The organism is Streptomyces sp. NPDC094032 (assembly GCF_040303965.1).
Classification (GTDB): Bacteria; Actinomycetota; Actinomycetes; order Streptomycetales; family Streptomycetaceae; genus Streptomyces.
The window spans coordinates 222,593-279,236 of record NZ_JBEOUE010000006.1; the positions used below are offsets into that span (position 1 = coordinate 222,593).

Here is a 56,644-nt window from a genome sequence, read left to right on the forward strand (position 1 = left end):
CCGTAGAACACGGTCGGGATCTTGTTCCCGGCGAGCCGGTTGTCCTCGTCGAAGGTGACCACGAGCAGGCTGTTGTGGGTCTTCGCCCAGGTCGCGTACGCGCCGAGGTTGTTCTTCAGCCAGGTGTCGCCGGTTCCGACCGAGCAGTCGTGCATGTCGCTGCACAGGTTCGGGACCACGAAGGAGACCTGCGGCAGCTTGGTGTAGTCCGTCGGGAACTGCGTGAAGGTGTACGCCGACGAGGTCGGGACGTTGTTGAAGCCGAACCACGGGTTGTGCTTGCGGGCGTACTTGCCGCTGCTGCACGTGGTCGAGCCCTGGCTGGGCAGCGTCTCGTTGTAGCTCGCCCAGCTCTTGCCCGCGGCGATCAGCTCGGAGGCCAGGTTCGGCGCGGACGAGAAGCCGGGGGTGTAGCAGCTGTCGTCCGTGATCCCCTGGGTGGAGCCCGAGAACAGCGCGAAGTAGTTGGGCTGGCTCGGGTGGGTCTCGGCGTACGACTGGGTCAGGTTGGCGCCGCCGGCCTTCAGCGAGTTGATGTACGGGGCGCTGGAGCTGTCGATGACCTGGTTGTAGGCGTGGTTCTCGAAGACCACGACCACCACGTGGTCCGGGGTGGGCACGGTCGCCGCGGCCTGGGCCGAGGACGTGCCGCCGAATCCGGCCCACAGGCCGAGCGAGGCGGCCGCGAGGCCGAGGGCGGACAGAAGGGCGGTGCGGCGTTGTCTGGGCGCGCCGGACACGGCTACCTCCGGTTGAGGGGATGGCTTGGGGGCGGTGCAACCGAAGGTTAGGAGTGTCCATGCCAACCCGGAAGGCGTCCCATGTGAAGACCCGGGGAACGTCTCGTGGCGTGCGCGTCGCGCATCTCTCCGTACAAGTGTACGACTCCGCTCGTGTCCCGGCAGGGCGGCGGGCGACGGTGCGCCCGCCCCGTGGCCGGTCCGATGCCCTCGCCCGCCGTCCAGGACAACTCCAGTACGCGACACGGTCGTTCGAGAGGGTGAATCGTCGTTACGCGCCCCCTGGCCGGATCTGGCGCATGCGGCCGCCCGTGCCGCGCGGTGTATCCCGGAGTCTGCCGCGGAACTACGGGGCAGTCGCCCTCCGGGTGGCTGGAATGTCGCTGTTCACGCGGATAAACCTCGCGCGCGACAAGATCACCGCTTCGAGGTAATGCCCCCGGTCTGGAGGCGTGAACCGGTCTTTCAGGCCGTTACTGTTCCCCGGGATCTGGGGCGATTCCCAGAGATATCCACCACCGTTCCCCCCTTCCGATGGTCCGTACGGAAATGTGCCGATCGTCGCCTTCCTGAAGGAGAGCCCGCCCGATGACCGTTGAGACCGGCGCGGAAGCCCAGCTGGAGCCATCCCGGCCGCAGTCCAGCCTGAGCACCGCGGCAGCCCGCAACCTCGCCACCACGACCAAGTCCGCGCCGCAGATGCAGGAGATCACCTCCCGCTGGCTGCTGCGGATGCTCCCCTGGGTCGAGACCAAGGGTGGCGCCTACCGGGTGAACCGCCGGCTGAGCTACACCGTCGGCGACGGGCGCATCGAGTTCGTCCAGGACGGCGCCACCGTCCGGGTGATCCCCCGGGAACTCGGCGAACTCGCCCTGCTGCGCGGCTTCGAGGACGACGACGTGCTCACCGCCCTGGCCGACCGCTGCGAGCAGCGCGAGTTCCGCGCCGGTGAGGTACTGGTCGAGCGGGGGGCGCCCGCCGACAAGATCCACCTGATCGCCCACGGCCGGATCGGCCAGACCTCGGCCGGTAAGTACGGCGACGAGATCGCCGTCGCGGTGCTCGCGGACGGCGAGCCCTTCGGCGAGAACGCCCTCCTGGACGCCGACGCCAGGTGGGACTACACCGCGACCGCCGAGACCGCGGGCACCCTGCTCACCCTCTCCCGGGCCGACTTCGCCGCCGTGCTGGCCTCGGCGCCGAGCCTCCAGGCCCACATCGAGAGCTTCAGCTCGCTCCCGCTCCAGCGGCAGAACAAGCACGGCGAAGCCGAGATCGCCATGTCCGCCGGCCACGTCGGCGAGCACGAGCTGCCCGGCGCCTTCGTCGACTACGAGCTCAAGCCGCGCGAGTACGAGCTCTCCGTCGCCCAGACGGTGCTGAAGGTCCACACGAGGGTCGCCGACCTCTACAACGGCCCGATGAACCAGACCGAGGAACAGCTCCGGCTCACCATCGAGGCGCTGCGCGAGCGCCAGGAGCACGAGCTGATCAACAACCGCGAGTTCGGTCTGCTGCACAACGCCGACTTCAAGCAGCGCATCCAGACCCACTCCGGCCCGCCGACCCCCGACGACATGGACGAGCTGCTCTGCCGCCGCCGCGGCACCAAGCTGCTCCTCGCCCACCCGCGCACCATCGCGGCGATCGGGCGCGAGTTCAACGCCCGCGGGCTCTACCCGGACCACGTCGACCTCGGCGGACAGGCCGTCCCGGCCTGGCGCGGGGTGCCGATCCTGCCCTGCAGCAAGATCCCGATCACCCGGGAGAACACCAGCTCCATCATCGCCATGCGTACCGGCGAGGAGAACCAGGGCGTCATCGGCCTGCGCCAGACCGGTCTGCCGGAGGAGTACGAGCCGGGCCTGTCGGTGCGGTTCATGGGCATCAGCGAGCAGGCGATCATCTCGTACCTGGTGACCACGTACTACTCCGCCGCCGTCCTGGTGCCCGACGCGCTCGGTGTGCTGGAGAACGTGCAGATCGCCCGCCGCCGCGACTGAGCGGCGCGAAGGAAGCGCGCGACCGAAGGGCGCGACCAGAGGATCCGTCCGAGGTCCGCGACACGGCCCGGACCTTCCCGGGCCTGGCGAGCACGTCCGGGAGCCGGGGACAGCCCACTCACCCCAGCAAGGAGCCACGGATGCCCGACCCCGGGCTTTCCCCCCTTCCCCCCGTCTCCCCGCCCGCGTCCCCGTCCCCTTCGGGCGGGCTCTCGGCCATCGAACGGATCCTGCGCGGACCCAGCGGCTTCGGTACGAGCTCGCTGTCGCTGGCCCGGCGCCCGGAGCCGGCCGTCGCGCCGGAGCCGCCCGCGGCTCCCGAGCCGGTGCCGCAGCCGGAGAGGCTGCACATCCCGGGCCTCTACTACCACCCGGTGCCGGATCCCGATCCGGTACGGGTGGCGGAGGTCAGCCGCAGGATCAAGGACTGGGCGGTCGACGAGGTCCAGCTGTTCCCGGACGACTGGCAGGGCGAGTTCGACGGCTTCTCCGTCGGGCGCTACATGGTCGCGTGTCACCCGGACGCGCCCACCATCGAGCACCTGATGATCGCCACCCGGCTGATGGTCGCCGAGAACGCCGTCGACGACATGTACTGCGAGAACCACGGGGGTTCGCCCGTCGGCCTGGGCGGGCGCCTGCTCCTCGCGCACACCGCCCTCGACCCGCTGCACACCCCCGCGGAGTACCACGCGGGATGGACCGAGTCGCTCGGCGCGGACGCCCCGCGGCGCGCGTACCACTCCGCCATGCGGTACTTCGTCCAGCAGTCCACCCCGTCGCAGGCCGACCGCTTCCGGCACGACATGGCCCGGCTGCACCTGGGCTACCTCGCCGAGGCGGCCTGGACCGAGACGGACCACACCCCCGAGGTGTGGGAGTACCTGGTGATGCGGCAGTTCAACAACTTCCGCCCCTGCCCCACCATCACCGACACCGTCGGCGGCTACGAACTGCCCGCGGACCTGCAGGCCCAGCCCGCCATGCAGCGGGTGCTCGCGCTCGCCGGGAACGCCAGCACCATCGTGAACGACCTCTACTCCTACACCAAGGAGCTGGACATCCCCGGCAAGCACCTGAACCTGCCGGTGGTGATCGCCGAGCGCGAGGGGCTCTCCGAGAAGGACGCCTATCTGAAGGCGATCGAGGTCCACAACGACCTGATGCGCACCTTCGAGGCCGAGAGCGCCGAACTGGCCGCCGCCTGCCCGCTGCCCATCGTGCTGCGCTTCCTGCGCGGGGTGGCCGTGTGGGTCGACGGCAACCACTACTGGCACCAGACCAACACCTATCGATACAGCCTGCCCGACTTCTGGTAATTAGAGAATGGATTCATCTGTGACCAGCACCGAGTTCACCACCCTCGACGGCACCTCCTCCGCCGCCTTCGTCCCCGCCCCGGCGTCGCCGTACCAGGGGGACATCGCCCGATACTGGGACCAGGAGGCCCGGCCCGTGAATCTGAAGCTCGGCGACGTCGACGGGCTCTACCACCACCACTACGGCATCGGCGACATCGACCGGGCCGCCCTCGGGGACGTCGAGGACAGCGAGTACGAGAAGAAGCTGATCGCCGAGCTGCACCGCCTGGAGTCGGCCCAGGCCGACGTCCTGCTGCACCACCTCGGCTCCATCGGGCACGACGACACGCTCGTGGACGCCGGCTGCGGCCGCGGCGGTTCGATGGTGATGGCCCACCAGCGCTTCGGCGCCAAGGTCGAGGGCGTCACCCTCTCGGCCAAGCAGGCCGACTTCGCCAACCGGCGCGCGGCCGAGCTCGGCATCGGCGACCACGTGCACGCCCGGGTCTGCAACATGCTCGACATGCCCTTCGAGACCGGGCAGGCCGCCGGCTCCTGGAACAACGAGTCCAGCATGTACGTCGACCTGGACGACCTGATGGCCGAGCACTCCCGGGTCCTCGCCGTCGGCGGCCGTTACGTCACCATCACCGGCTGCTGGAACCCGCGCTACGGCCAGCCCTCGAAGTGGGTCTCCCAGATCAACGCGCACTTCGAGTGCAACATCCACTCCCGCCGGGAGTACCTGAAGGCCATGGCCGACAACCGCCTGGTCCCGCAGGCCGTCATCGACCTGACCCCCGAGACCCTGCCCTACTGGGAGCTGCGTGCCACGTCGTCGCTGGTCACGGGCATCGAGGAGGCCTTCATCAACTCGTACAAGGACGGCTCCTTCCAGTACGTCCTGATCGCGGCCGACCGCGTCTGACGTACGGGACGCCCCGCCGAAGCGATTCGGCGGGGCGCTCGCCATGCCCGAGGGATCAGCCCTCGGCGCCGCCGTCCTCCTCCGGCTGGATCCCCGCGAGCAGGTTGAACGCGCCCGTCAGCAGGTTGAGCGTCACGATCCCGACCACCTCCGCGATGATCCGGTCGCTCCACCCGTGCGCCCGCAGCTCGGCCACGTCCTCGTCGCCCAGGGCGCTCGGCTCGACGAGCACGCGCAGCGCGACCGCGATCAGCGCGGCCTCGCGGGCGTCCGTGGACGTGCCCTGGCGGGCCAGCTCGATGTCGCTCTCGCTCAGCCCGGCGGCCAGGGCGGCGGCCACGTGCGCCTCGCGGCAGGTGCCGCAGCCGATCCACTCCTGGACGGCGAGGGACAGCTTCTCGCTGAGCGCCCGGGGGATCTTCACCCGCTTCATGGCCCGGGACAGGCTGAGATAGCCCTCGATCAGCGCGGGCGAGTGGGCCATCGTCGAGACCATCTCGCCGGCCGAGCCGTGCCGCTCGACGATGTCCGTGAGCAGTTCGCGCGCCTTCCCCGTGGCCTGCTCGGGTTCGAGCGCGGCCAGTCGCCGCGCCTTGCCTTCCGTTCGCACCGTGCCTCCTCCTCGGTACACCCGCTCGGTATACCCGTAGGGGGTATAACGCGGGGCGGGGTCCGGGTGTTCCCCGCGGGGCCCTCCGAGATCGATACGATCGAGGGGTGATCAAAGGCGTCATGTTCGACTTCTCCGGCACGCTGCTCCGTGTCGAGTCCACCGCGCACTGGCTGGACGCCGTCCTCTCCGAGGTGGGTGTCGGGCTCTCCGGTGACGAGTTCGCCCACACCGTCGAGCGGCTGACCCGGTACGGGGCGCTGCCCGGCGGCCCGTCCCCGCAGGAGGTGCCGGTCCGGCTGCGGAAGCTGTGGGACGAGCGCGACCTCGACGCCGAGCGGCACCGCGCGGCGTACTCCGGCCTGATCCAGGAGGCGGGGGTCGCCGAGCCGGAGCTGGTCCGTGCCCTGTACGACCGGCACATGCACCCCGAGGCCTGGCATCCGTACCCCGACACCGCGCGGACGCTCGGCGAGCTGAGCCGCGGCGGGGTGCTGGTCGCCGTCGTCAGCAACATCGGCTGGGACCTGCGGCCGGTGTTCCGCGCGCACGGCCTCGACGAGTGGATCGACCTCTACGCGCTCTCGTACGAGGTCGGCGTCCAGAAGCCGGACCCCGCCATCTTCCGCTTCGCCTGCGACGGGCTCGGGCTCGCCCCGGCGGAGACGCTGATGGTCGGCGACGACCGCACCGCCGACGGCGGCGCCCGGGCGCTCGGCTCCCGCGTGCACTTCGTCGACCACCTCCCCGTCGACCGGCGGCCCGACGGCCTGCGCCCGGTCTTCGGGCTGTTGGGGGAGACCGGCCTCGACTGAGGGGACCCGTGTTGACGCCGGAGCGTTCCCGCCCTGACATGGCACTGCGTCAGATGCTCTCCGTGGTACGGAAGTTGCGCGACGGGCGGGTAGGCGCGCGCCCCGGCGCACAACCTCGCGCGTCGCTCGCGCGCTCGCCCGAAGGGGCGGGGGAGGCCCCCGAAAACACGGATCGGACCGCAATCGCCCGATCGGTGTGTCTTCTCCTCCGCACGGAGTAGAAGCCCTTGTCGCGCGGGGTGCGGGCGTGCGTCCCTATGTCCTGCCGCACGCCGGAGCCGCGCTGTCGCTCCGCGGTCCGCCGCGGCGCGAAAGGACGCGTGCATGGGTGTCATCCAGGACCGGGCCATGGCCCGGCTCGCCGACCCGCTCTTACTCGGCGCGCTGCTCGAACCCCGGGCCCGGTTCCTGGTCGAGCGGACCCATGAGCTGGAGTACGAGCGGATCGACTCGGTGGCGGCGCTGCGGGTGGCCGGGGTCGCGGCCCAGTGGCCGCTCTTCCCGCTGGACTCCCGCCGGGGCAACTGGATGCAGGTGCTGCCGGGCCCGACCCGGACCGACTTCTGCTGGGAGGGCGAGACCTCCGAGCCCGTGTGGATCGACGTCCTCGCCCAGCTGGAGATCGACGTCGTCGCCGAGACCGACCCCGGCGGGCTCGACTCGCTCGTGGTCAGGGCCGTCGACGAGTACGCCACCCTGGACGAGTTCCGCGCCCAGTTCCGCTTCCTGGACCTGGACGCGTTCATGCGCAGCCACGGCCTCGTCACCGTGGAGGACCTGCGCGAGTCCGGCGAGTACCTCCGTACCGAGGTGAAGCTGCGCAAGCCGCCCGTCTTCGACCCGGCGAGTCCCGTCAACCGGCGGACCGTCGCCGTGGACGCCGCCGTGGTGGTCGGCGCCCCTGACGACGTCGCGGGCGCGGTCCGGGCGGCCCGCCTGGTGGCCGCCGCGGCACGCGACCGCCCGCTGGCGACCGGGCCCTTCGGGGTGCGCGTCGCGCCGTACGCGCTCGTGGCCGCGTTCCCCGCCCCCGTACCGCAGTCGCCGCCGGCCGAACCGGGGCTCACCCAGGCGCAGATCACGAGTCTGCTGGAGGGCGCGGGCATCGCGGCGGTGTTCCTGAACTGACGCGACCCGCCGCCGCCACCGCGACCGCCGCCACCGCAGAGCCGCCAGGGCCCCCGAAGACCGTCCCCGTTCCGGAAGGAAGCAGGTCCCATGCCCGACACCCCCGTCCGCTATGTCCGCGTCAAGACCGAGGGCGTGCCCTTCGCCCCCGCCGTCCGCGCCTACGGGAACATCGCCATCATCGGCGTCGCCAACCCGCCGACGACCAACCCGCCCGCGGACTTCCTCGCGCCGAACACCCCCAAGCTGTTCACCGACGTCAACGAGGCCCGCAGGATCGCCAGCGGCCCCCTCGGCGACGCCATCGCAACGGCCCTCGTGCAGGAGCCGGGCCCCAGCGAGGTCTGGGGCGTACGGCTCGCCCAGTCCAACGCCCACGACGACGCGTTCACCAAGGTGGGCCCGCTCAATGTGCAGCTGGTCGTCGTCGCCGACACCGACCTGGCCCTCAGCACCCCGACCGGCGGCCAGCCGACGCCCACCGCGGCGATCGTGAAGCTGGCCGAGCACGTCTCCGCCCCCGCCGCCGACGGCATGGAGCGCATCGGCGTCGCGATGCTCGCCAAGGGCGCCGCCGACCCCGCCGTGGTGACCGGCAGCCTCGTCACCGAGCGGATGGTCTACGTGGCGCACAAGAGCGACGAGGACGTCGCCGCCGCCGTCGCCGGCACCATCGCGGGGTACGAGCCGCACGTCTCCCTGCTCCTGAAGAAGGTCAAGGTGAGCTCCGAGCCGATCTCCGCCCAGGACCTCGTCAAGCTGAACGGCTCCGAGGCCGCGAACACCGGCGGACCCGCAGGCAAGGGCGTCAACTGGCTGGTCGACCCGCCGCTCATCCCCGGCGCGGGCATCTACCTCGGCGAGGGCTACACCGGCGACCCCGGCGGCAAGAAGTACATCGACATCGTCCGCACCATCGACGACGTCACCTTCCGCCTCAAGGCCCGGCTCATCGGCACCATCGGCAACCTGCGGATCAGCCGCTCGGGCCTGCGCGGACTCGTCGCCGAGATGGAGACCGTCCTCGAACCGCTGCGCAGGACCGAGGTCATCGAGGAGTACGAGATCGTCGTGCCCATCCTCGCCCTGCTCGACAAGCCGCAGCGCACCCCCCTGGAGGACAAGCTGATCCAGGCCGCGCAGACCGACCGCGCCGCCGAGGCCATGGTCCGGGTCGACTACGCGGGGGCGATCCACCGCATCAACATCACGCTCAAGTTCGACTGACCCGCCTCACGACCAAGGAGCCGTCCCCATGTCCGACTGGAACACCCGGCTGGAAGTGAAACTCGCCGGCCGGACGATCTCGCCGATCACCACCTTCTCCCCGTCGTTCAACGTGCCGCACACGGTGATCCACAGCCTGGAGGCGGACGGCGTCGGCTATGTGCGCCAGCCCTTCACCTTCACCTTCACGCTCACCATCCCCGCCATCGCGTCCGCCGTCGCCGACCTCACCGAACTCGCCGTCAACGGCGGTGAGTTCGCTATCGCGGTCGCCGAGAAGAAGGGCACCGACTGGGCGTTCTCCTCGCTCAAGTTCAGCCGCTGCGTGGTCAGCGCCGCCCAGCCCAGCAACATCACCGTGGACGGCGTCCCCCAGGCCACGTTCACCTGCATGGCCCTCAACGTCGGCGTGGAGGACTGACCGTGACGTCCGACGACGAGCAGGCCCCCGACGGGCCGGACCGCCCCGGCGACCGGGTGGAGCGCACCGGCATCGCCCTCGTCCACGAGGGCGAGTACATCGTCCCCGCCCCCGGCAGCGAGGCCGTGCTGTCCCGCCGGAGCGACACCGGCCAGGTCGTCCACTACCACTTCCCCGTGGAGGTGGAGGTGGTCGGCACCCTCCAGGACCACCATGTCCGGCGGATCGCCGCGCACGTCTTCGAGGAACTCGACCGTGAACTCGGCAGCCGGGGGTAGCCCGTGGCGGACAAGGTGCTCGTCGGCACGATCCCCCTGCTGTACGTGCAGAGCGTCACCATGACCGAGGGGTACCGGGTCGAGCGGATCCTGGGCAGCCGCTTCTCCCAGGCCACCCAGCCGTCGACCAAGACCCTGACCATCGAGGCGGTGCTGCTCGGCCCGGACCGGTTCGCCACGAAGAAGGCGCTGGAGGTGCTCGCCCTCACCTCGCGGGCGCTGCTCGCCGCCGCGGGCCCGGCCCTGGCCGCCAGCGGCATCCCCGTCGTGTGCGGGCTCACGCTCAGCCTCGACATGCAGATCACCGACCTGCGCTTCGCGCAGAGCGTGCAGAAGAGGGACGCCTTCGACCTGTCGATGACCCTCCAGTACGTGCCCCGCTCCAGCCTGAGCGCGCTGGCCGGCGAGCTCGCCGACCTGGCGCTCGCCGCCGGGAACGCCGGCGTCCCCTCCGTACCCGCCCCCGGATCCGTACCCCGCTCACCCGGCCCGCCGCTCCTCTGAGCCCCGCCCCGCCCGACACCCGAGAACCAGCCGCCCCGCCCCGAGAGGAGGCCCGATGCAGGCGAGTCTGCCCGTCGACGCCGACGAAGGCTTTCCGCAGTCCTTCCGGCTGCGCTTCGGCGAGCGCGTCTACCGGATCGAGCTGTACGTCAACGCCGCCGAGGAGACGGTGGCCGCGGGCGGCGTGCTCGACCTGCTGGGCGGCGGCCCGTTCCTCGTGATCGCCGTGGGCCGCGAGGAGCCCGGCGGACTCGTCCCCCTGCTGCGCCGCAAGGCCGTCCGCGACCTGCCCTGCCCGGCCGGCGAGCTCCGGCTCGTCTTCCGGGAGGCCCTCGTGGACGTCCGCAACCTCAACGGCACCGGCAGCTACGGCTCGAAGGTCCTCGCGGGGGTGTCCGCCCGATGAGCTTCGCCATCCGCTACGCCCTCACCCTCACGGAGGAGGAAGAGAAGCAGAAGCCCGGCGGGCCCGGCGGCCTCCTCGGCGCGGTCACCGCGGCGACCGGCCCGCTCGCGGTCCTCACCGGTCTCACCAGCCTGCCGCTGAGCGTCTCCAACGACATCTTCGGCGGCTCCCTCGTCCTCGACGCCGACATCACCGTCACCATGGTCGAAGGCGCCGTCGCGAGCACCTTCGACGTCGTCCTGGTCAACCTGCCGGGCGACACCGTCAAGGCGCTGCGCGACGCCCTCGCCCGCCGCCCGCTCGCCGCCACCATCCGGCTCGGCTACTTCGACGACACCGGCGTCGGCGGCCGGCCCGTCATGGCCGGCCGCGTCGTCAAACTCGCCTCCTGGGTCGCCGAGGACGGCCTCAGCAGGGTCCGGCTCACCGGCCAGGACGCCGGCGGCTACGCCCTGCGCATGACCCCCGCCGGCGTCCACCGCGCCCAGACCACCGACGGACTTGAGTTCGCCGAGAAGATCGTCGACGCCGCCGGACTCACCCTCGCCAAGGGCTCCGCGCTGGAGACCGAGCTCAAGGACCACACCGTCCGCAACCCCACCGCGCTCGGCGCGCTGCGCGAGCTCGCCGACACCGCCCGCGCCCCCGTCGTCATCCGCGACGGACAGGTCCTCATCGGCCCCGCCGTCGGCACCGGCGACCCCGCCCCCGTCGTCTTCGACCCGGCCGTCAACCTCGTCACGTACGGCGACACGCAGGGCGAGGAGACCCTCGTGGTCGCCCCCGGCGAGGAACGCCCGCCCACCCGCACCTCGGTGAACGTGACCGTCCTCGGCCACCCCGACCTGCGGATCGGCCAGGTCGTCACCCTCCACGGCCTCGACGACGCCCCCGCGGGACCGCTGCGCGTCAACCGGCTCGTGCACCGCTTCGGCGTCCGTACCGGCTACGTGTGCGAGGTCCAGCTCGTCTCCGCGCGCGCCGGGCAGTTCGTCGAGGCCGTCGACGGGGTCCGGGCCTTCGCCGACCGCGTCGACGCCGGCGCCGAGCGCGCCCTGCTCGCCCGCCCCTCCGTCGACGTCGGCGAGGTCAGCGCCTACAAGGGCGCCGGACACCAGGTCTCCCTGAAGTACGGCCAGTCCCCGCCCGCCTCCGTGACCATGCCCAGCGTCACCGAACCGGTCGGCGACGACAGCCTGCTCGACAAACCCGTCGCCGCGCCCTTCGCGTTCGGCCCCTGCGGACTCATGACCCCCGTCTACCCCGGCATGCGCGCCCTGCTCGCCCACAACCGCAGCCTCGTCAACGACGCCGCCGTCGTCGGCTGGCTCTGGCCCCGCACCCCCGGCGCCCGGACCCCGTCGCCCGAACCCGGCGACTACTGGCTCGCCCTGCCCACCGGCACCGGCTCCGACGGACAGCCCACCGGACCCGGCGTCAACGACCTCACCGACGCCAAGGGCGGCCGGATCGTGCAGGCCCGCGGCCTGCACATCCTCGTCGGCACGCCGAAGCTGCCCCAGGTCGGCACCCGCCCCACCCCACCCGACGACGACTCGATCACCATCGAGCACCACACCGGCACCACCATCGAGATCGACCCCGACGGTGCCGTCACCGTCCGCACGAAGGGAAGCGGGATCAAGCTGACCAACGGGACCGTGAGCCTGTCCCTCGACGGCGCCTCGGTACAGGTGACGTGATGCCCGAAGTCCTCACCACCGCCTCCGTCCTCACGTGCGCCCACGGCGCCACCGTCCTCACCACCGCCTCGCAGACCGCGCTGACCGTGGACGGTGCCCCCGCCCTCCTCGTCACCGACCTGCTCCGGGCGACCGTCCCCGCCTGCCCCAACGTCGACGCCTCCAAGGGCCAGGCGCCCTGCGTGAAGGTCACCGCCGTCAGCGAAGGCGCCAGCCGCCTGCTCAAGGTCAGCGGCACCGCCGTCGCCCTCTCCACCGCGAAGGGCACCACCCAGGCCGTCCCCGTCCTCCCCGTCGCCTGGCAGGTCAAGGACGCGGGCCAGACCCTGCTGCGTACGGACTGAGGAGCCGCCCGCCCATGCCATCGCCCGCACCGCTCGAACCCCTCGGCCACAGCCTGCTCCTGGACGACGGCGACCTCGTCGTCCGCGGCACCGGCCTCGCCGAGGTACGCGGCCTCGCCAACCTCGTCCAGGCACTGACCCTGCGCCTGCTCACCCCGTACGGCAGCGACCCCTGCGACCACCGCTACGGGCTCAGCGCCGGCCAGGCCTTCACCCACCCCGGCGGCAGCCGCGTCCTCAAGGACCTGCTGCGCCTGGAGATCGTCCGCACCCTGGCCGCCGACCCCCGGGTGCGGGAGGTCGCCGACGTCGTCCTCACCGAGGACCCCGCCTCCCGGGTCCTGACCGTCCGGGTCCTCGTCGAGGCGCTCGACGGCCGGACCACCGACCTGACCGCCGAAGTGGAGGTGTGAACCATGGCGTACGGCGTCACCCCCGACGGCTTCGTCCTCAAGGGCCTCGACGTGATCCTCGCCGAGAGCAAGGCCCGCACCAGGGCCGCCCTCGGCGCCGATGTCGACCTGTCGCCCACCAGCCCCCTCGGCAAGATCCTGGAAGTGGTCGCCCAGGAGGACGCCGAACTGTGGAAGCGGATGGAAGCCCTCTACTACGGGCAGTTCACCGCCACCGCCGACGGCGCCGCCCTCGAACTGCTCGGCGACGACGCGGGACTCGCCCGCAACGCCCCCCGCCGCGCCGGAGACGTCACGCTCACCCTCACCGGCGGCGTCCCCGGCCGGACCTACGTGGTGCCCGAGGCGACCGTCCTGCTCGGCGCCGGCGACCCCGCCCGGGCCTTCGCCACCACCGCCCCCGTCGACCTGACCGCCACCGCCCCGGTCCGTACCGTACGGGTCCTCGCCGTCGAGCCCGGCGACGCGCCCGTCGCCGCCGGGACCGTCGACGACGTCCACCCGGCGCACCGCGCCCAGTACCTCGCCGACTGGCCGCCCGCCGCCCTCGTCGTCACCAACCCCGCACCCTTCGACGAGCTGATCCCCGAGGACGACGACGCCTACCGCGCCCGGATCATCGCCCTCCCGCGCGCCCTGTGGACCGTGGAGAGCGTCCGGCAGGCCGCCCTGTCCGTCTCCGACGTCATCGACGCCCGCGTCACCGACCCGCTCGGCGGCATCGACGTCTCCCAGGCCTACTTCGGCGGCTTCGACTTCGGCGGCCGCACCTTCAGCGACGAACGCCGGGTCGGCGAGCCCTACTTCGCCGACGTCGCCGTCGCCCACCGCGGCCTGCGCCCCTGGCGCACCCTGCCGGGACCCGCCGCCGTGCCCGGCGTGTACGAACTCGTCACGGCGGCCGTGGACCGCGTCCGCCCCATCGGCGTCCACCTGAACATCGTCGAGGCCGACCACATCGACGTCGGCGTCCGCGCCGAGATCGTCCTCGCCGCCGGCTTCGACGGACCCACCGTCATCGGCCGCATCCGGGCCCGCCTCGCCGCCGACATCGGCCGGCTCCGGCTCGGCGACGACGTCCTGTACGCCCGCGTGATGTGCGCCCTCGCCGAACAGCCCGGCGTCGACGACGTCCGCCGGCTCCATCTGCGGCGCTGCCCGCCCGCCTTCGGCCGCTTCGGCTTCGGCGGCGTCGTCTACCAGCTCGGCACCGTCGAGGCCGCCGTCGGCGAGTCCCTCGCCATGGGCGCCACGGAGATGGCCGTCTTCGCCGCGGACCCCGCCCTCAGCAGCATCGAGGTGGTCGGCCGATGAGCGCCCCCACCGCCCCGCCCACCGTGCCCGACCCGCCGCGGCTCGCCGCCGCCGACATGGCCGCCCGCCTCACCGTGCCGTTCGCGCGCGGCGCCGACCGGCTGCGGCTCGTGGTGCGGGGCACCGCCGTCGACCCGTACGACTTCCAGCTGCACACCGCCCAGTACGGCGTCGTGCCCCGGCCCCTGTACGTCCTCCAGGCCCGCAAGGACGTCCCCGCCGCGACCACCGTCACCTTCGGCGTACGCGGCGGCCCGGCGCTCACGCTGCCCCTGCCCGACGGGCTCACCACGGGCACCTCCGTGCCGCTCCCCGACGGCACCGGCATCCTCACCGGCATCCAGTCCGGGCTCGCCGGACCCCAGGAGGACTGGTGGCGGCTCACCGCCCTCCTCGGCACCATGGGCCGGCTGCTGTGGGCCGTCGGCTGGGAACGCGACCACCTGCGCCGACAGCTCGACCGGACCGTCGAACAGCGCTCCGTCGCCCACGCCTACGGCGTCCAGCTCGACCGCAACGGCGCGGGCCTCGGCGTCGTCCGCGCCACCGGCGAGAGCGACGACGCCTACCGCCGCCGCCTCACCGTCGCCCGCCGCTGGACCCTGCCCACCCCCGCCGGACTCACCGCCGCCCTCAACCAGGCCGTCGGCCCGATCGACGGCGTCCCCGACCCCCTCGTCCTCGACGACACCGACGCCGAACTCCGCCGCGGTCTGCTGCCGCTGCGGGTCGCCCCCCTCGACCTGCTGCCCGGACAGAGCGTCGACCTGCTCGGCACCGTCGGAACGGACCTGCCCCGGCCCCCCGTCGACGAGGTCTTCCACCCCGGCCTCCTGGTCGCGCTGTCCCCCTTCGCCGCCGAATCCCGCCCCCTCCCCGGCACCCCCGAACCCCTGCTCGTCCAGCCCGTCGTCGCCGCCGCCATCGCCCGGCTCAACCTCTTCGCCTCGCGGTCCGTCGTCCACGCCGGATACGACCCGAAGGCCGACGACGCCCGCGCCACCGGCCGCGCCGTCCTCCTCAGCCACGACACCATCGCCACCTCACGGATCGCCGCCCTCGCCCACTGGTCCGGATTCGACCTGGTCACCCACCGCCCGGACGGACTCGCCTACGCCGAGTGCGCCCCCGGCGAACTCCTCGGCATGGAGACCGGGGACGCCACCCTCCCCGTCGACGGCACGCTCACCCTCTCCGTACGGCCCCTCACGCCGCCCCCCGGCTCCCTCATCCGCTGGTACGTGCTGCGCTCCGGCGCGGGCCGCGGCGAGTTCGCCGGACCCGCCGAAGGCACCTCCGTCGTCCTGCGGGGCACGGCCCCCGGCCGGTTCGCCGTCGTCGCCGAACTGCGTCTCGCCGACCTCACGGTCTCCGCCACCCGCGAGCTCGTCGTCCTTCCCGTCACCGTCGCCGACAACACCGCGATCGGCGCCGACGGCACCCCCGACCCGGCCCCGCCCCCGCCCATGCCGCCGGGCGAGGGCCTCCACCCCGCCTTCCTCGTACGCCACGACGACCCCGCCCACGCCGAGTACGGGACCGACGCGGAGACCCATCGGATGCGCCGCGAGGTCGCCGAACACCTCGACGCGTTGATCGCGCTCGTGCCGGCCGCGACCACCGGCAAGCTGGCCGTCCGCAGGGACCTGGGCGCGACGGCGAGCCCACTTGCCCAGGAGGCGCGCGAACTGCGCCTCAGCCACCCGGGCCTGCCCCTGGGAACGCTCGGCGCGCTCGCCCACCGGGCCGGCTTCAGCTACGTCCGCGTCGCCGGGGGAGTCGTGACGGTCTCCCAGGAGCACCAGGACCCGGTCAGGGTCACCACCCCCGGGCTCTACCGCGACGTCCTGCCGATCGGCACCACCGTGCCCCTGACCGTGACCCCCTCGCCCGCCGAGATCGGCGCCGCCGGGGCGATCGGCTGGTCCACCGGCGATGGCGCCGCCACCCTCCTGACCACCGCCCCCGGCACCATGTCCGTACGCGGCGAGCACGGCGGCCCCGCGTGGGTGCAGGCCTCCTACCGGATGGGCGACAGGACCGGCGCCTACCAGCTCACGGTCCGGCTGCGCCCCGAACTCACCGGCCACACCCTGCCGCCCGCCACCCGAACCCTGATCGTCAAGATCCTCGACGACCTGCGCCCGCTGGGCGTCGAGGTCGTCACCCGTCTCCTGCCCGGAGGGAATCCGTGACCGACATCGTCTTCAACCCCACCTTCAAACACGTGGCGTGGGTGGACAACCGCGACCGGGTGGCCGCGAGCGGGCAGAACGGCTTCAACGTGCGCTTCGACGCGATCCAGCAGGACCTGGAGAGCCTGTCGACGGTCGTGAAGCAGGTCGACGTGGGGCTGAAGGCGGCGGGCGCGCGCCCGTTGCTCGAACGGAAGCTGACCCTGGCGCCGGCCTTCGTCCCGGTGGAGGGCGATCCTTCGTGGGCCATCGACTCCTTCGGAGTGGCGACCAAGAAGGACGGGACCCGTCCGACGATCCGCGGCATCATGACCGTGACCCCGCCCGACGGCGTCGTGCTGCGCAGGCTCCGCGTCACCGGCCGGAACACCAGTGCCGGCAGCCTGACGGTCAGTCTCCAGCGCGTTCCGCTCGCCGAATCCGGCAACCTCGAAACGGTCGTCGCCGTGTCCTGCTCCGGGGGCCCCTTCGGCGACCCGCAGGACGTGCCGGCCGACCGGAACCGGGTGGACATGAGCACGTACCGCTACTTCATCGACGCGAGCGCGGACGGCGCCCCCGTCGGAACCTCCCTCGTCATCACGAGCATCCAGCTCTCCTACCTCGGCGTCTGAACGGAGACCTCATGACCGACAACCTCTACATCCCCATGGGCACCGGCGACAGCGGCGCACGGCCGTGGCCCCCCGCCAACGAGCCCAAGTTCTACAACAACAACGGTCTCTGGCTCCGCGCCTTCCCCGACCCCAACAACCACAACAACCACCAGGACGGCAACACGACCCAGGTGGGCTGGGAGACCCTCGTCATGGTCCGGGTCACGAACAAGAGCCAGGACGTCATGAAGAACGTCAAGGTCCAGGCCTGCCTGTTCGCACCGGGATTCGGCGCCATGACACCCTCGGCCAAGCAGACGGCGTTCGACCTCACGCCCGCGATCGACATCCTGGGACAGGCGACGGTCGAGATCGAGGTGCCACCGATCTGGAAACCCCTGGACGAGGACTTCAAGCGGACGGTCCCCGGCGGACACTTCTGCATCGCCGCCAACGTCTACACGACCGGGGTGGGCGGGGCGCCCGGGGAGGGCAAGCTGCTCGGGGCGGACGAGCTGTTCCAACCCGTCGACAACGGGCACCACGCCCAGCGCAACCTCATCCTGAACGACGCCCCGCACACCGGCGGCGGAGGAGGCACCTCCTCCAAGGTCCCCACGACGCAGTACCCGCCGCCGACGAGCGCCATGCTCTACCGCGTCAGCACCGAGCACGTGACGACCAAGCCCAGCCCGGGCCAGCTCGACGTGCTCGCGCACCACCCCCGTGTCCTCTCGACCCCGGACGGGCTCGCCCGGGGGGAGGTCAGCCTGAGCACCTCCAGGGGGCCCGTGCCCATCACGGTCAGCACCGAGCCGCCCGCCATCACGCTGAGCTCGGACGCCACCCCCGGGCTCGACACCCTCTTCAGCTACGCCCCCGACCGCCCCGACCGGATCGACACCGACCTCGTCGTCGACCTGCCCCCGGACGCCCCGATCGGCAGCCTCCACACCTTCGACGTCGCCCTGTGGACCGAGCGGGGCGACCTGGTCGGCTGCCCGCTCCGGGTGATGCTCCTGGTCACCGAGTAGCCGGGACCGCCACCCCGTGGAGATCCATGTCCGCGTGCCGGTGAGGATCACCCTCACCGGCGAGCCCGGCCCCGACGAACTGGCCGAGCTCACCCGCCGCCTGACCGCGCTCGTCGCCCGGCGGCTCGCGCAGGCCGAGCGGGAGGTCGGGCGCGGACATCGGACTCCGCCCTGGGCGGCCGCGGACGGTACGGGGGTGCGGGAGCCGCACGAGCCGGAGCGCGACGTGGCGGACGGCTACGCGCTGCCCTCGTACGCCGACGCCGGGCGCCGCACCAAGCTGCCGGTGCGCGGCCGGGAGCCCTGGACCGTCGTCCGCACCGTGCGGGCACGGATCGAGGTCGACCGGTTCCTCGGCTACGTGGCGGAGGTGCGGCGCCAGCCCTTCCCCCAGGCCGTGCTGTACCGCGAGCTGACCGGGACCGTCCGCGACGTCGACGTCCTGCTGGTGCGCCTCGACAGGCCGAACGTGCTGGAGACGCTGGGGCTCGAGCTGCTGGCCAGGAACGCCGCCGCGCAGAAGGGCGGGAAGAGCGACCAGGCCTGGGCGATCTCCGCGTCCGAGACCACCCTGGGGCGGCTCGCCGAGGCGGACGAGAGCGGCGCCGTCGCCGCCCGCATCCCCCATGTACCCCTGCGGCACGCCGTGTTCGCCGTCATGCGGCTGCCGCACATCGACCTCACCGAGCTCGCCGTCCTCGGCCCCGCCAACTGGGTCGGCCTGACCGTGCGCGAGGCCGGTTTCTGCGTCGACCCGGGCGTCTTCCAGCGGGCCACCGGTGTCCCGTGGAGCCAGTACGCCGAGGAGCTCGCCAACGAGCCGATCACCGTCGCGACCCAGCCCGCCGTCCTGCGCGCCGCCTCGAACGCGGTGCGCACCCCGGCCGGCATCGACCGCGAGCTCCTCCTGGCGCTGTTCGACCGGCGCGCCTTCGACGGACGTCCGCACCTCCAGCCGGCCTCCCGCCTCTTCGTCGCCGAGGGCGGCGCCCTGCCCGGCGTGCCCGACTCGGTGCGGCAGGTCACCGAGTGGCCGGACGAGACGGGCGAGCGGGTGCTCTACTGCCGGGCCCTGCTCGACGTCGGCGCCGAGACCCTCGGCGCCGTGATCTTCCGGCCGGAGGCCCGGCGGCTGGCCGGCGAGCTCGTCGCGCTCATCGGGGACCAACGCTTCGGCGCCGCGCTCGACGGAGTGCTCACCGAGACGCTCTCGCAGGCGCGCGGCCGGTTCGGCGGTCTCTTCGCGTACGTCCTGGACAGCGTCGAACGGCGCGGCAGCCTGGCCGAGTTCTTCGACGCGGCCGACGCCACCCGGCAGTTCGCCCTCCGGCTGAGACTGCTCCAGCAGTGCGAGACCACCCGGTACGCCCGCCACGACCGGGTGCACGCGCTGCGCGCCGCCCTCGCCAAGGAGCGGACGGCCACCACCGCCCACGCCTACACGGTCGGCGGCACGCTGCGGGGGTCCGTGCGGCTCGACCGGCGGGAGGACGGGACCGTGCTCGCCGGGCAGAACCTGGGAGAGGTCGACTTCCTCTACCAGAAGACCCGCACCGTCACGCGTGCGAAGCCCGGCCGAGCGGAGGCGCTGAGTGCCGCGCTCCTCGCCGAGCGGGAGCGGATGATCGAGGACATCTTCGCAGGGCGCGACCAACGGGTGTACGGGGACGGGGAGTTCGCCGCCGCAGCGGTGGAGCGGGCCGCGCGGGCGGCCCACATCACCGCCGCCGACTTCGAGACCGTCGACATCGAGTTCGGCATCAGGCTCGTCGCGGTGCACGCCGCGCAGGAGCACGGACTGCCCTCCTACGAGGTGGAGTTCGAGATCGTCTCGCGCGAGAAGGGGGTCGGCGCCCAGTGGGGGGTCGCCGTCGGCCCCCTGCGGGAACCCGTCGGAGCGTTCGAGGCACGGCTCGTGGAGTGGCGGCTCGGCCAGGCCGGGGAGGCCTACCGGATCGCGGGCTTCGCCGTGTTCGCCATCGGCGGCATCGCCCTCGCCTGGGAGGCGGGCGTCGTCGCGTCCCTCGTGCGGCTGGCCGGCGGAATCGGCCAGATCGGCTGGGGCGTCGGCTTCGCGGAGGCCGCCTACGTGCTCAAGCTGCTGCGCCATGAGGAGGACGCCAGTGTCGGCGGCTTCCTCACCGCCGCCGTCGACGGTTACGTCGGCGCCGTCGGCTACCGGATCGGCGGGGGGCTCGGCGGCTGGGCCGGCGAGCGGATCGGCACCGCCCTGCTGCGGAGCCGGATCGCCGGCTGGATCCTCGGGAAGATCGGCTCCGGCGCGGTGGGCGGCGGCGCCGCCGCGGCCCTGGTGACCTTCGCGAACGACATCGTCGACGCCCGCTGGTCGGGCATCGACGTCTACGTGGAGAGGATGGAGTTCTACGCGGTCGTCGGCGTCATCGCCGCCTTCACCGTCGAACCCCTCCTGCACGCGCTCATGACCCGGGCCGGGCCGACCCTGATCAAGGCCGCCCTGCTGACCCGCCTCCTCAACAACGAGGGCGTCACCGCCGAACGCTGGGCCGAGGCCCTGGCCCTGACCCGGCAGCGGATGGAGAACGCGCTGGGACAGAGCCTCCCGGCGGCGGAGGCGCAGGCATGGGCGCGGGCGCTCGGCACCCGTGTCGACGAGGCGGCGGAGGGGCTCGCGCACGCGCGGCCCGTCGGGACCGCGTCCCGCGTTCCCGCGCGCGTCACGTCGGCGCACGAGACTCCGGCGGCTGGTTCGGCGCCTGCGCCCGGGTCTGTCGCGGAGGCGGCGCCGGTGACGGAGGCGGCGCCTGTCTCGCGGGTCGCGTCGGGGACGGAGGCTGCGCCTGCTTCGCAGGTTGGGCCCGTGTCTCAGGGCGCACCGGTCACGGAGGCCGCGCCTGTGTCTCAGGCCGCGCCGGTCACGGAAGCTGCTCCTGTATCGCGGGCCGCGCCTGGCACGGAGACCGCTCCTGTTTCGCAGACCGCACCAGTCACGGAAGCCGCTCCTGTATCGCAGGCCTCGCCAGTCACCGAGGCCGCCCCCGTCACCAAGGCCGCACCCGGCACCGAGACAGCGCCCGCCACCGAGGCCGCCAGCGCCGCCACCGAGGCCGCCAGCGCCGCCACCGAGGCCGCCAGCGCCGCCACCCGAGCCGTCCGCCCGCGGACCCCGCCCGCCACCACCTGGTCCAGTTGGGCACGGCTCTGGGAGGCCTCGCTCACCGATCGGGAAGCCGCCTGGGACCGGCGGTGGTACGAGACGGCGAGCATCGACGAGCTGCGCGCCCGCGAGGCCCACGACCCCGTGGCGAAGGAGATGCTGGACGCGGAGTGGGGCGGCGCCAAACGCCCGTACCAGCCCGAACGCCCCACCGACCCCGCCGTACAGGCGCGGCTGCGCGAGGACCTGCGCGCGGCGCGCGCCGCCGTGGAGGCCGAGCGGCTGCGGCTGGTGGAGGCGGGGCTGCGCAAACGGTCCGAGCGGGAGCGCGCCGGGTGGGTCAAGGTCAAGACCCGCGCCGGAACGTACTGGCTGGAGCCGACCGACAAGGCGGCCGCCGGGTACGAGGGCACGATCGCCGTCGCCCGCTCCGACATCCCCGCCCTCGCGGGCGAGCTGTTCACGGGCGGATCGCCGCGCGCCCTCGGCTCGTACGACCCCACCCATGACATCCGGCCCGCGGACAGCGTCGTCGTGCCGCAGGCCCACGGGCACGCCGAGCAGGACATCGGCCAGCAGATCGACGCGCGCCTCGCCCGGATGACCGAGGCCGAACTGGCCGCCGCGCGCGGGCACACCGTGTACATCCGGGTCGACCAGGAGGTCTGCACCGTCTGCGCGGCGGGACTCGGCGGCGGGTCGCGCGGCGGGGTGCTCGCCAAGCTCAGCGCCCGGCACCCCGACATCGTCTTCGAGATCACCGCCGACGACGTCAGCACGGTCTACCGGATCATCGGTGGAAAGAGGGTGAAGTGAACACCGGCCGCCCCGAACGCCGTTTCCACCCGCCCGAGCTGCCCGCCCCGCCCGAAGGACTCCCCCCGGAGACCGCACGGCTCCTGGAGGGCGCCGTCCGGCAGGCCCTGGCGGACGCGGTACGCGCGTTCGGCGGCGGCGAGGGCGGCGCGACGCCGACGTCGGCCGCCGCACCCGGCGGCGGGACCCGTGGCACGGCCGACGAGGTCCGGGCCCCCGGGGAGCGCACCTCCGACGGCGGCTACGAGGTGCCCAGCTACGCCCATCGCGGCCGCCCGGTCACCGTGCCGCTGCGCGACGGCCCGGGGGCGCCCGCCGCCGGACCCGTCGGCCGGCCGGCGGGCGGCCTGGGTCCCGCCACGGGCAGCGGAGGCGGCAGGCGCGACCTCGGCGCCGGCGCACGCCCCTGGGGCGAGCCCGCGCCGCCCCCGGCGCCCGCGCGCCCGGGGGAGTGGGGGCCCGAGCGGCTCGTCGGCCTGCGGACGCGCCTGGGGGAGGGCTACGAGCACGCGCCGCTCGGCCGGATCTCCCTCGACAGCCTCACGATCGGCTCCACCGAACTCCCGCTGGTGCCCGTGCTCGGCGACACCGGCCCGGGGCGGACCGTGGCCGACCGGCTCGGCGCCGGGGCCTTCTCCCTCGACCCGGTCGCCCGTGAACGGTTCGGCCCGGCCGCGACGCCGGTGCCCGGCGCGGGCTACGCCGTGCGGCGCCTCACCGACGACGGGCAGCGCCACGACACCGGGCTCCGTGTCGTCACCCGGGACACCGACAGCGTCCCGTACGGCATCCTCGCGTACACCGGAGCCCTCGGTCCGGTCCGTGAGGACATGGGTCCGGTCGGCCCGCGCGTTCCCGAAGGCGCCGACGGGGCGGGCCTGTTCAGCGGGCTCCTGTGGGGCGCGGACGAGCACCTGGACGAGGTCGTCGAGTGCGTCCGCGGGCTCGCGGCCGAGGTGTGCCCGGAGGGGGCCGCGCCGGACCGGCACTGGTTCTGGGGGGCGACCGTCGACTGCGTCGAGCATCCCGTGGTGCTCGCCGACCGGGGCCCGAGGGAGCTGCGCGACGTCTACCTGGAGAAGCTGGAGCAGGGCGAGTTCTTCGTCGCGGGGCGCGTCCTGTGCCAGCTGGTCCTGACGCTGCTGGGCCTTCCCGGGCGGCTTCCCGCCCCCGACCCGCCCGCGCTGCGGCGCCTCGGCCCTGCGGACCTCGGCGGCATCGGAGCGCGGCCCGCCGACGTGGTCCGCTTCCTGCACGCCGAGCCGCACGCCACGCTCACCGCCGACGGCGTCCTGCTCAGCCTGGGCGCCGACACCGACGTCCTCGTCGCCGGACCCTGGGACAAGGGCACCTTCGCGCTCCGCCGCGCCGAGCTCGCCACCGCCCCGGAGCCGGGCGACCTGCCGCCCACCTCGGCCGGGACCGACGCCCCGCCCGTCACACCCAGTTGACCTTCGCCCGTACGAGCAGGGGATCGTCCACCATCTCCCACAGCGGTACGGCCACGTTGCCGATCCGGTAGCGCCCGCCGTAGTGCAGCCCGAGGACGCGGTGGTCGGTGAGGTCGAAGACGGGGGAGCCGCTGTTGCCGCCGAGGGTCGAGCAGTCGTGCTTCAGGACCCGGCCGCCGGGGACGTACTCCGTGGTCATGCCGGGCTGGAGCCGCTTCACGTTGTAGATGTCCATGAAGATCCGCCGCATCGACTCCGGTTCGTTGCGGCGCCCGTCCCAGGCGGGGTAGCCGACGACGTACACGGGCCGGTCCGGCGTGTTCGCCGGGGTGTCCGCCGCGACCGCCAGCGGGGTCGGGAGCTGTCCGCCGTCGGGCGGGGCGATCCGCAGCAGCGCCATGTCGACCTCGGGGTGGATGCCGATCACCTCGGTGACCGCGTACCCGGCGGAGGGCGCGGGCAGTGCCGGATCCACCGGGGCGTCGGCGGAGGGCATGTCCTCGGCCGGGTCGACCCGGGCCGACATGCCCTCCTGGAAGGTCCAGCCGGCCCCGTCGGCGCGGCTGAACTCGGCGGCCACATGCCGGTTGGTCATCACCGCGTCGGGTCCCACCAGGAACGCCGTGCCGATCCAGGCGAGGCTCGGATGTCCGGTGACCTCGACCCGTCCGACCCGGGTGATCGACTCGCGGATGGCCGGCCGGCTCGCGTCGAGCACCGCCCAGTCGCCCGACTGGGAGGCGAAGTCGTCCCCCTTCACCAGGATCGCGGGCCGCCCCTCCAGGAGGACGATCGCCTCCACGCCGAAGTACTCGTCGTCGTCGACCTCGTCGGCCCGGTCGTCGGCCAGCTTCTCCAGGCCGGAGGCGCCCGCCTCCAGGACCCGGGAGCGTTCGTCCTGCGCGAACTTGGAGATCTGCGCGGCGGAGGCGACGCCGGGCGGCAGCTCCTCGGCCGACTCCTCGTACTCGATGTCCGCGTCCAGGCCCGCCCTGACCCGGGCGGCCACCTCGCGCAGATCGTCGAAGACCCGCTCGGGGCCGGTCGCGACCGGTGACCCGGCGTGCGGGACGCCACCTGATCCGTTGCCCATCTCCCGTCACCTCCGCCTGCCCCGCCCGCCTGTGTCACGGCTGTTCGAAGAGAGCGGCCTGGGCCGCCATGATCTCCTCGTACACCTCCGGCCGGTTCTCCCGCAGATGGGCGAGGACCCGGCTCATCTGGGTGCCGACGTTCACGAACGCCGTCGCCCTGCCCTGGAAGTCGACCTCCTCGATGCGTTTCGTCCCCCGGTGCAGCGCGACCACCGTCCAGGCGTCGTCGAGGACGGGCGAGCCGGACGAACCGCCGCGGGTGTCGGTGAAGTAGACGACGTCCCGCTCGTCCGCCTGGTAGACCAGGTTGTTGCGCAGCGCCACCCGCTTCGGCCGCCCGCCCGGGTGCTGGATGATGTTGACCGCGACCTGCTCGCTCGCGGTGGGTGCCAGCGGTACGGCCGACACCCGCAGGACCGGGCGTTCCGGCTGCTCGGACGTCAGCCGCATGATCGCGTAGTCGAGGGTCTCGTCCCAGGCGACCAGCGCGCCCGCCGTCGCCTCCTCGGTCTCCGTCTCGTCCGAGCCGTAGTCGAACCGCGAGCGCGAGTTGCGCACCTGGAGCTGGAGGTCGTCGTCGCTGACCAGGGCCCGTGGGGTGCCCGGGGTGCGGGTCCGGGCGTTGACCACGTGGTGGTTGGTGACGAGCAGGCCGGGCGCGATGAGCCAGCCGGTGCCGGCGTGCGGGTACGCGGGCTGGAGCGGGGCCCCCGACTCGTACGGCGGGACGCTGATCCGGGCGACGGCGGCGCCGGCCGTGAAGCCGCCCTGGAGGAACTCGAAGGGGACCGTGTCGTCGCGGAAGACGACCTCCTCCTTGACCTCCCCGGGCAGGAAGTCCACCGGTAGTTCCGGCTCGCCCGCCGCGTCGCGGGCCACGTCGTCGAGGGCGCGCTGGAAGACGGCGACCGACCCCTGCTGGGTGGTCAGGGTGAGGGCGTTGCGCAGCCAGACCTCCAGCGGGACCGTGCCGTCGATCAGCCGCTCCACCCGGTTGACGGTCAGCAGGTCGGAGCGGATCTGCTCGAACGGGGTGGTGCGCAGCGGCAGTCCGGCCCGGAAGTGCCGGGTGGTGCCGGCGAACAGCCGGGGCCGCAGCTCGGTGTCGGCGAGCCCCGCCTCGACGGCCGCGCTCTGCACCCGCAGCAGCTCGGCGTCGGACAGGTACGGCACCTTCCGCCAGGCCGCCTGGGCGGAGTCGGGCGGCGGGGTGAGGCCGACCGCCGTCTGGCCGTCGGCACCGGGACCGAAGCCATGGGCGTGGCCCGGCGGGGGCACCGGGGTCCCGGCATCCATCGCGGCCGCCACGCCGAGCAGCAGATCGCCGCTCCGGTCGCGCAGGGCCAGCGCCCGCCGCGCGAGGCTGTCCAGGGTGCCGTGGCGCAGGGCCTCCCGCAGCGCAGCCTCGACCTGGACGTGCGGCATCGCGTGGACGGCGGAGGCGCCGGGCGCGGTCGCCGGCGTGGCGCCGGTCGTCACGTCGGTCCTGACCGAGGCGTCCGGGCGGTCGTCCATGCCGGCTCCGGCGGCGGCCGACTCCAGGATGCGGGTGAGGGGTTCGCGCAGCTGCGGCTCGTCCGCCATCGCGGTGTCGATCCAGGTGGTCAGCGCCGTGATCACGGCCTCCTCGTCGCCGGGCAGTCCGACCAGGCGCAGGGTGTGCTCCAGGACGTGCGGGTCGACGCGCCCGGCGGACGCGGCGGCGGCCCGGGCCAGGGCGGGCTGCTGGGCGAGCGACTCGTCCGGGATGCCGCGCAGGGTCCTGGCGAGGCGCCGGTCGGTCTCCTCGGAGCCCTCGTCGGCGACGACAGCGAGCCGGGAGCGGGCGACGAGGACGCCCATCGACTCGTACGGCAGGCCGAGGCTCGTCGCGAGGGACTCGGCCTCCTGGAGCGACCGGTCGGCGTCCACGAAGTCGCCCGCGTCCTGGGCGAGCCGGGCGGACAGCTGGAGCAGTTCGAGACGGGTCTCCGCGCAGCCGGCCTCCTCCGCCCGGTCCACCGCCCGGTCGGCGCTGTCCCGCGCCTCCCCGGCCCGGTCGGAGCGGGCCAGGGTCTCGACGAGGAGGGCGTGCAGCCGGCTGCACGGGGTCCACGGCTGCCGCTCGGCGAGCCGCTCGGCGGCGGCCTCGACGTACCCCTGGGTGAGCAGGTCCTCGACCTCGCGGGCGGCGATCCGCTCCCAGTCCTCCTGGTCGGCCTCGGCCATGATCTGATCGGGTACGTGCCCGCCGATCCGGCCCAGCAGGAAGGCGGCCGAGCGGGCGGACATGTCGTTGTCCGCGTCCACCAGGTAGCTCTCGACGCCCCGTTCCCAGCGCAGCTCCACCGTGCGGGGGTTCTCGCCGAGCCGCAGCCGGTGGTAGATCTCCTCGGCGCGCGCGGCGGGCCCTTCGCGGGCCGCGTAGTAGGCGACGGCGCGGGTGTCGACGGCCCGCATCAGGTCGGCGCGGGCCCGGTCGGAGAGCCGCAGCATGATCGTGCGCAGATCGGAGCGGTGCCGGATGGCCTGCGGCCCGGCCGACTCCATCAGGTCCAGCCGGGAGACCAGTTTGCCGAAGAGCCGGCCCGCCTCGATGCCCGAGGCGACGGTGAGCCCGGCCGGTTCGGCGAGCACCTCGCGGACCAGGTCGGGGGTGATGACGCGCAGCGCGAGCCCGGCCTGCACCAGGGAGCGGACGGCGTCGTCGGAGATGTGCTTGAGGATCCGGTCGTACAGCGTGCCCTGGATGAGCATCTGGTCGACCTTGTGGTGGAAGTACCGGCGCCGCGAGGGCAGGGTGGTGAGCAGCTCGCCCAGGGACTCGGACTCCTCGCCGAGGACGACGGCCGTGCGGGCGGCCAGCTTGAGGCTGAGCGGATGCCCGCCGACCCGGTCGTACAGGCTCCTGGCGACGTCCTCCTCGTCGACGCCCGAGGACATGAGCAGCTCCACGGCGGCCTGTTCGTCGAGTTCGCCGAGCGCCATCGTGCGCGGGTCCATGACGACGGCGGGGTGGCCGATGAGCGCCCGCCCGGCGACCACGTACCGCAGCCGGGGGTAGGCGGCGCGCAGCGCGGTCCACACCGCCCACATCCGGGACAGCACGGGGGAACCGCGGTACTGGGCCTGCTCGAAGGAGTCGAGGGCGATCAGCAGCGGCGGGTCCATCTCCCCGGCCGGGGTGGCGACGGCCCGCGCGACGAGCTCGGCGAGTTCGCGGGCCAGCTCCTGCTCGTGGGCGGAGGCGCGGGCGTGGAAGCCGGCCGAGTAGTCGCGGCCGAGGGTGGCCCGGGTCGCGGAGAGCTGGTAGAGCTCGTCGAGCTGGTTGCGTTCGCCGCGCTGCGCCGCGGTGGTCTCGCCGCACCGGTCGGCGAGCGCGTCGAAGGCGGTCCGGTGGGCGGGGTACTGGATGCCGAGCTGCCGGGCCGCCTCGGCGATCATCGTGGCGGGTTCCTGGATGGAGAGCGTGGGCCGCTCGAAGTCGATGTAGGCGAAGGGGAAGCCCTCGGGCGCGTACTCGCGCAGGCTGTCCAGGAGGAACTTGGCGAGCAGCGTGCTCTTGCCGATGCCGCCGATGCCGTGGATGAGCACCGGGGGTTCGGCCGGCTCGGCGGGCAGCGCGAGATAGGAGCGCAGCGCGTCGAGTTCGCGGATCCGGCCGTGGAAGGTGCCCTGGACCAGGATCCGCATGGGCTGGAGCAGCCGGGCCCGTTCGAGCCGCCGCTGGACGTCCTCGGCGTCGGGCAGCAGGCCCTCGGTGCCGGGCACGGAGCGCAGCCACAGCACGGCCTGGAGCAGGTCGGAGAGCTCCTCCACGCCCGGCTCGACGGCGGCCGGCGGGGCGCCCGACAGAAGGGCGGCCGCCGCGCGTTCGACACGGGGGCCCTCGGGGAGGGCGTCGAGGTCGGTGGCGTCGAGGGCGGCCTTCGCCGCGGCGGGCCCGGCGAAGCCCTTGAGGGTCGCCTCGCGCACCTCCGGGGTGAGGACCCAGCGCAGGGCGTGCACGGGGGCGGCGAGCGCCGTGCAGTCGTCGACGAGCTCGGCGACGGCCCGCCCGGTGGCCCGCTCCTCGCCGGGCAGCCGCAGCAGCGCGGGGTCGAAGTCGTCGAGCAGAGCGGCCGCCTCGCGGTAGCGGCGGCGCTGCTCGGACAGGGCCGGGACGGCCGGAGCGGCGGGGGTGCGCAGGGCCCGGCGCAGGGGTCCTGTGACGTCGTGGCCGGGGGTGAGCGCGCGGTAGGTCCGTACGCTCTCCTCGACCGCCGTACAGATCCGGCGCATGTGGCTGTCGGCCGGGTCGGCGGCCTCGGCGGCCCGCAGCACCTCGGCGACGGCCGTCTCCACGAGCCCCGGCAGCAGCTCCTCGTCCGGCGGGGCCGCCGACTCCCGGAAGAACTGCTCGAAGAACGCCCGCAGATCGTCCGCGTCGGCCACCCGCGCGGTGTCGCGGACCTCGTTCTTGCGGATGTCGTACGGGAGCTGGCGCATCGCGGTGGAGTAGCCGAGCAGCACGAGCCGGGGCACGGTCCGGTTCCGTACCGGGGTGTGCTCGTAGATCGCGAGGGCCAGTTTGCCGATGCAGTCCCAGACGTCGGAGTTGGGGTCGAGGGTGTCGCACTCGTCCAGGACCAGCCAGTAGCGCTCCTCGGCGGCGGTGGCGCGGCTGACGATCCGGTGTACGGCGTCGTCGATCGAGGGCAGTGGATCGTTCAACTGTGTGGGATTCAACGGAACTCCGTCGACGCCCGGCTCCGACACGAACTCGTCGAGCCGCTCCACCAGACGCGCCGCCGTCGTGGTCCGCGACAGCGTCACCCGCACCGGCCGGAAGCCGCAGTGCTGTCCCAGATGACGGATCAGCTGGTACGTGTACGAGCGCCCGCTGTTCGGCTCGCCGTCCACCACCAGGACCGTCTGCTCCGGATCGGCGACGAACCTGCGCAGCTTCTCGCGCAGCTCGGACCGGTCGATGAAGACCGCCGTGCCGTCCCGCAGCACGACCGTCGAGAACGGATCGCGCTCGGAGTGCGCGACCTCCTCGTCCTCCCGCAGCCGGCCGAGCAGCGACCGTACCTCCGTGCCCCGGCCGGCCGCGTCCTTGGCGTCGAGGCGGTCGAGCGCGTCCAGCCGGGACAGCGCGGCCAGCAGCCGCCGCTGGTGCGCGATGTCCTTGCGCGCCGCCCCCACGATCCGGCGCGCGTTCTCGTCCCGGTCGGGGGTCAGCGGCAGGTCCGCCACGAAGATCCTGCTCAGGGCGGTGCGCAGCAGCCCTCTGCGGGGATCGGGGTTGTCGAGAAGGTGGTCCCGCACCCAGCTGGTGACGAGGCCCCACTCCGTCTCGGTGAGAGGCATGGCTCACCTGCCCGCCGTCCTAGCGCCGAATGAGGACGGACTTCCCTGCCATCCTCTCCCCGGGTCGGCGGGGCCGCAATCGGTGCGTGGGGCCGGGGCGGGCCGGGGGCGGGCCCGGGCCTGGGCGGGGCGCGCGCGGGCATGGGCGGGGCGCGCTCGGGCCTGCGCGGGGCGCCGCTCGGCTCTGCCCCGGGGCGCGCTCGGGCCTGCGCGGGGGCGCTGCTCGGCTCTGCCCCGGGGCGCGCTCGGGCCTGCGCGGGGGCGCGCCCAGGCCCGCGTGGGGGTGCGCTCAGCCCTGCATCGCGATGTCCTCGAAGCTCTCCAGGCGGCGCCACCGCTCGTCCGGGGAGCGGGTCGGGGGCATCAGGTCCACGTCCGGCAGCGGCCCGAACTCCAGCTCGGTGATCTCCGCGACGTCCGAGACCGGCACCTGGTACGTGCGGTACGGACCCAGCGGCGGCGGCGCGCCCGCCGTCGCCCCGGCAAGGGCACGCTCCGCGTCCTTGCTGAGGTCGGGACTCTGGTCGAGCACGTACGCGGTCGCCGCCAGCGCCCCGTCCTGCATGAACGCGACCACCTTCCAGAAGCGCAGCGGCACCTGGATGCCCCGGTACGGCGGGTCGGCGTCCTGGAGCACCGGACCGGTGAGCACCACCAGCTTCCGGTCGTACTCGGCCGCGTGCTCAAGGAGGTAGTTCTCCAGGCCCTGCCACAGCTGCTTGCCCTGGTTGAACACGTCCACCTGCGGAGCCGCGTTGGTGAAGTGGAAGGTGTCGGTGTTCGCCTGGTCCGCCACGCCCGCCGCGCCCCACACCGGGTCGAGCCTGCGCACCATGTGCCCGCGGTCCAGGCTGTTGTTGCGGTAGACGTCGTCGCCGGTCTGCTGCTCGCGCGGCACCCGCGGGTCGTACAGCCAGACGTCCTCGCGGGGGATGTCCTCCAGGAGCTGGGCCCCCTCGATGCAGACACCGGTCGACGCGGGGAGCCGCCGGTCGGGCCGGAAGACGACCGTGAAGTGCGTGTACGGCAGGAGCACGGTCTCGACGGAGGCGCGCACCGGCAGGGGGAGGGGGACGGCGGGGCCGAGGAAGGTCTCGTCGTAGCCGGCGCGGTCGTCGAACTGGCCGTGCCCGGATTCGGTTGTGTTCATACGATGTAAGTACCGCGCGGGGGAGGGCTGCCCACGGCACCGGACCCGCAGGCCACTCGAACAGACGCCCCCGGTGCCCCCTCACCCCCGTCCAAGGAGGCACCACCATGCCCACCGGACTCTCACTGCACCTCGGACTCAACAACGTCGATCCCGACCGCTACGACGGCTGGGACGGCTCCCTCGTGGCCTGCGAGAACGACGCCCGCGACATGGCGAGGATCGCCCGCGCCGCCGGCTTCGCCCCCACGGTCCTGCTCACCAAGGAATGCACCGTCGACCGGATCACCGCCGCGCTGCGCGAGACGGCGGGCAAGCTGACGGACGGCGACATCCTGCTCTTCACCTACTCGGGCCACGGCGGCCAGGTCCCGGACGTGACCGGCGGGGACCACGAAGCCGACCGGCGCGACGAGACCCTCGTCTTCTACGACCGCCAGTTCCTCGACGACGAGGTCCACCAGGAGTTCCTGCGCTTCGGCAAGGGTGTACGCATCGTCACCTTCTTCGACTGCTGCCACAGCGGCACCAGCATCGAGATGCCGGACGCGGCGGACGACGGCGGACGCTACATGCCCGAGCCCAAACAGATCGAGCTGTACGAGCGCGACAAGGACTTCTACGACGACCTCAAGCGCTCGCTCGCCAAGGCCGCGGCCGAACGGGGCGACGGAGCGGGACCCCCCGTGATCCTCGTCTCCGCCTGCCAGGACAACCAGGTCGCCGCCGACGGAGCCGTCAACGGCGCCTTCACCGAGGCACTCCTCGACGTCTGGCGCGACGGCGCCTTCGCCGGCGACTACCGCACCTTCCACACGTCGATCCAGGCCAAGCTGCCCCCCACCCAGAGCCCGAACCTCTACACGACCGGCGCACCCACGGAGGCGTTCCTGGGACAGAAGCCCCTCACGGTCTGAGCGGAACGGCCTACGGCCTGAGCGCGGTCGCCAGTTGGGCGCGCGAGCGCACGTCCAGCTTCTGGTAGATCCGGGTCAGCCGTGCCTCGACCGTCTTCACGCTCAGATACAGCTTCGCCGCCGCCTCCTGGTTGCTGGCCCCCTGCCCGACCAGCCGGGCCAGGCGCAGCTCCGCCTCGGTGAGCGCGGACAGCGCCGGAAGCGCCTCCTCGCCCACCGGGCCCTCACCCGCAGGGCCGGCCGGCGTCTCGCTCGTCAGCACGAGCCACGGCGCCGCCCCGGCCCGCTCGAACACCCCGGCGGCCGCCTGGAGCGCGGCCTGCGCCGCCGACCTCCGTCTGCGCCTGCGCTCCACCCGGGCCAGCGCCACCAGCGCCCGGCCCCGCTCCAGCGGCAGCCCCGCCCGCACGAAGCGCTCCGCCGTACGGGTGAGCAGCTCCGCCGCCTCGTCCGTCCGGCCCTCCGCCGCCAGGCACAGCCCGTACGCCCGGTCGAAGCCGAGCAGCACCGAGGTCCGCCCGAGCCGCTCCGCCACCGGCCGCACCTCCGCCAGGACCGCCACGGCCTCGTCGACGGCGTCGTGCGCCAGCAGCGCCTCCGCCAGCTCCTCGTGCCAGCGCAGCATCGACGGGTCGACCGTGGACTGCGCCCGCTCGTTCGCCTCGACCCGGCGCAGCGTCTCCAGGGCGGCGGCGACGTCCCCGTTGACCAGCTGGACCCGGCCGAGCGCGTACAGGCTGCGGGAGAGGAAGACCCGGTCGCCCTCCTCCTCGGAGGCCTGGACGCTGCGCCGGGCGTAGCTCGCCGCGCGGCCGAAGCTGCCGCCCGCGGTCTCGGCGAGCGCGAGCGCGTACCACGCGGGCCCGGGGGAGAGGCCCGCCTCCAGGGTGAGCGCGAGCGACTGGCCCGCGTGCGCCAGCGCAGCCGAGCAGGGCCCGAGTCGGGACTCGATCTCCGCGAGGGTGCTGAGCAGTTCGATGGCGTCCTCGACGGAGCCGCGCCGCTGCACCAGCGGGAGCAGCGCGTTCAACTGGTCGCGGGCGTCCACCAGCCGCCCGTCGAACAGGGCGTGACGGATCGTCAGGATCTGGGCCGCGTTACGGATCCCGGCCGGCCGCTCGGCCGTCTCCAGGGCCCGGGCCTGCGCGAGCACCGCGTCCGCGTCCGAGGAGCCGAGGGCCCGCTCCATGCGTGCCTGTACGGTCAGGGCCTGCGCCGCCGTGCGCGGATCGCCCATCGAGGCGGCGAGCGCGGCCGATTCCACCGCCGCCGCCCGCGAGCGCAGCGGATCGCCGTCCGCCAGCACGTACTTGACGGCGAGCCGGAGCTGCACCGCCGCGCGCAGCGCCGTGTCGCCCTCGGAGTCCTCCATCGCGTGGACGTACATCTCGTCGAGACCGGTCAGGCCCTGGCCCGCCGTGTCCAGGACGGCGAGCCGGGCCCGTACCCGGTCGGCGGGCACCGCGTCGCGGGCCAGCAGGTCCGTCGCGGCCCGCATCGCGAGATCGGCGCGGGCCGCGCGGGCGGCCTCCTGGGCGGCGTCGACGAGCCGGGCGATCCGCCGCGTACCGTACTGGCCGGGGGTCGACTCGGCCGCGAGCAGGGCGAGTTCGGCGGCCAGCGCGCGGTTGCCGCGGCCCCGGGCGAGGTCCGCCGCCGCGCCGACCTCGGCGGCCAGCTCCTCGTCCGGCGCGTCGGTGGCGAGCGCCCGGTGCCGTACCGCCTCGACGGGATCGTCGACGACCTCCGCCAACGCGGCGTGCCCCGCGCTGCGTTCGGCCCAGCAGGCGTCGTGCACCAGGGTGGACGGCAGCAGCCCGGCCGTGAACGCGACCGTCCCGTCCTCGGCCACCGACACCAGACCGGCCCGCTCCGCCGCCGCGAGGTCCGCCTCCGCGTCGGGGCGCCCGGCCCGGCGCACCAGCACCGCCGAGGGGCGCAGCGCGAGCGCCGCCAGGAGCAGGGTCTCGCGCACGGCGGGCGGCGCGGTGCCGAGCAGTTGCCGGGCCAGGTCGCGGGCCCGGCCGGACAGGGTCAGCGCCTCGGCGTGGTGCACCGGGGTGCGGGCGTCGGCGAGCGAACGGCCCACAGCGAGCGCGAGGCGCGGATTGCCGCCGCTCGCCTTGTGGATGCGCCCGGCCATCCGGGAGGGCAGCCGGTGGTGGATGAGGAGTTCGGCGATCTCGTCGGCGTGCAGCGGAGGCACGAGCACCACGTCCGCCTCGGACGGCACCCACAGGTGCGTGTCGTGCGTGTCCTCCGTGCCGTACGCCGCGTACGCCTCCGGCGTCTCGACGGAGACCACCCGCAGCGCGGGCGGCGCCAGATGCAGGGCGAAGCGGAGCAGATCGGCACTGTCGGGGTCGATGTGCTGCACCCCGTCGACGACGAGCAACGCGGGCCCGCGCGCGGTGAGCGCCCGCAGGATCCGGGCGATCCCCAGCCGCAACGCGATCGGGTCCCACCCACCATCGTGCAGCGGCGCCTCACGGCAGAGCATGGCGACGGCGGTCCGCTGCGGACCCGGCAACGCGTCGAAGACTCCGGAGGCGGAGGGGCCGAGGGGGTGGGGGGTGGAGGGGCCGGTGGGGCCGTCGGCGGTGACATGGGGGTCGGGTGGGGTGGTGGCGTGTGTGGGGGTGGTGGCGTGTGGGGGCATGGTGCCGTACGGCGGAGTGCTGCTGTACGCGGGGGTGGCTCGGTACGTCGGAGTGGTGCCGTGCGTGGGGGTGGCTCGGTTCGGGGGGTTGGTGCCGTGCGTGGGGTTGGTGCCGTTCGCAGGGGCGGGGTGGTACGTCGAGTGGGCGCCGTTCGCCGCCGGGGGGCGCGGCTCCGGGGCCACGGGGTCCTCGTCCGCGCCGGGCGGGATCCCGGGCGGCGTGCCCGGGGTGACCGTGGAGGTCGGGGTGGCCGGGGCAGTCGCGGTGGCCGGGCCGGTCGGGGTGAGCGGCCCGGTCGGAGCGGTCGGAGCGGTCGGAGCGGTCGGCCCGGTCGGGGTGGGCCAGGCGACGGTGGCCGTGATCGAGGCCACCAGGGCGGCCGCGGTCGCGCCGGGTATGTCGCGGTCGGCGGGGAGCGTGGCCAGCCACAGCACGGTCTCGCCGCGCGCCTCCGCACGCGCCGCCGCGGCCAGCGCGACCTCGGTCTTGCCGACCCCGGCCGGGCCGGTGAGCAGCGCACGGCCCCGTGAGTGGAGCACGCGTTCGATGCGGGCGAGGAGTTCCTCCCGGCCGACGGGCGCCGGGGGCGCTGTCGTCATGCTTCCACCACCCTCCGGCCCTCGGGGCCCGGCCCATGAGCCCCGTTGGGCAGAGAATACGGAGCCTGTCGCCCCAGTCCAGGCCCCATGTCCGGCATACGGACAGCGGCCGCCGGTCGACGGTCCGTCACCGGCGCCAGGAAGCGCCCGTGGTGTAGACCACGGGCGCTTCGCTGACCAGCGATGATGCTGATGTGGGGGGTGATTCTGAAAGGAACCCGAGTGACCTAGAAGGTCAGGCTCCAGGAGTCGATGTAGCCGGTGTCACCCGTGGCCACATCGCGGACCTGCAGCTTCCAGGTGCCGTTGGCGACCTCGCTGGACGCGTCGACCGTGTAGGTCGCGAGCACGTTGTCCGCGCTGTCCGACGAGGAGGAGGCCTTCAGGTTGCGCACGGTGCCGTCGGGGGCGATCAGGTCGATGACCAGGTCCCCGCGCCAGGTGTGCTTGATGTCCACGTCGACCTTGAGAGCGGCCGGCGCGTTGCCGGTGCGGCCGGTGACGGCGATCGAGGAGCTCACGGTGGCGTTGTCCGCGATGGTGACGTCGGTCGCGTTGGTGAAGACGGTGCCGGCGGGCGGCGCGGTGGTGACCGCGTCGACCGTCTTGGCGGCGTCGGCGATGCCGGTGCCGCAGCCGCCGGTGCAGGTGCCGGGCAGCGGGCGGGCGTTGGCCTTGATCGCCGACTCGATGTCGGCCGGCGTCAGGGTCGACTTGGCCGACTTCAGGAGCGCGGCGAGACCGGCGATGTGCGGGGCCGCCATCGAGGTGCCCTGGTAGGGCTTGTAGCTCTCGGCCGACTGGACGGTGGTGCCGGAGTTCAGCGTGGAGTAGATGCCGTTCTCGGGCGTGGTCACGGTACCGGGGGTGTCGGTCGAGCGACGGGTCTCGCCGCCGGGGGCCGCCACGTCCACGATGGTGCCGAAGTTGGAGTAGAAGGAACGGTTCCCCTCGCGGCTGGTGGACGCCACGGTGATGACGTTGGAGCAGTTCGCGGGGGTGAAGCCGGACGCGTTGGCGTTGCTGTTGCCCGCGGCGACGACGACGGTGGTACCGCGCGAGACGGCGCCGTTGATCGCGGTCTGGTAGACGCTCGGGCAGGTGGCGCTGGCGCCGCCCAGGCTCATGTTGATGACCTTGGCCGGGGTCGGGTTGGCCGGGACGCCCGGCACGGTGCCGCCGGAGGCCCAGGTGATCGCGTCGGCGATGTCGGAGGACGAGCCGCCGCACTTGCCGAGCACGCGCACCGGCTGGATCTTCGCGTTGTACGCGATGCCCGCGATGCCCTTGGTGTTGTTGGTGACCGCGGCGATGGTGCCGGCCACGTGGGTGCCGTGCCAGGAGGAGTTGGAGGCCTTGGAGCCGGTGCCGCACTCGCCGTCCGTGGCGTTCCAGTCGCCCTCGTCCTTCGAGTCCGCGTCGCGGCCGTTGCCGTCGCGGGCGTCGGCGGAGGTGGAGATGAAGTCGTACCCGGGGACGACGTTGGTCGCCAGGTCCGAGTGGGCGGCGTAGCCGGTGTCGATGACGGCGACGGTGACGCCGGAACCGGTCGTCTTGTCCCAGGCGGTGGGCACGTTCATGCCGCCGGTGGGCTCGAAGAGGTCCCACTGCTTGGCGTAGTCGGTGTCGTCCGGGGTGACCGCCATGGCGTACGCGCGGATGTCCGGCTCCACGGAGGCGACCTGCGGGTCGGCGCGGAAGGCGTCCATGACCTCGGCGACGTCCTGCTTGGTGGCGGAACCGCCCAGGTTCACCAGCGCGGCACCGCCGGCCAGGCGGCGCTCGAAGGAGAGCTTCTCGCCGGTCTTGGCGGCCTTGTCGGCCGTGTCGCTCTTGGCGGCGGTGTTCGAACCGGCCTCGGCGGACGAGGACTTGTAGGTCACGATGACCTTGTCGACCGGGGCGCTGGGCAGCGCGGCCATCGACTGGGAAGCGGGGACGGGCTTGGGGCTGACAGCGGCCGGGACGGCGGCGAACGCCCCGGAGGTGGTGGCAGCGGCGCCGAGGATCGCGGCGCTCGCGACGACCACGGATATGACTCTCCGCCTGGAACCGTTCAAGGTGTGGCCCTTTCGAGTACGACGTGAGGGAGCAGTGGCGGCGGCGCGGGATCCGCGGGGCGAAGTGGGGTCGCGACCGTCGTCTCCCTGGGCGTGGGGGCCCGTGCGCCGCCACCGGCGCGACGGCCCGGGTCAAGGCCGTCCCCGGCGGACATCACCCACCCCTTCTCATGCACCTGACAGGTGGAGAGGGGAGGGGGATCTGCCGGTGCGGCAGACAGTAGGGAACGCCGAGGTGAACTCGATACGGGGAAAACCCTTGTCACCCCTCGGGGGAGGGAGGGGGAGGGGCGGGGGACCGGGGAGGTTTACGCGATGTTGGGCCGTGAGTCGGGCCCTGAGTCGGGCCCTGAGCCGGGCCCTGAGCCGGGCCGCGAGTCGGGCCCTGAGCCGGGTCCTGGAGGGAGGGGCCGTGAGGGGGTGATTCGCTCGAGGGTGCGGGGCCGGTCGTCCTGGAGGCGGGGCGGGCGGCGGGGGCGGGCCGCCGCCGCCCACCCGGCCCCCAGGTCAGCCGAGTTCGAGAGTGGTGACCCCGAACACCCGGTCCCGCGCGACCGGCCGGATCGGGCCCGTGTACATCCGGGCCGTCTCGAAGGTCGGTTCAAGCCCCCGCTCGCCGGCGAGCCGGGCCGCCGCGGGATTGGCCTCGGGCATGTCGACGGCGATCCGCTCCGAACCGAACGAACGGGCCGCCGCGGCGAGGGCGTCGAGCAGGGCCGCCGCGTCGGCCGGGGTGTCGGCGAAGAGCGGCCCGATCCGGGCCTCCGTCTCGGCGGGACGCACCACCCCGTATCCGCTCACGCGGCCGTCCGTCAGCCGGACCAGCGCGCGATGCCCGGGCGTGGTGAGCCAGGACCTCAGAAAGCGCGGACGCTCCGCGGGATGACAGATGCCGTCGTACGCGGCGAGCGCCCCCGGATCCACCCGTTCGGCGGCCACCACCCCGGCCACCGGCCCCTCGGCCGCCGGGACTTCACCCACGAACCGGGCGGTCCGGTAGGCGGGCGCGAACCCCGACCGCCGGTAGTTGTCCTGCTGCGCCGGCACCCCGTCGAGCCCGACCGTCCGCTCCCCCGCGTGCGCGAGCGCGGCCCGCCAGGTCGCGAGCCCGTGGCCGAGACCGCGCTGGTCGGGCCGGACGAGATAGAACCCAAGGAAGGAGTAGACGTCGCTGTAGTTGACGACCGAGATGGCGGACACCACCTCCCCGTCGATCCGCCCGAGGAAGAACCCCTCGGGATCCTGCGCGAAGAACGCCGAGGCATCGGCGACCCCGGGATTCCACCCCTCGGCGGCGGCCCAGTCGCGCACCAGCGCCCAGTCCTGGAGCGAGGCGCGGGCGATGTGGAGGGTCATGGGGGTCCCTTCGTCTGACGGGCGGGTGGGCGCGGGCCGGGACGGCGCGCGGGCGAATTACGGCGGCCCGGCGGCCCCCGGCGGCCCGCGGTGGTGTCCGGGGCCGCCCGGAGTCGTCCGGGGCCGCCCGGTCGTTCCTGGTGCCGCCCGGTGGTCGCAGGCGACGCCTGGCGATCCGGGTGGACCGCGGTGGTCCCGGCGCCGCCCGGTGGCCCCCGACGCCGCCTGGCGGTCCCGGCGGTCCCGGCGATTCCGGTGGCTCCCGGCGACGCCCGGCGACGCCCGGCGAACCCGGTGGCCCCCCGTGATCCTGGCGGATCGCGAGGGACAGCGACGGGTCGCGACGGGTCGCGACGGTCGGGGGCAGCCAGGGTCGGCCAGGGTCGGACGGGAACACCAGGAGTCTCCGGGAGCCGCCGGGGGGGGCGGCTAGGCAGCCGCCGAGCATAGCGGCGGCGCGCCGTCCGCACGACGTACCGCCGTCGCTTTCCGGCCGTCTCGCGGCGAGGACCTCTGGAGGGGGCCGGGCGTGGGGCCGATCCGAGGCACCCGCCCCGTACGACCTCCTGGGCGCCGGACCGCCGCCCCGGCAGTCACCCCACCAGCCGCAGTGCTCCCTCCGCGACCCCCACGCGTACCGACTGCCCCCACGTCAACTCCAAGGCGTCCGACTCCATCCCGTCGCCGAACGCCACCAGCCGGTCCGACTCGACCACGAGCCGCAGCGTTTCGTCCGCCGCCAGCAGGCCCGCCACGTGGCCGGTGCCGGAGTCCGGGGAGGGCCAGGCTTCGCGGACGGACCAGGCGAGGTGGGGGGTGGTCGGGGCGGGGAGGGGGAGGGGGCTGGAGTGGTGGTGCCAGAGGGAGCGGAGCCAGCCGGTCGCGCCCGTGCCGGTGCCGACGAGGACGCCCGAGGAGGCCTGCCGTTCCGCCGGGCCCGACGGCGCCTGGAGGGTGTAACGCGCCGTCTGATGGCCGGGCGCGCCCACGTAGACCTCGTTGAGCGCGAGCAGCCGCTGCCCGTCGTCCGTGACCGCCTCGGCCATCGTGAGGTCGTCCACCGCCGTCCGCACCCCCGTGACGGACGGCAGCAGCCGGTGGGCGTCGGCCGGCCGGTGGCGGACCAGGACGCCCGTGTTGCGCCCCGGATCGACGTCGAAGCCGACGACCGGCTGGCCCGTCAGGTACTTGGCCGCGTTGGCCACCAGACCGTCCTGGCCGACCACCACGACCACGTCCTCGGGGCCGAAGAGGAACCGGTCCAGGTCGGCCCGTTCGACCTGGGCCCGCCGCCACTTCAGCGGCACCGCCGCCGTGACCTCGGCGAGCGCCCGCGAGGTCCGCTCATGGCGCTCCCGGACCTCCTCGACCGAGCGCCCGCGCGCGGCCAGGAAGAACGCGGCCTGCCCGTGCGTCCCGTGCCGGGCGAGCAGCTCCTCGTACTCCGTCGTGCGGTGGACGAGCACCGCCCGCGCGGCCAGGCTCACGAGCCCGCACCGCCGCCGCCCAGCCGGGCGAGCAGCCCGGTCAGCACGTCCGGCGACAGCGTGAGGTGCTCGATCCGCGGCAACTGCTCGGCCGCCCGGGTCGCGGCGAGGGCGTGCAACGTCGCCGCCGGCACCTCCGCGTGCGCCCGCAGCCACGCGGTCTGCGCCTCCGCGCGCGCCGCCCCGACCTCGCGCGCCGCCTCCGCCTCCGCACGCGCCAGCCGGACCGTACGGGCCGCCTCGGCCTCGGCCCGTACGGCGTCGGCGGCCGCGCTCTCCTCCGCCTCGCGCCGCGCGTTGACGCCCCGCTGGTCGACCAGCCGCTCCTCCTGCCGCGCCAGTTCGATCCGGCTGGCCAGCTCGTTCTCGGCGATGGCGCGCTCGCGTTCCACCGCGACCGCCCGCCGCTCGTACGTGGCCCGGTCGGCCTCCTGCTGGATCCGCTCGCGGGCCGGGGTGCGCAGGGCGCGCTCGACCTCGGGCTCCGGTCGCAGGGCCACCACCCGGACGGCCACCACCTCGATACCCGTGTCCGGCAGCCGCGGTTCGGCGGCGAGTCCGGCCGCCATCCGGTCCCGTACCGCCGCGGCCCCGTCCACGAGCGCCTCGGCCAGCGGGATACGGGCGAGCACGTCGAGGGCGTGCTGCTGGGCGCTCTCGGTGAGCAGACCGGCTATCTGCTCCAGCGGGGTGCCGCGCCAGACGCCCGTGTCCGGGTCGACCGAGAAGTCGAGCCGGGCGGCGGCAGCGCCGGGGTCGGTGATCCGGTACGTGACGGTGGACTGGACGCTCACGTCCTGGAAGTCGGCGGTACGGGCGTGGAAGGCCATCGCCAGCTCGCGGTCGTCGACCGGCACCTCGGAGAGGGCGGCGGACAGCGCCCGGAACCAGAAGCTGAGTCCGGCGCCGTCGTGGACGGTCCGGCCGCCGCGCTGGTGGCGGATGTGGGCGGTGGGCGCGGAGCGCAGATGGCGCCAGCCGGCCCGTCGGGTGATGTCGGCCATGTGGAACCTCCCCTTGTCGTCAGGATGACGATAGGGGTGTTCATTGATTGTCGTCAAGATGACGAGATGGGAGGGGGAGGCTGTGTCGGGGGTACGCGGCTGACGCCCCCGCCCCCGCCCCTCACCGGGCAGGGGCAGCGGACAGGATCAGCGGACAGCCTCGGGCACGGGCACGGGCACGGGCACGGGCACGGGTACGGGTACGGGCACGGGCACGGGAATCGGAACGGGGGCGGGGGCGGGGGCGGGAATCTGCGGCGTCGGCGTCGGCGTCGGCAGCGGATCCGCCGACCGCCCGTTCCGTGCCGCCGACTTCCCGCCGTCCGTGGGTGCCGCCGGAGTCGGGATGCCGTCCAGGAGGGCCTCGTGCGCGGCCCCCTGGCCACCGGTGGCGCCCTCCGGCCCAAGCCCCGTCGTCAGGAGGACCACCCCCCTGGCCGCCACCAGCGAGGCGACGGCGGCGACCGCCCAGCCCCAGGCGCCCGCCCGGAAGGTCTCGCCGAGCAGGGCCACGCCGATGACGGCGGCGGCGGCCGGGTTGGAGAGGTTGACGACGGCGAGCGGCGCGGCGAGCCCGCCCCGGTAGGCGGCTTGGGAGAGCAGCAGCCCGCCCACCGCGAACGTGGCGATCAGCACCGCGAGCAGGGCGGTCTGCCACCAGCCGGTCGGCCCGCCGGGCAGGTCGCGGGCGAGTGCGGTGGTCAGGGTCTGGGTGAGCGCCGAGCCCACCCCGGAGGCCATCCCGGAGGCGGTGGCGTGGCCGAGGCCCCGCCTCCGCGAGGCGGTCCCCTCGCGGGCGCGCGAGCGGGAGGCGAGCAGCCCGATGAGGAGCAGGGTGGCCGCCGTGACGATCAGGGCCTCGCGCAGGTTCAGGGCCTCGTCGGGGGCGGCGGGCCCGGTCACGGCCACCAGGCCCACGAGGCCGACCAGGGTCCACAGCGCCCCGCGCCACTCCGCGCGGGTGACCCGCCGGTGCGCGCCGTACGCGCCGATCGGCAGGGCCGCGACGAGGGTCAGCGCGCCCAGCGGCTGGACGAGGGTGAGCGGCCCGTAGTGCAGCGCGGCCACGTGGGCGAGGGCTCCGGCGGCGTTCAGGCCGACCGCCCACCACCACTGGGGGCGGGCGAGCAGCCGGCGCAGCGCCCCGGGGCCGCCGGCGGAGGCGGAGGCGAGCCGCGACTGGGCGACCGCGGCCAGGGCGTACCCGGCGGCGGAGACGAGCGAGAGGAGGATCGCGACGGCGGTCCCGGCGGCAGGGCTCATCGCAGGACTCCGGCGGTGGCGGGGGTGAGCGGTGCGAGGGCTCTCGCCTCGGTCGTCCGGCCCGGCGCGGGCACGACGAGGAGGGCGAGCCCGAGCAGGACGGCGGCGGCGAGGGCGTCGGACCAGTAGTGGTTGGCGGTGCCGACGACGACGAGCAGGGTGAGCAGCGGGTGCAGCAGCCACAGCACGCGCCAGCGCGAGGAGGTCGCGGCGATCAGGCCGACGGCGAGCATGAGCGCCCAGCCGAAGTGCAGGGAGGGCATCGCGGCGAACTGGTTCGCCATCGAGTCCGTCTCGGGCGTCGCGCCGTACACGGAGGGTCCGTAGACCTGGGCGGTGTCGATGAGGCCGGTCGCGGCGAGCATCCGCGGCGGCGCGAGCGGTACGAGCAGGTGCAGGGCGAGCGCGGCGGCGGTCAGCAGGGCGAGGACCCGGCGCGACCAGACGTAATGGGCGGGCCGACGCCAGTAGAGCCAGGCGAGGAAGGCGAGGGTGGCGGGGAAGTGCACGGCCGCGTAGTACGTGTTGGCGGCCTTGATCAGGCCCTCGCCGTGCAGGAGCAGCTGCTGGATCGTTCCCTCGCCGGGAAGGTGGAGCGCGCGCTCGAAGTCCCACACGCGGTCGGCGTTGTGGAAGGCGCGGGTCTCGTGCCCGTTCGCGAAGAGCCGGCCGAACTTGTAGACGAGGAAGAGCGCCGTGACGAGCAGCAGCTCGCGCACGAGGGGCGGTCTGGGGGTAGCCGTCGCCCCCGGTCCTGCGGGACGTGGTCTCCGTATCCCGCGTATCCCGCGCATCCCGGCAGCCATGTCTCGGCCCCTTTTTTCCGTCAATTCGGACAGCAAACGGAGGAACTCTAGATCCGAATTCATCGAGACGCAAGCGTCTCGATACGTTTGCGTCTCGATTGTGCACCCCCTACTCTCGTATGTGCGGAGAAAGCTGTCCGCTGGGTACGGGGCGTCCGGGAGGAAATCGATGTCCACGCAGGCCGCGACCGCCGCCGCGAGGCGCGGAAAACTCACCCCCGAGCGGGAGACGGAGCTGTACGAGGCCGTCATCTGCCTGCTCCGCGAGGGCGGCTACGACTCCGTCACCATGGAGGGCGTCGCGGCCCGCACCAAGTGCGGCAAGGCCACGCTCTACCGCCAGTGGGGCACCAAACCCCGTCTCGTCACCGCCGCCCTCGACAAGCGCCGCTGCGCCGTCTTCACCGGCATCGACACCGGCTCCCTGGTCGGCGACCTGCGCGCGGCCGCCGACGTGGCCGCCTCGCACCGTGACCGGGACGCGGAGCTGATGGAGGCCGTCAGCCAGGCGTACATCCAGCACCCCGACCTGCGTACGGCGCTGCGCGAGACCGTCATCGAACCCGAGGTCGCCGCGCTCGACGCGATGCTGGGGCGCGCGGTCGAGCGCGGCGAGATCGACGCGGACAACCCGGCCATCGGCTTCGTCGCCCCCAGCTTCCTCGGCATCCTCCGCATCGAGCGCCTCTTCGAGGAGCGCTTCGCCGACCCGGACACGATGCGCACCTTCGTGGACGCCGTCCTGCTGCCCGCGCTGCGGGTACGGGACGCCTCGGACGCCCCCGAGGTGTGAACCCCGGGCCGCTCCGGCACCCTGAACCCATGCCGAAGCCCCACCCTGCGCCCCCCTCCCCCGTGCGCGTACGGCGGATCTACGACCCGCCCGAGCCGGACGACGGCCTGCGGGTCCTAGTCGACCGCCTCTGGCCCCGAGGCCTCGCCAAGGCCGCCGCGCACATCGACGAGTGGCCCAAGGCCCTGACCCCCTCCACGGAGCTGCGCCGCTGGTACCACGGGACGGAGGGGGAGTACGAGGAATTCCGCCGCCGTTACCGCCTGGAACTCACCGAACCAGCCGCCGCCGAGGCCCTCACGGCCCTGCGCGCCCGCACGACGGAGGGCCCGGTGACCCTGCTGACGGCGGCCAAGGACCCGACGGTGAGCCATACGGCGGTCCTGACGGAGGCGTTGGGGGAGACGGGCGACGGCTGAACGCGGGGTGCGACCCTTTCGGGCCAGGTGGGGCCGCGGCTCTGTTCGCGGGGCGGTGCCGGGGGCACGATGGGCTGCGGGACCCGGCACGGTGCGGCGGCACGGAGCCGCCGCCCGACGACGCGAAGCCTGTCCCGCTTCCTTCCCCCCCGCTCGGCGACTGCGAGGAGGCACCGCATGGAGCAGGTGGACTCGGTGGGCTCGGTGGGTGGGGCGGATCCGGCGGTGGTGGTCCGGGCGGCCCTGGTGGGCGGGGCGGATCCGGCGGTGGTGGTCCCGGCGAATCCGGGTCCGGCTTCGGACCAGGCCTCAGCCCCGGACCAGGCCTCGGGACAGGCCTCGGCCGAGGCTCCGGGACAGGCCTCGGGCCATGCCTCGGCCCTGGCCCCGGATCAGGCCTCGGACCCGGCCCAGACCCAGACCCAGACCCCGGCCCCGGCCCCGGCCCCGGACCCAGCCCAGGCCCAGCGAGACAGGGCCCCGACCCCCGCCCAGCCCCAACGGGCCCCCCACCCCGCCCTGGACGCCCTCCAACGCGACCCCTACCCCCTCTACGCCCGCGCCCGCCGCTCCGAGGGGCTGACCTTCGTCCCCGAGCTCGACGCCTGGCTGGTGGCGCGGGACGCCGACATCCGGGAGGTGCTGCTGCGGCCGCAGGACTTCTCGTCCGCGCAGGCGTTGCGCCCGGACGTGGTGCCCTCGCCCGCCGCGCTCGCCGTGCTCGCGCGGGGGTTCGCGGCCCGGCCGACCGTCGTGTCCACGGACGGGCCGGCCCACAGCCGGCACCGGGCGCCGCTCAACAGTGGCCTGTCGGCGGCCGGTACCGCCGCCCTCACGCCGTACATCCGCAGGCAGGCCGAGAGACTCGCGGAGGCGCTCGCCGACAGGCTCGACGAGCCCGGCCGGGCGGCCGACCTCATGGCGCACTACGCGCGCCCCCTCCCCGGCGCCGTCGTCGGCAGGCTGCTCGGCCTGGACCCGGCCGACGTGCCGACCGCGGTGCACGGCTCGTACAGCGCGGAACGCCTGCTCTTCCGGCCGCTGGCCGAAGCGGAACAGATCGCCGCCGCCGAGGACGTCCTCGCGCTCCAACGGCTCCTCGACCGGTACGCCCGCGACCGGCGGGCACGGCCCCGGGACGACCTGATCAGCACCATGGTGACCGCCCTCGCCCCCGACGCGGGACTCGGCCCCGGAAGGCGGGAGCTCACCGGGGACCAGCGCTGCGAACTGGTCTCCAACCTGCAGAACCTGCTGATAGCGGGCCATCTCACCACCACCGCGCTGATCGGCGGCACGGTGCTCCACCTGCTGCGCCACCCCGACCAGTGGCGACTCCTGCGCACCCGGCCGGAACTCGTACCCGCCGCGGTGGAGGAGGCCGCCCGCTACGACACGCCGGTCCAGGGCTTCCGCCGTACGACGACACGCCGGGTCGTCGTCGCCGGCACCGAACTGCCCGCCGGGGCGACCGTCTTCGTCGCGTACGGCTCCGGGAACCGCGACGAGGCCCGCCACCACGACCCCGACGTCTTCGACATCACGCGCCCCAGCCCGCAGCCCCGTCACCTCGCCTTCGGCCATGGCCGACACGGCTGCCCGGGCGCCCAGCTGGCGCGCGTCCAACTCCGCACGACGCTGGAGGTGCTGACGCGCCGCCTCCCGGACCTGCGCCTGGCGGAGGGGCCCGCGCCCGTGATGCGCCCGACCCTGATCCACCGCTCGCCCGAGGAGCTGCCCGTCACCCGCTGAGCAGCAGCCGCGGCGCCTCCGCGGCGGCGTCCGGCACGGGGGCGCCGGGCACCTCGACACGGGCGGCCAGCTCCCGGGCCCAGGCCGCCACCCCGCCGACGTCGATCCCGTACGAGCCGGCCCCGGTACCGGCGTACCCGGCGACCCGCTCCGCCCCGCGCCGCAGCAGCCGCGCCCCACCCGTCGCGTTCCCACGCGCCGCGTGCGTGAGGCCCACGGCGAGCTGGGCGAGCCCCTGCCACAGGTCCCGCTCCCGCCCCGGCCCGGACTTCCAGGCGTCCTCGAAGACCTCGTGCGCGTGGAACGGCATGCCCGCGTCCAACAGCCGCTGCGCCTCCCGCACGGTCTCGCCCGGCGCCCGCACCAGCCCCTCCGGCTGCCGCGGCACCCCCTCGGCCCCGTACGGCAACGGCCGCCCGAGCCCGTCCCGCGGCCGCGCACTCCGCGCCCGCCCGTCCCGGTCCCGATCCCTGTCCATCCCCCCATTCTCCGCCGCCCCACCCGGTGACACCCCGTGTGGTGATCCACCCCGTGAAGTGAGGTAATGTTCTCTTGCACGCCGCCACCGGGGACAAACCGGAGGCAGCCGGGCACCGGGACGTGGCGCAGCTTGGTAGCGCACTTGACTGGGGGTCAAGGGGTCGCAGGTTCAAATCCTGTCGTCCCGACTCGAAAGAGTCGTAGATCAGGGGCCGTTTCAGAGAGATCTGGAACGGCCCCTTGATCGTTTTTGGGGACCGGTTGGGGACCATGTCGCTCAACCGCGCCGGCGGGCGATCCGAGCGGGCTCGGCGGGGGGCCGCGGCGCGCGGAGCACGCTGAGGTGTACCGAGAGGGCGGCGCCCGCGACGGTGACCTTGTGGACGCCGGGGTTCAGGCATCGCTGGGTGGTGTACAGCCGGGCCGATCCGAGTACGCCTGCCTCGCGCCGCTGCGCCCGCACGACCTCGGACCACTGAGCGTCCAGTTCCGCCCAGCTCAGCCCGTCGGCGGCATCGGGCGCCAGCATGACCGACAGGCACAGGAAATCGTGCTCCCGCCGGAGCGCGGCCTGCCACACCCCCGGTCCCGATCGCCTCCTGGCTGCGAGCAGCCCCCGCGTGCCCCGGACTTCCGTGCTCCCGGCGACGCCCGGCAGGCATGCGTCCCAGCCGTTCCCCGGTTCCAGCCCCGTACCAGTGCCCTCAAGCGGAACGGTCATCCCGAGTATCTCGCCGCACTTGTTCCACAGATCTCTGACGAAAGCGAGAGCGTCGTGCCCGTCGTCCCCCGTGGTGACGACGAAGAGATGCACCCTCAGGGATCGGGCACACTGCCACAAAGTTACGACCTGTCAAGGGCCAGTGGCGGTCTGTTACGGTGCCCTGGCTGTCGCGCTCGCGTGGTTGCCCGGCGTCCCGTCCTCGATGAGAAGAGAACCCGAATGAACGAGACCCCTCGCAAGACCGCTGTGGTCGGCGGTACGCGTGGCATCGGAGCCTCGATCAGCGCGACGTTCGCCCGCGCCGGCGACGACCTCCTGTGTACGGGGCGGAGCATTCCCGAAGCCTTCGGTGCGACGCTCCGCGGCGCGGCGCAGCGCCCGGGTCAGATCGTGGAGATGGTCGCGCTCGACGCTGCGGAGCCGGACTCGGCACGGCAACTGGAGGCGCGTGCGCGCTCGGTGCTTGGGGGGCTGGACGTGCTGTGTCTGAACGCCGGCGTGTTTCCCAGTACGCCGTTGGCCGAGATGTCGCTCCGCGACATCCGGGAGGTGTTCGCCGTGAACGTCGAGAGCCAGGTGCTCGCCGTAGCCGCCTGCCTGCCCCTGCTGAAAGAGTCGGCGCACGGCCGGGTCGTGCTCACGTCCTCGATCACGGGACCGATCACCGGTTATCCGGGCTGGAGCCATTACGGTGCCAGCAAGGCGGCGCAACTGGGGTTCATGCGGACCGCCGCTCTCGAACTGGCCCCGTACGGGATCACCGTGAACGCGGTGGCGCCCGGCAATGTGGCGACGGACGGGCTGACCGACCTGGGGGAGGAGTACCTGGCCCGGATGGCGGCCACCATCCCCCTGGGCCGGCTCGGCCGGCCGCAGGAGATCGCCGACACCGTCGCCTTCCTTGCCAGCCGCCAGGCGTCCTTCATCACGGGCCAGGTCATCGTCATCGACGGCGGTCAGACGCTCCCCGAGTCGCCCCAGGCGGTAGTCGCGGTCACCCTCGCCTGACCCTCCCGCCCGAACGCCCGCTCGTCGGTCGACCCGGCCCACCGGCCGCGGTGGTGAAGGCAGGGGCCTGGCCGCGTGCCGTTGAGTCTTCGGCCGCACCGGTCAGGCGGGGCGACGCCTACCCTTGCGCTCACTCCTCGCGCCCGTGCCATGCTCTTCCGGCTTCCGCCGCTGGTAAGCGAGGCGGCCGTCCGTGCCGACCAGGCCGGGGTGCGCGGCGGACGGTGCCAAGACCGTCGCGGTCATGGGATCCGACGAGATGGCCGGAAGAGCTCCGCAAGGAGCTCAAGTTCCTTCCGTAGAAGCAGATTCCGCTGCGGTCATGCGCCGATGCCGACCTCGCGGGCCTACTCGCCCGGCGGGACTCGAATGAAGCCCTCGATCCACTCGTCTTCGTCGAGCTCGCAGGCTTCGAAGTAGAAGCACTCCGGTTCATCACGGAAGCCCGGTAGCAGTCGAGCCTGACGTATACGCTCTTCGACCCGCTCAAGAGTTGAGTAGATACCGAGCAGTTTTACGTCGTCGCCGTCCGCCTCGTCGCAGAACACGCCGGTCTCATCGGCGTGCACCGTCGAGCCGTCATCGCCTGCTTCGTTCTGGTGGCCGACATGCCACAGCGGATACACGATCATGGACGCGAAGCTATCAGCGCGCGGACTTCCGAGCAGCGGCTCGGCATCGTGCGGTGGCAGGCCCGGAGTGGTCGGATCGCTGGGTCGCCGCGATGGTTCGCCCCCGCAACAACGTGTGGGGGCAAACCCTGGCTCAGCGTAGGTACGTGTAGTGGCTCAGGCGGGAGGACGTTGCCTTTTCGGTCTTGCCGTAGGCTTCGGCCAGTTTGGTCAGGGGGGTGGACGAGCGCGTGATGAGGCTGGCGGCGTATGGGGCGATCTCGGAGATGATGGCTTCCAGTTCGTCCGCGGCCTTCAGGACCTGGAGTGGTTCGTCCTCCTCGTCCACCAGGTGGTCCAGCCGTTTGCGTACCTGCCTCAGGAGTGTTGACAGGTCTTGGGGGAGCGGGACGGCGCGAGCGGCCACGTCGTCCATGTGGGCTTTCCAGTCCGCGCGTGGTGCGCTGGTGTCGTAGTCGCGAGGGTTGTCGTGTCGGTGGACCTGCTGCCAGTCGATCGGGTACGCCTTCTCGCCTCGCCAGCCGCAGGCGCAGCGGCCCCGCATCGATGCGGCCGTCGGGCGGCGCATCGAGCCGTCGTAGTACTGCCAGTCGATCGACTCGTAGAAGCTGGCGCCGCTGCTCGAGTCGAAGAACACCGGGCCGGGCTCGGTGCCGTCGGCGAGGAGCACCCCCACTACGCCTTCGTGAGACTCGTAACCCTCACGTTCCCAGCTCATCCCCACTCCTCCCTCGCGCGCGTTCCGCCGCGGCGGGCGGTCGTGGTGTCAGCATGCCTAGTCGGGCGGGGGGCTCGCAGTCGAATCGGGCATATGCCAAGGGGGATTGGCGCACGCTGCTCTCCGCGCGCCCCCCGGACGCGACCTCCCGCTTCGGAGAGTCGTGTGACGAGGCGGCGAGGCTTTGGCATGATCGCCGGGCTGTCCTACCGTGCCCAGTTCTGGAGGAACACCACGGCCAAACGTTTCGAGCTCGATCCGGCCTGGGTGCCGTGGTCGGCCGTCGATCCCGGTCTCATCGACTTCGCTTGGGACGAAGTGGAGGCCGCTGAGGTCGGCACGTTGATCGCCTCAACGGTGCCCCCGGGCGACGTGGAGTGGGAGGAGAGGTTTGGATGACCGGCGAGGGCGTGGGTGGCGGTGTCGGCGCCCAGTGGTGGTCCTTCCGGCCCCTGGGCAGTCCCGCGGCGACGGCCGCCACCGTGGTCGCCTCGCTGCTGGAGTGGCGCGGCTGGCTGGAGGAGCTGGCCGAGCGGTTCGAGCAGTTGGCTCCGGCCGTCGGCGCTAGCGCCGAGGATCACAGCTGGCATCTGGAACCGGCTGTCACTCGGCTCGTGACCTTGGTCGTGGACCGTACCTGTGCCGAGAGCAGCTGGTATCTGCTCTGCCGTACGGTGCTGACGTGGTTCCTCACTTCCATGGGCATGGGCGTGGAAGAGGCGAAGGACGCGGTCGACGCCGCGATCGGTGGACGTGAGCGCTGACGCCCTGGGCGCCTGGGGCCAGGTCAGAGAGCAGGTTGAATGTATCTCCGCTGCTGGTGAGGTGGCGGGTCCGGTCGAGCCCGTCGTGGACGGCCTCACCCTCTGGTGCGGGGAAGGGGGTCGCGCCTCGGACATTGATCGAGGCCGCCGGCTTCTCGCGGAGCTCGTCCACTCGCGAGCGGATGCTTCCCGTGGGCGACCACTCACCAGCACGCTTCTTACCGGGTGGCAGCGGCTGGTCCTCGGCGTGCCCGAGGTGCGGTTCCGGCGGGGCGACGCCTTCGCCAAGGGCGGCCGTGAACGCTACGCCCTGACCCCGCACACCCAGCGCGACTTCGAGCGCTGTCTGCGCGACAGCGCCGATCCGCACGTCCCCCTGGCCTCCCGCGCGGCCAGGGCCTACCTCGACGTCGCCTTCTTCCACCCTTTCCCGGACGGCAACGCCCGCCTCGCCATGCTCACCCTCGGCTACGTCCTGGAGCTGGAGGGAGTCCGGCTGGACCAGGTCGGGCCCTTGCAGACCACGCGCTACGCGGACGACGCCGCCGGGGCTGCCGCCCTGGCCGCCCTGGTTTTCGTCCTCATCCGCTCGACCCCCGCCAACGGGCCGCCAGGTCCGCCAGGTCCGCCGGGTCACATGGCCCGTCCTTCGGCGGAGCTTGATGTCGGTCATCGCCCAGCGGATCACGGGATCGGATCAGTGAGGCCGAGGGCCCGTTCCATGGGGGAGTGGAGCGGGCCCTCGGCCGGTCTGGGGTGGGGTGGGGCGGGTGGGCTACTCGGTGTTCCTCGACATCCGGTGGAGCCACCTGGTGACGTGGCCGGTCACTCCCCGGGTGTCGCGGGCCCAGCGGGTGTGGCCGTGGTGGGACGGGTCCTGTGGGGTGTGGTGGATGCGGTCTACGGGGGAGTTGGTGAGGCGGTCGCACAGGGCGTCGACCGCTTGGGGTGGGGCCAGGGTGTCGCCGGTCACCGAGATCGCCAGGACGGGGAGGCGGACCTTGGTGAAGGCCTTCTCGTACGGCATGTCGGCGCCGGTCGGCTCGAATCTTCCGGTGCGGCCGATCCTGGCCCAGTCGCGCATCACCCCGGCCGCCTGGCGCCCGCCGAAGCCGAGGCGATGGCCGGGGTAGTAGCCCAGGGTCATGCTGACGAGCGCGGCGAACTGGGTGCCCAGGAGGACTGCCACCCCGCGCGCCCCGGGGAACCTGCGGTGGTGCACGGTTCCCGAGGCGATCAGGATCAGGCCGTCCACGTCGGCCTCCGGGCGGGCCACGTACAGGAGGGACACCTGGCCGCCGATGCTGTGGCCGAGCAGGTGCACCGGCGTGCCCGGCGCGAAGTGTTCCCGTACGCGCACCACCAGCCGCGGCCAGTCCACGGCGGCCAGGTCCTGGTAGCCGTGGCGGGTGCCGCGTCCGCAGCGTGGGCGGGACCGGCCCTGGCCGCGCGGGTCGGCGGCGACCGTCGCGTACCCCTGGCGGGCCAGCTCCTCGCCCAGCGGCGCGTAGTACGACGCGGAGACGCCGAGGGCCGGACAGATCAGCACCACCGCCCGCACCGGGCCCGTCTCCGCGCGCGTCACCCGCGCGACCAACCGACCTTCGCCACCGGCGCCGTCCGGGTACGGGACGACGAGCTCGTCGGTGACGACGGCCCGCTCCGTCATCCGACGGCCCCGTCGAGGAGCATGTAGCGCAGGCGCGTGTCCTGGGTGCGCTCCGACCAGGACGCTGCCGTGGCCATGCGCTCCTCCGCGGTGGTGTCGACGAGCCGCCGGCCCTCCCACACCTCGTAGTCGCCGAGCAGGCCCGCCGCGTCCTTCAGGCCCTCCTGGAAGAGGGTCTCGCGCCGGTACAGGACGCGCTCCATGGGCAGGCTCGTCCACAGTTCGCGGCCGCGCCGTATGACGTCGAGCAGCCGGTCCGTGTCCTCGGGGTGGTCGAGCAGGCGCTGCCGGACGATCGCGCTGCCGACCGCCAGGTGCCGGATCTCGTCCATGTTGGCGCCCCGCTCCACCAGGGCCGCGCCCGGGTCGAGCAGGCGCCACTTGCGCTCGCTCAGCTCGGCGGCGGGCGCGAGGACGCCCTCGACGAGCACGGTCAGGGCGAGGACGCCGCCGTAGAAGTCGCCCTGGTCGCGCAGGACCGTCAGGCCGAACTCCTCCAGCGGGTCGAGCACCTCGGCGGCGGCCTGCCCGGCCACCTCCCGTACCGTCCGGGCCAGTTCGTCCGCCGGCACGCCCAGCGTGAGCAGGTGGTCGCGGAACGCCCGCGCGTGCCGGGCCTCGTCGACCAGCTGCGTCGTGAAGAACTCCAGGCACTCGGAGTCGGGCGCGCTGTTCACCAGGTAGCACAGGGCGCGCGTCGCCTTCTCCTCGGCGAGGTGGCGGAAGGCGAACTCGTCGATCACGGCGTCACGCAGGGGACCCGGGGCGCGCACGAGCTCCGTCGGCCCCGCGTCCTTCACCGTGCCGTCCGAGAGGCGGCGCAGCATCGTGCCGGCCACATGCTCGAACCAGTACGGCAAGTCGCACTGCCCCGGGGTCAGTTCGAGCTCCGCCGCCCCGTCCAGGACACCGGGCGCCCGATCCCAGTCGGTCTCTATGGGCTGGATGGGAAGAGTGTTCGACATGAGTGTCTCCGGATTCTGTAAGGGGACAGTGGGTCAGAGGGAGTTGGTGATGCGCAGCAAGTTCCACACGCTGCCCAGCCTCGGGCCGCCCTGGAACGCGGCGTACTCCGGCTCGATCACGTGCGGCGCCCACTTGAGCTTGAACGCCTCCTGCGTGCGGGCCGGGTACACCGCCTTGCCGTGCTCCGCGATCAGGCGCAGGGCGCGGTCCAGCATTGGTGACGCGGACGTCGGGGCGTGGGCGGCGGAGAGGCCCGCGAAGGGGGTGAGGCCCAGGTGGAGCCAGTCGACGCCCTCCGCCCGGAAGCGTTCGAGCGCGGTCAGGTTGACCAGTTCCACCGTGCCCACGGGCGCCGCCGGGGAGCGGCGCGTGAGGTCGTACAGGAAGCCGGGGCGGGAGCCCCAGGCGGGGGAGTACGTGATGTAGCCGACCGCGCGGCCCTCGACGCGGGCGACGAAGGTGCGCCGCAGCGGCGCGGCGAGGCCGCCGCGCTCGCCGATGAGGAAGTCGAGCTCCTTCACGTGCCGCCCCTTGGCGCGCAGCCACGCCGCGTCGATCGCGTCCAGCTCCGGCTGCGGCGCCAGGGAGTCCTCCTCCGTGACGACGACGCCCTCGCGGCGGGCCCGCGACACGTTCTGCCGCACCTTGGCGAGCGCCTTTCCCCGGACCGTGAAGCGCGCCAGGTCGATGCTGTACGACGTACCGATCTGGTTGACGCGGAAGCCGCGTGCCTCGTAGCGGGCGACGTCGTCGGCGCGCAGCTGCGCGGCCGTCAGGCGCGGGGGCCTGCCACGGTCCCCGGCCAGCTCCTCCAGGAACTCCTCCAGGAGCCGGTCCCGGTCCGCCGGGGCCGCGAACGGCCCGGCGAACTGGACGGTGTGCCGGCGGCCCCTGCGGTAGGCCACGACCCCCGGCACGCTCGTGCCGGGCCGGCGGACCGTGCCCGTGTTGAGGGCGAGCACACCGCTCGGGTGGTCCGCGTGGGCGGCGACGAGGTCGACGGCGTCCGGCGCCGACGTTCCCATCGCCTTCATCGGGACGCGCTCCCCGCTCCGGCCACCGGCCGGCGCAGCTCCTTCTCGAAGGCCTCGAACGCGGGGTGCACCTCGGGCTCGAAGGGCACGCTGAACGGCTTGAAGAAGTTGCCGAGCAGCCCCCGGTCGCCGCACAGGTGGAGCGGGACGGCGAGCAGCGCCCACTCCGGGCCGACCAGCCAGGCCCACAGCGCGACCACGGCGCCCGCGGTCAGCCAGCTGTGCATGGTGTTGTAGAGGATGTAGTACGCCTTGGGCACCCGCCCGCCCCTGGCCCTGCGGTGGGCCAGGGCGCCGGGCAGATAGCCGAGGACGTCGATGTACGCGAAGAGGGCGACGGCGACGGGCCAGCGCACCTCGTCCCAGTGGGCGACGAGCAGTCCGGCGCTGAGCAGCAGTCCCACCAGGTACTCGGCGCGCAGCAGCCGGAACGTCGTCCGGGTCTCGAAGCGGTTGACCGGGTCCATCAGGCCGCCACCTCCTGTCCGCCGATGAGGGCGTGCAGGATGTGCCCGATGGTCTGGCGCAGCACGCGCTCGGCCACCGGGTCGACGATGTTGGCCAGGGTCGGCAGCCCGAAGTCGAAGTCGGCGCTGAACTCCACCCGGCAGCCCGCCCCTTCGGGGGTGACCAGCCAGCGCCCGTCGAAGGTGTCGAAGTCGCCCCGGGTCTGCCGGAAGGTGATCGTCAGCGCGGTGTCGTCGAAGACGTCCTCCTCCTCCCAGGCGAGGACGCCGTTGCGGAAGTCGACCTCCCAGTCGCTGCTGAGGACGCCGTCGCGGGCGTCCTGCCGGACGGAGACCCGGCGCACGGTGTCGACCAGGTCGGGGTAGCGCGCGAAGTCGCCGATACGGGCGTAGGCGTCCCGCACCGTGACGTCGGCGGAGTGGTGGGTCAGGTGGACCGACCGCATGTCAGGAGGTTCCCTTCTGGTGGGGGAAGCGTTCGCCCAGGGCGCGGGCCGCCGCGTGCAGCGCGGCCGTCAGCTCCTGGAGGTCGGCCTCGTCGAGGACAGCCGGCGGCGTGAGACGTACCACCGCGTGGGCGTTGAGCGAGTGGTTGACGATGACGTTCAGGTGCAGGAGCTCCAGCAGGAACTCCCCGGCGAAGCCCGGGTCCTGGAACTCCACACCGATGAGCAGGCCCGCGCCGCGCACCTCGCGCACCAGATGCGGGCAGTGCTCCGCGACGGCCGCCCGCAGCGCGGACAGGATCCGCTCGCCGAGGGTGCGGGCGCGGTCGACGAGCCCCTCCTCGTGGATCGTCTCGACCGCCGCCCGCACGGCCGCCATGGCCACCGGCGCCGCCGAGAACGTCGAGGTGTGGATGAACGGGTCGCGGTCGAAGGGAGCGAAGGCCTCCTCGGTGGCGACCATCGCGGCGACCGGGATCACGCCGCCGCTCAGCGACTTGCCCACGAGCAGCACGTCGGGCACGACGCCCTCCCGGTCGGCGCCCCACCAGGAGCCGAGGCGGCCGAGTCCGGTCATCACCTCGTCCAGGACGAGGAACGCGCCCCGGCGGCGGCAGAGGGCGCCCACCTCGCGCAGGTAGCCCTCCGGCGGGATCACCACGCCCGCCTCGCCCTGCACCGGCTCCAGGATCACGACGGCGTCCGAGGCGTCGTCGCCGAGTGCCTCCGCGAGCGCCACGACATCCCCGTACGGCACGTGGGTGGCCGGCAGCAGGGGCAGGAACGGCGTGCGGTAGAGGTCCTTGCCCGTCGCGGACAGGGCGCCGAGGGTCTTGCCGTGGTAGCCGTCGCGCATGGCGACGACGCGGTGCCGGCCGTGGCTGCGGGCCAGCTTCAGGGCCGCTTCCACCGCCTCGGCGCCGGAGCCGCAGAAATGCATCCGGTCGAGGCCCGGCGGGGTGAACCGGGCCAGCGTCTCGGCGGCCCGCCCGGCGGCGGGGTCGAGCAGCATCCGGGTGGACAGCGGGTGGGTGCGGATCTGCCGCTCCACCGCCTCGACCACGCGCGGGTGACAGGCGCCGGTCAGGAAGACGCCGTAACCCCCGCAGTTGAGGAAGGAGCGTCCGTCCTCGGTGAGCACCCGGGCCCCGGACGAGGACGCCTCGACGTGTCCGCCGAACATCTCGCCGAGCCGGCCCCGGCCGCTGCTGAGATGGGTCTTGTAGAGGTCGGCGGTGCTCCTGCCGCCGACCAGGGCCTCGCGGCCGCTCATCGTCGCCTCCTGGATCGTCATGAGATGTGCAGCGGCGCGCCGGCGTGGTGGGCGAGCAGCGCCTCGGCGCTCGCCGACCGGGACGGCGGGTGGAAGGCCAGGACCCGGCTGACGGCCAGCAGATGCCCGACCTCGGGGGAGGTGACGAAGGCGACCCCGCCCAGCAGCTCCGCCGCCCGGTCCGCCGCGTCGACCAGCAGGTCCTGGACGGCGAAGCGGGCCGTGAGGGCCGCCGCGAGCTCCGGGTTGCCGATCGTCCCGGAGTCCACGACCCGGGCCACGTTCTCGGCGAGCCCCGCGGCCGCCTCGACAGCGACGAGCACGGCCGCGCGGTCCGTGACGCTGCCTCGGCCGCTCCGCAGCGCGGCCTCGGCGAGCCGGCCCACCGCACCGGTGTACGCCGCCGTG

General features: G+C 73.5%; 49 protein-coding genes, 1 tRNA gene and 1 pseudogene (2 of these 51 cut by a window edge). 28 read left to right on the forward strand and 23 right to left on the reverse strand.

Annotated features, from left to right (window positions below; genetic code table 11):
- A protein-coding gene (locus tag ABTZ54_RS12130) for an alkaline phosphatase family protein (protein ID WP_351660604.1) crosses the window boundary here: on the reverse strand, window positions 1-740 show its 5' portion. Its footprint begins 142 nt before the window's first position; only the first 740 of its 882 coding nucleotides appear in the window; the start codon lies at window positions 738-740; the stop codon falls past the left edge of the window.
- Between the two features lie 588 nt (window positions 741-1,328).
- Here ABTZ54_RS12130 and ABTZ54_RS12135 point away from each other — a divergent pair.
- The 3 genes from ABTZ54_RS12135 to ABTZ54_RS12145 all read left to right on the forward strand — a co-directional run bounded on the left by ABTZ54_RS12135 (window position 1,329) and on the right by ABTZ54_RS12145 (window position 4,973).
- The gene (locus ABTZ54_RS12135) at window positions 1,329-2,744 is read left to right on the forward strand and encodes a family 2B encapsulin nanocompartment shell protein (RefSeq protein ID WP_351660607.1); all 1,416 of its coding nucleotides are present in this window, start codon (window positions 1,329-1,331) and stop codon (window positions 2,742-2,744) included.
- 140 nt (window positions 2,745-2,884) lie between these two features.
- A complete protein-coding gene (locus ABTZ54_RS12140) occupies window positions 2,885-4,063 on the forward strand; it encodes a family 2 encapsulin nanocompartment cargo protein terpene cyclase (RefSeq protein ID WP_502997236.1) in 1,179 nt (392 codons plus the stop codon).
- Window positions 4,064-4,070: 7 nt separating this feature from the next.
- Window positions 4,071-4,973 carry a geranyl diphosphate 2-C-methyltransferase gene (locus ABTZ54_RS12145; RefSeq protein ID WP_502997237.1) on the forward strand — a complete coding sequence of 301 codons (903 nt, stop codon included), beginning with the start codon at window positions 4,071-4,073 and terminating at the stop codon, window positions 4,971-4,973.
- Between the two features lie 55 nt (window positions 4,974-5,028).
- Here ABTZ54_RS12145 and ABTZ54_RS12150 read toward each other — a convergent pair whose 3' ends face one another.
- Window positions 5,029-5,583 (reverse strand): carboxymuconolactone decarboxylase family protein, encoded by a 555-nt coding sequence (locus ABTZ54_RS12150; protein WP_351660612.1) that lies wholly within the window; start codon window positions 5,581-5,583, stop codon window positions 5,029-5,031.
- Between the two features lie 107 nt (window positions 5,584-5,690).
- Here ABTZ54_RS12150 and ABTZ54_RS12155 point away from each other — a divergent pair, with 107 nt between their 5' ends.
- From ABTZ54_RS12155 to ABTZ54_RS12230, 16 genes are all read left to right on the forward strand, one after another.
- Window positions 5,691-6,398 carry an HAD family hydrolase gene (locus tag ABTZ54_RS12155; protein ID WP_351660615.1) on the forward strand — a complete coding sequence of 236 codons (708 nt, stop codon included), beginning with the start codon at window positions 5,691-5,693 and terminating at the stop codon, window positions 6,396-6,398.
- Between the two features lie 324 nt (window positions 6,399-6,722).
- On the forward strand, window positions 6,723-7,526 hold the full coding sequence (locus ABTZ54_RS12160) for a hypothetical protein (RefSeq protein WP_351660618.1): 804 nt from the start codon (window positions 6,723-6,725) through the stop codon (window positions 7,524-7,526).
- A gap of 90 nt (window positions 7,527-7,616) precedes the next feature.
- Window positions 7,617-8,753 (forward strand): hypothetical protein, encoded by a 1,137-nt coding sequence (locus ABTZ54_RS12165; protein ID WP_351660621.1) that lies wholly within the window; start codon window positions 7,617-7,619, stop codon window positions 8,751-8,753.
- A gap of 28 nt (window positions 8,754-8,781) precedes the next feature.
- Window positions 8,782-9,174 (forward strand): hypothetical protein, encoded by a 393-nt coding sequence (locus ABTZ54_RS12170; protein ID WP_351660624.1) that lies wholly within the window; start codon window positions 8,782-8,784, stop codon window positions 9,172-9,174.
- Window positions 9,175-9,176: 2 nt separating this feature from the next.
- On the forward strand, window positions 9,177-9,452 hold the full coding sequence (locus tag ABTZ54_RS12175) for a hypothetical protein (protein ID WP_351660627.1): 276 nt from the start codon (window positions 9,177-9,179) through the stop codon (window positions 9,450-9,452).
- Between the two features lie 3 nt (window positions 9,453-9,455).
- Window positions 9,456-9,956 (forward strand): hypothetical protein, encoded by a 501-nt coding sequence (locus ABTZ54_RS12180; protein WP_351660629.1) that lies wholly within the window; start codon window positions 9,456-9,458, stop codon window positions 9,954-9,956.
- A gap of 55 nt (window positions 9,957-10,011) precedes the next feature.
- Window positions 10,012-10,362, forward strand: coding sequence for a hypothetical protein (locus ABTZ54_RS12185; RefSeq protein WP_351660632.1), 351 nt, complete (start codon window positions 10,012-10,014; stop codon window positions 10,360-10,362).
- Entirely contained in the window at window positions 10,359-12,065 is a 1,707-nt protein-coding gene (locus ABTZ54_RS12190) for a hypothetical protein (protein ID WP_351660635.1), read from the forward strand. The genes ABTZ54_RS12185 and ABTZ54_RS12190 overlap by 4 nt, the downstream gene beginning before the upstream one ends.
- The gene (locus ABTZ54_RS12195; protein ID WP_351660637.1) at window positions 12,065-12,409 is read left to right on the forward strand and encodes a hypothetical protein; all 345 of its coding nucleotides are present in this window, start codon (window positions 12,065-12,067) and stop codon (window positions 12,407-12,409) included. Before ABTZ54_RS12190 ends, ABTZ54_RS12195 begins: the two co-directional genes overlap by 1 nt.
- Window positions 12,410-12,423: 14 nt before the next feature.
- Complete coding sequence (locus ABTZ54_RS12200; protein WP_351660640.1) at window positions 12,424-12,822, forward strand: hypothetical protein; 399 nt, start codon at window positions 12,424-12,426, stop codon at window positions 12,820-12,822.
- A gap of 3 nt (window positions 12,823-12,825) precedes the next feature.
- Window positions 12,826-14,136, forward strand: a complete 1,311-nt coding sequence (locus ABTZ54_RS12205) for a baseplate J/gp47 family protein (protein ID WP_351660643.1) — start codon at window positions 12,826-12,828, stop codon at window positions 14,134-14,136.
- Window positions 14,133-16,331, forward strand: a complete 2,199-nt coding sequence (locus tag ABTZ54_RS12210; RefSeq protein WP_351660646.1) for a hypothetical protein — start codon at window positions 14,133-14,135, stop codon at window positions 16,329-16,331. Before ABTZ54_RS12205 ends, ABTZ54_RS12210 begins: the two co-directional genes overlap by 4 nt.
- A complete protein-coding gene (locus ABTZ54_RS12215) occupies window positions 16,328-16,945 on the forward strand; it encodes a hypothetical protein (RefSeq protein WP_351660649.1) in 618 nt (205 codons plus the stop codon). The genes ABTZ54_RS12210 and ABTZ54_RS12215 overlap by 4 nt, the downstream gene beginning before the upstream one ends.
- Window positions 16,946-16,956: 11 nt before the next feature.
- Window positions 16,957-17,961: a hypothetical protein gene (locus ABTZ54_RS12220; protein ID WP_351660652.1), complete on the forward strand. Its 1,005-nt coding sequence runs from the start codon at window positions 16,957-16,959 to the stop codon at window positions 17,959-17,961.
- Window positions 17,962-17,977: 16 nt separating this feature from the next.
- A complete protein-coding gene (locus tag ABTZ54_RS12225; protein ID WP_351660654.1) occupies window positions 17,978-21,913 on the forward strand; it encodes a hypothetical protein in 3,936 nt (1,311 codons plus the stop codon).
- Window positions 21,910-23,364 carry a serine/threonine-protein kinase gene (locus ABTZ54_RS12230; protein WP_351660657.1) on the forward strand — a complete coding sequence of 485 codons (1,455 nt, stop codon included), beginning with the start codon at window positions 21,910-21,912 and terminating at the stop codon, window positions 23,362-23,364. Before ABTZ54_RS12225 ends, ABTZ54_RS12230 begins: the two co-directional genes overlap by 4 nt.
- On the opposite strand, the gene ABTZ54_RS12235 is transcribed toward ABTZ54_RS12230, so the two are convergent.
- The 3 genes from ABTZ54_RS12235 to ABTZ54_RS12245 form a co-directional block, all read right to left on the reverse strand.
- Window positions 23,351-24,457, reverse strand: coding sequence for a trypsin-like serine peptidase (locus ABTZ54_RS12235; RefSeq protein ID WP_351660660.1), 1,107 nt, complete (start codon window positions 24,455-24,457; stop codon window positions 23,351-23,353). The genes ABTZ54_RS12230 and ABTZ54_RS12235 overlap by 14 nt on opposite strands.
- Before the next feature lie 34 nt (window positions 24,458-24,491).
- Complete coding sequence (locus tag ABTZ54_RS12240; protein WP_351660663.1) at window positions 24,492-29,789, reverse strand: trypsin-like peptidase domain-containing protein; 5,298 nt, start codon at window positions 29,787-29,789, stop codon at window positions 24,492-24,494.
- Between the two features lie 289 nt (window positions 29,790-30,078).
- Entirely contained in the window at window positions 30,079-30,939 is an 861-nt protein-coding gene (locus ABTZ54_RS12245) for a DNA/RNA non-specific endonuclease (RefSeq protein ID WP_351660666.1), read from the reverse strand.
- 107 nt (window positions 30,940-31,046) lie between these two features.
- On the opposite strand from ABTZ54_RS12245, the gene ABTZ54_RS12250 reads away from it, so the two are divergent.
- Window positions 31,047-31,856: a caspase family protein gene (locus ABTZ54_RS12250; protein WP_351660669.1), complete on the forward strand. Its 810-nt coding sequence runs from the start codon at window positions 31,047-31,049 to the stop codon at window positions 31,854-31,856.
- 10 nt (window positions 31,857-31,866) lie between these two features.
- Here ABTZ54_RS12250 and ABTZ54_RS12255 read toward each other — a convergent pair whose 3' ends face one another.
- The 7 genes from ABTZ54_RS12255 to ABTZ54_RS12285 all read right to left on the reverse strand — a co-directional run bounded on the left by ABTZ54_RS12255 (window position 31,867) and on the right by ABTZ54_RS12285 (window position 43,079).
- Window positions 31,867-35,115, reverse strand: coding sequence for a helix-turn-helix transcriptional regulator (locus ABTZ54_RS12255; RefSeq protein ID WP_351660672.1), 3,249 nt, complete (start codon window positions 35,113-35,115; stop codon window positions 31,867-31,869).
- A 227-nt stretch (window positions 35,116-35,342) separates the two neighbouring features.
- Window positions 35,343-37,145 carry a S8 family serine peptidase gene (locus tag ABTZ54_RS12260; protein WP_502997238.1) on the reverse strand — a complete coding sequence of 601 codons (1,803 nt, stop codon included), beginning with the start codon at window positions 37,143-37,145 and terminating at the stop codon, window positions 35,343-35,345.
- Window positions 37,146-37,682: 537 nt separating this feature from the next.
- A complete protein-coding gene (locus ABTZ54_RS12265) occupies window positions 37,683-38,531 on the reverse strand; it encodes a GNAT family N-acetyltransferase (RefSeq protein WP_351660675.1) in 849 nt (282 codons plus the stop codon).
- Window positions 38,532-39,124: 593 nt separating this feature from the next.
- Window positions 39,125-40,018 carry a hypothetical protein gene (locus ABTZ54_RS12270; RefSeq protein ID WP_351660678.1) on the reverse strand — a complete coding sequence of 298 codons (894 nt, stop codon included), beginning with the start codon at window positions 40,016-40,018 and terminating at the stop codon, window positions 39,125-39,127.
- Window positions 40,015-41,022, reverse strand: a complete 1,008-nt coding sequence (locus ABTZ54_RS12275; RefSeq protein ID WP_351660681.1) for an SPFH domain-containing protein — start codon at window positions 41,020-41,022, stop codon at window positions 40,015-40,017. The genes ABTZ54_RS12270 and ABTZ54_RS12275 overlap by 4 nt, the downstream gene beginning before the upstream one ends.
- Before the next feature lie 147 nt (window positions 41,023-41,169).
- A complete protein-coding gene (locus ABTZ54_RS12280; protein WP_351660684.1) occupies window positions 41,170-42,285 on the reverse strand; it encodes a DMT family transporter in 1,116 nt (371 codons plus the stop codon).
- Complete coding sequence (locus tag ABTZ54_RS12285; RefSeq protein WP_351660879.1) at window positions 42,282-43,079, reverse strand: phosphatase PAP2 family protein; 798 nt, start codon at window positions 43,077-43,079, stop codon at window positions 42,282-42,284. The genes ABTZ54_RS12280 and ABTZ54_RS12285 overlap by 4 nt, the downstream gene beginning before the upstream one ends.
- A gap of 181 nt (window positions 43,080-43,260) precedes the next feature.
- On the opposite strand from ABTZ54_RS12285, the gene ABTZ54_RS12290 reads away from it, so the two are divergent.
- The 3 genes from ABTZ54_RS12290 (at window position 43,261) to ABTZ54_RS12300 (ending at window position 46,055) form a co-directional block, all read left to right on the forward strand.
- Window positions 43,261-43,884: a TetR/AcrR family transcriptional regulator gene (locus ABTZ54_RS12290; protein ID WP_351660687.1), complete on the forward strand. Its 624-nt coding sequence runs from the start codon at window positions 43,261-43,263 to the stop codon at window positions 43,882-43,884.
- A 29-nt stretch (window positions 43,885-43,913) separates the two neighbouring features.
- The gene (locus ABTZ54_RS12295; protein WP_351660690.1) at window positions 43,914-44,303 is read left to right on the forward strand and encodes a DUF488 domain-containing protein; all 390 of its coding nucleotides are present in this window, start codon (window positions 43,914-43,916) and stop codon (window positions 44,301-44,303) included.
- Between the two features lie 519 nt (window positions 44,304-44,822).
- Window positions 44,823-46,055 carry a cytochrome P450 gene (locus tag ABTZ54_RS12300; RefSeq protein ID WP_502997240.1) on the forward strand — a complete coding sequence of 411 codons (1,233 nt, stop codon included), beginning with the start codon at window positions 44,823-44,825 and terminating at the stop codon, window positions 46,053-46,055.
- Here ABTZ54_RS12300 and ABTZ54_RS12305 read toward each other — a convergent pair.
- Complete coding sequence (locus ABTZ54_RS12305) at window positions 46,045-46,533, reverse strand: DUF309 domain-containing protein (protein ID WP_351660695.1); 489 nt, start codon at window positions 46,531-46,533, stop codon at window positions 46,045-46,047. The two genes, ABTZ54_RS12300 and ABTZ54_RS12305, sit on opposite strands and share 11 nt — an antisense overlap.
- A gap of 116 nt (window positions 46,534-46,649) precedes the next feature.
- Here ABTZ54_RS12305 and ABTZ54_RS12310 point away from each other — a divergent pair.
- A tRNA-Pro gene (locus ABTZ54_RS12310) sits at window positions 46,650-46,723 on the forward strand.
- A gap of 89 nt (window positions 46,724-46,812) precedes the next feature.
- On the opposite strand, the gene ABTZ54_RS12315 is transcribed toward ABTZ54_RS12310, so the two are convergent.
- Entirely contained in the window at window positions 46,813-47,349 is a 537-nt protein-coding gene (locus tag ABTZ54_RS12315) for a CATRA conflict system CASPASE/TPR repeat-associated protein (protein WP_351660698.1), read from the reverse strand.
- Between the two features lie 129 nt (window positions 47,350-47,478).
- On the opposite strand from ABTZ54_RS12315, the gene ABTZ54_RS12320 reads away from it, so the two are divergent.
- Window positions 47,479-48,267: an SDR family NAD(P)-dependent oxidoreductase gene (locus ABTZ54_RS12320; RefSeq protein WP_351660701.1), complete on the forward strand. Its 789-nt coding sequence runs from the start codon at window positions 47,479-47,481 to the stop codon at window positions 48,265-48,267.
- 347 nt (window positions 48,268-48,614) lie between these two features.
- On the opposite strand, the gene ABTZ54_RS12325 is transcribed toward ABTZ54_RS12320, so the two are convergent.
- The gene (locus ABTZ54_RS12325) at window positions 48,615-48,899 is read right to left on the reverse strand and encodes a DUF7336 domain-containing protein (protein WP_351660705.1); all 285 of its coding nucleotides are present in this window, start codon (window positions 48,897-48,899) and stop codon (window positions 48,615-48,617) included.
- A 133-nt stretch (window positions 48,900-49,032) separates the two neighbouring features.
- Entirely contained in the window at window positions 49,033-49,617 is a 585-nt protein-coding gene (locus ABTZ54_RS12330; RefSeq protein WP_351660708.1) for a hypothetical protein, read from the reverse strand.
- A 189-nt stretch (window positions 49,618-49,806) separates the two neighbouring features.
- Here ABTZ54_RS12330 and ABTZ54_RS12335 point away from each other — a divergent pair, with 189 nt between their 5' ends.
- From ABTZ54_RS12335 to ABTZ54_RS12345, 3 genes and pseudogenes are all read left to right on the forward strand, one after another.
- Window positions 49,807-50,016 (forward strand): hypothetical protein, encoded by a 210-nt coding sequence (locus ABTZ54_RS12335; protein WP_351660710.1) that lies wholly within the window; start codon window positions 49,807-49,809, stop codon window positions 50,014-50,016.
- Complete coding sequence (locus tag ABTZ54_RS12340; protein WP_351660713.1) at window positions 50,013-50,381, forward strand: hypothetical protein; 369 nt, start codon at window positions 50,013-50,015, stop codon at window positions 50,379-50,381. The genes ABTZ54_RS12335 and ABTZ54_RS12340 overlap by 4 nt, the downstream gene beginning before the upstream one ends.
- A 256-nt stretch (window positions 50,382-50,637) precedes the next feature.
- A pseudogene (locus tag ABTZ54_RS12345) lies at window positions 50,638-50,844 on the forward strand (Fic family protein); the annotation flags it as partial.
- 312 nt (window positions 50,845-51,156) lie between these two features.
- Here the strand turns inward: ABTZ54_RS12345 and ABTZ54_RS12350 are convergent.
- The 7 genes in view from ABTZ54_RS12350 to ABTZ54_RS12380 are tightly spaced (at most 33 nt apart) and all read right to left on the reverse strand, a layout consistent with a single transcriptional unit that may run on beyond the window.
- Window positions 51,157-52,050 (reverse strand): alpha/beta hydrolase family protein, encoded by an 894-nt coding sequence (locus tag ABTZ54_RS12350; protein ID WP_351660716.1) that lies wholly within the window; start codon window positions 52,048-52,050, stop codon window positions 51,157-51,159.
- Window positions 52,047-53,015 (reverse strand): VlmB-like protein, encoded by a 969-nt coding sequence (locus ABTZ54_RS12355; protein ID WP_351660719.1) that lies wholly within the window; start codon window positions 53,013-53,015, stop codon window positions 52,047-52,049. The genes ABTZ54_RS12350 and ABTZ54_RS12355 overlap by 4 nt, the downstream gene beginning before the upstream one ends.
- 33 nt (window positions 53,016-53,048) lie before the next feature.
- Window positions 53,049-54,050 (reverse strand): phosphatidylglycerol lysyltransferase domain-containing protein, encoded by a 1,002-nt coding sequence (locus ABTZ54_RS12360; protein ID WP_351660721.1) that lies wholly within the window; start codon window positions 54,048-54,050, stop codon window positions 53,049-53,051.
- Window positions 54,047-54,517, reverse strand: a complete 471-nt coding sequence (locus ABTZ54_RS12365; RefSeq protein WP_351660724.1) for a hypothetical protein — start codon at window positions 54,515-54,517, stop codon at window positions 54,047-54,049. Before ABTZ54_RS12365 ends, ABTZ54_RS12360 begins: the two co-directional genes overlap by 4 nt.
- A complete protein-coding gene (locus tag ABTZ54_RS12370) occupies window positions 54,517-54,963 on the reverse strand; it encodes a type II toxin-antitoxin system RatA family toxin (RefSeq protein ID WP_351660726.1) in 447 nt (148 codons plus the stop codon). Before ABTZ54_RS12370 ends, ABTZ54_RS12365 begins: the two co-directional genes overlap by 1 nt.
- 1 nt (window position 54,964) lies before the next feature.
- A complete protein-coding gene (locus ABTZ54_RS12375; protein WP_351660729.1) occupies window positions 54,965-56,236 on the reverse strand; it encodes an aspartate aminotransferase family protein in 1,272 nt (423 codons plus the stop codon).
- A gap of 17 nt (window positions 56,237-56,253) precedes the next feature.
- Window positions 56,254-56,644: the end of an acyl-CoA dehydrogenase family protein gene (locus ABTZ54_RS12380; RefSeq protein ID WP_351660732.1), read on the reverse strand. The gene runs 764 nt beyond the window's last position; the window shows 391 of its 1,155 coding nt (coding positions 765-1,155); the start codon falls outside the window, past its right edge; its stop codon occupies window positions 56,254-56,256.

Coding starts and splice junctions, on each gene's coding strand:
- ABTZ54_RS12135 (WP_351660607.1), top strand. CDS start 1,329: ATGACCGTTGAGACCGGCGCGGAAGCCCAGCTGGAGCCATCCCGGCCG.
- ABTZ54_RS12185 (WP_351660632.1), top strand. CDS start 10,012: ATGCAGGCGAGTCTGCCCGTCGACGCCGACGAAGGCTTTCCGCAGTCC.
- ABTZ54_RS12170 (WP_351660624.1), top strand. CDS start 8,782: ATGTCCGACTGGAACACCCGGCTGGAAGTGAAACTCGCCGGCCGGACG.
- ABTZ54_RS12240 (WP_351660663.1), bottom strand. CDS start 29,789: ATGCCTCTCACCGAGACGGAGTGGGGCCTCGTCACCAGCTGGGTGCGG.
- ABTZ54_RS12365 (WP_351660724.1), bottom strand. CDS start 54,517: ATGGACCCGGTCAACCGCTTCGAGACCCGGACGACGTTCCGGCTGCTG.
- ABTZ54_RS12190 (WP_351660635.1), top strand. CDS start 10,359: ATGAGCTTCGCCATCCGCTACGCCCTCACCCTCACGGAGGAGGAAGAG.
- ABTZ54_RS12360 (WP_351660721.1), bottom strand. CDS start 54,050: ATGAAGGCGATGGGAACGTCGGCGCCGGACGCCGTCGACCTCGTCGCC.
- ABTZ54_RS12370 (WP_351660726.1), bottom strand. CDS start 54,963: ATGCGGTCGGTCCACCTGACCCACCACTCCGCCGACGTCACGGTGCGG.
- ABTZ54_RS12355 (WP_351660719.1), bottom strand. CDS start 53,015: ATGTCGAACACTCTTCCCATCCAGCCCATAGAGACCGACTGGGATCGG.
- ABTZ54_RS12265 (WP_351660675.1), bottom strand. CDS start 38,531: ATGACCCTCCACATCGCCCGCGCCTCGCTCCAGGACTGGGCGCTGGTG.
- ABTZ54_RS12275 (WP_351660681.1), bottom strand. CDS start 41,022: ATGGCCGACATCACCCGACGGGCCGGCTGGCGCCATCTGCGCTCCGCG.
- ABTZ54_RS12145 (WP_502997237.1), top strand. CDS start 4,071: ATGGATTCATCTGTGACCAGCACCGAGTTCACCACCCTCGACGGCACC.
- ABTZ54_RS12200 (WP_351660640.1), top strand. CDS start 12,424: ATGCCATCGCCCGCACCGCTCGAACCCCTCGGCCACAGCCTGCTCCTG.
- ABTZ54_RS12245 (WP_351660666.1), bottom strand. CDS start 30,939: ATGAACACAACCGAATCCGGGCACGGCCAGTTCGACGACCGCGCCGGC.
- ABTZ54_RS12325 (WP_351660705.1), bottom strand. CDS start 48,899: ATGATCGTGTATCCGCTGTGGCATGTCGGCCACCAGAACGAAGCAGGC.
- ABTZ54_RS12350 (WP_351660716.1), bottom strand. CDS start 52,050: ATGACGGAGCGGGCCGTCGTCACCGACGAGCTCGTCGTCCCGTACCCG.
- ABTZ54_RS12165 (WP_351660621.1), top strand. CDS start 7,617: ATGCCCGACACCCCCGTCCGCTATGTCCGCGTCAAGACCGAGGGCGTG.
- ABTZ54_RS12320 (WP_351660701.1), top strand. CDS start 47,479: ATGAACGAGACCCCTCGCAAGACCGCTGTGGTCGGCGGTACGCGTGGC.
- ABTZ54_RS12290 (WP_351660687.1), top strand. CDS start 43,261: ATGTCCACGCAGGCCGCGACCGCCGCCGCGAGGCGCGGAAAACTCACC.
- ABTZ54_RS12330 (WP_351660708.1), bottom strand. CDS start 49,617: ATGAGCTGGGAACGTGAGGGTTACGAGTCTCACGAAGGCGTAGTGGGG.
- ABTZ54_RS12305 (WP_351660695.1), bottom strand. CDS start 46,533: ATGGACAGGGATCGGGACCGGGACGGGCGGGCGCGGAGTGCGCGGCCG.
- ABTZ54_RS12375 (WP_351660729.1), bottom strand. CDS start 56,236: ATGAGCGGCCGCGAGGCCCTGGTCGGCGGCAGGAGCACCGCCGACCTC.
- ABTZ54_RS12335 (WP_351660710.1), top strand. CDS start 49,807: ATGATCGCCGGGCTGTCCTACCGTGCCCAGTTCTGGAGGAACACCACG.
- ABTZ54_RS12205 (WP_351660643.1), top strand. CDS start 12,826: ATGGCGTACGGCGTCACCCCCGACGGCTTCGTCCTCAAGGGCCTCGAC.
- ABTZ54_RS12255 (WP_351660672.1), bottom strand. CDS start 35,115: ATGACGACAGCGCCCCCGGCGCCCGTCGGCCGGGAGGAACTCCTCGCC.
- ABTZ54_RS12295 (WP_351660690.1), top strand. CDS start 43,914: ATGCCGAAGCCCCACCCTGCGCCCCCCTCCCCCGTGCGCGTACGGCGG.
- ABTZ54_RS12160 (WP_351660618.1), top strand. CDS start 6,723: ATGGGTGTCATCCAGGACCGGGCCATGGCCCGGCTCGCCGACCCGCTC.
- ABTZ54_RS12235 (WP_351660660.1), bottom strand. CDS start 24,457: ATGGGCAACGGATCAGGTGGCGTCCCGCACGCCGGGTCACCGGTCGCG.
- ABTZ54_RS12340 (WP_351660713.1), top strand. CDS start 50,013: ATGACCGGCGAGGGCGTGGGTGGCGGTGTCGGCGCCCAGTGGTGGTCC.
- ABTZ54_RS12140 (WP_502997236.1), top strand. CDS start 2,885: ATGCCCGACCCCGGGCTTTCCCCCCTTCCCCCCGTCTCCCCGCCCGCG.
- ABTZ54_RS12285 (WP_351660879.1), bottom strand. CDS start 43,079: ATGCGCGGGATACGCGGGATACGGAGACCACGTCCCGCAGGACCGGGG.
- ABTZ54_RS12195 (WP_351660637.1), top strand. CDS start 12,065: ATGCCCGAAGTCCTCACCACCGCCTCCGTCCTCACGTGCGCCCACGGC.
- ABTZ54_RS12220 (WP_351660652.1), top strand. CDS start 16,957: ATGACCGACAACCTCTACATCCCCATGGGCACCGGCGACAGCGGCGCA.
- ABTZ54_RS12280 (WP_351660684.1), bottom strand. CDS start 42,285: ATGAGCCCTGCCGCCGGGACCGCCGTCGCGATCCTCCTCTCGCTCGTC.
- ABTZ54_RS12250 (WP_351660669.1), top strand. CDS start 31,047: ATGCCCACCGGACTCTCACTGCACCTCGGACTCAACAACGTCGATCCC.
- ABTZ54_RS12210 (WP_351660646.1), top strand. CDS start 14,133: ATGAGCGCCCCCACCGCCCCGCCCACCGTGCCCGACCCGCCGCGGCTC.